This window comes from Cupriavidus sp. SK-4 (assembly GCF_000611125.1).
GTDB lineage: Bacteria > Pseudomonadota > Gammaproteobacteria > Burkholderiales > Burkholderiaceae > Cupriavidus > Cupriavidus necator.
In genome coordinates, this window is the sequence record NZ_JFJW01000057.1 from 1 (window position 1) to 55,950 (window position 55,950).

A 55,950-nucleotide genomic window follows, 5' to 3' on the forward strand; every position below is an offset into this window, starting at 1 on the left:
GCTTGGCATGGGGCGTTTCTTTTTTGCACAGCCGCCTGATTCAATAACCGTAATACGGCTGCTGCTGTTCGTAATACCCCGACGGCTGCGGACCGCAAGGCACATAGGCGCGGTCGTAGTCGCGATAACAATACCCCGGCGGCGCTGCCGGCGGTGCGTATGAGACGGGAGCAGGCGCATATGTCACCGGAGCCGGTGCGTACGTGACAGGGGGCGGTGCCGCCATGACCGGCGCCGAGGCCAGGGCCGCGCCAAAGGCCAGGCCGACCAGCGCGCCGACAGCCAGCACCGCTCCGGCATTCGAGCCGCCGCCGTGGTGATGGTGGCGCCCGCGCGCCGATGCCGGGCCGGCTGCCACCAGCGCCACGCTCAGGGCAACCGCTGAAACGATTCGGGTAGAGGGGCGCATATCGGACTCCTTCTGATGCAGCTTGAGTGCATTCATGATGCACGCAAAGTGCCCATAAAGATGTTTCTGCGCCGCCGGCGACTTGTTAGGGTTGTAACGGCTGCTTTAATGCCGGTCAGCCGGCGGCCAGCGCGCGCTCTGGCTCCTGCCCGAATGGCGGCATGTTTTCCAGCCGCAGCGATTGCGGCACCGACAGCGAGATGTCCGCGGCGCGCAGGCGCTTGAGGATCTCGAACAACAGGTCGCTGCGCGTGTTGGCGGCGATGCGGGGGCTGCCGACATAGCCCGTCACCGACAGCGTGATGCCGTTGGGCGCCAGCTGGCTGAACATGACTGAGGGAGCCGGCACGTCGAGGATGGTCTCGTTCTCGCGGTAGACGTCCAGCAGCAGGTCGCGCAGCTGTTCGGGGTCGGTATTCAGGGGGAAGGTGAGCTGCAGCGACGCCACCCCCTGGGTGCTGTTGCTCATGGTCACGTTGCGCAGGTTCTGCGAGATCAGCTGCGAGTTGGGCACGATCACGGTGGAGCGGTCGCCCAGCTGGATCTCGGTGGCGCGCACGTTGATGCGGCGGATATCGCCCTCCACGCCGGCAATGCTGACCATGTCGCCCACCTTGACCGGCCGCTCGGTCAGCAGGATCAGGCCGGAGACGAAGTTCTTCACGATCTCCTGCAGGCCGAAGCCGATACCCACCGACAGCGCGCTGACGATCCACGCCAGGTTGTCCCAGCGCACGCCCAGCAGCGACAGCACCAGCAGCACCAGCAACACATAGCCGACATTGCTGTACAGCGTGATCAGCGAGGCGCGCAGGCCCGGCTCCTTGCAGACCTTGGGCAGCAGTTCCCCATCGAGCCAGCGCCGCACCGAGCGCAGCAGCCAGATGCCGACTCCGAGAGCGATCAGCGCATTCAGGATGCGGTCGGGCATGATGTTGAGGCTGTGCAGCTTCTCGCCGCCCAGCACCATTACCAGGCTGTTGAGCAGGTCCGCGGGTGTGGTGCCGAAGCCGCCGGTCAGCAGCGCCAGCACCGCCACCAGCAGCAGCACGCTGGCGCCGATGCCTGACAGGATGGTGGACGCCTGCTCCAGGTGCGAATCGTCCACGCCGAACAGCTGCTTGATGACGCGGCCGCTGGCGTAGTTGGTCGAGAGCAGGCTTTCGCAGACGTCGCGCGTGACCTGGGTCAGCAGGTACAGGCTGCACAGCACGATGTCGAACCAGACCAGCTCGTAGGTCAGGAAGCGCGCAAAACTGATATAGCCGGCCAGCAGCGCCACCACCGACACCAGCACGATGACCGACACGCCGGCGTGGATCATGCCCGCCAGCGTGGCGCGCGCCTCGGGCCGCTCGCCGGCGGCCGCCAGCACGTTGCGCACACGGTTGGCGCGCAGCAGCGCGGCGCCGATGGTCAGCACCACCACCAGCGAGACCAGCCCGCGCCCCAGCAGCGTGACCTGCACGCTGGTATCGGCAATGCGGTTCAGCTGCTCAAGCGTGCCGGCCAGCAGCAACAGGCCGGCCAGCACGGCGGGGAACGGCTTCATCGCCAGCGCGACCGGATCGGCCAGCGCCGGCAGGCGCCAGGAGGGATGGCGCGTGCACAGCAGCGCGCGCCCCAGGCCCGCGATCAGCGCGCTGGTCAGCGTCAGCTTGAGCAGCTGGCCGTAGAGCTCCGTCAGGTCCGGCGGCAGTTCGTAGTTGCGCGTAAAGGCGTTGTAGACCAGCTGTACCGCCAGCCCGGTGGTGCACACGGTGGCCATCGTGGTGGCCAGCGCCAGGGCGCTGCGGCGCAAACGCGTCGCTGGCAGCTTGTTCAGGCAGAACCACGCCAGTGCCCGTTCGGCCAGGCGCCGGCCCAGGGTCCATACGGCCAGGGCCAGCAGCAGCAAGGCGATGGTGGCGGCGCGCTGCGACGGCTGCCAGGCCAGTTGCGCCATTGGCACCACCTGGTCGGTAAAGGTGGCCAGGCGCGCCTGGTCTTCCTGCGTCGGGCTGGCCAGCGGCTTCCAGAACTGCGGATTCAGGATGCTCTCGGAGCGCAGCGCGAGCTGGTCCTTGATCTGGCTGCGCTGCAGCCGCGCCAGCTGGTCGCTCAGGTTTGCGATGTTCACCTTGCTCTCGCCTGCCTGCTTGAGTTGCGCGTCAAGCTGGGCACGGCGCGCATTCAGTTCGGCACGCTGCCTGACCACCGCCGGCGCTTCCTTGGTGGTGCCGGCCGCCGGTGGCGGACCCAGCACGTCCAGCTGCGCCTGCAGCTGCGCCCGCTGCGGGGTCAGCGCCGAAGACAGCTTGTCGACGTCGGCATCGAGCTTCTGCAGCGTTTCTTCGAGTTCATGCAGCCTGGTGTTGCCTTCCGGGTCGGAGGCCTGCTGCTTGATGCGGTCCTGCTCGGTCTGCAGGCGCTTGAGTTCGGCGGCGGCCTCGCCGTGGCTGATGGCGGGCGCCTGCTGGGCGCCGGCCTCGGAAGCCGCTTCTGATGCCGGAGCGGCCAGTGCGGCGGGCAGCGTGGCCGGCATCAGGTGGCATAGCGCAGCGAGCGCAAGGCCCAGTGCGAGCCGTGAAACTTTGCTCATGGCGGAATCTCGTCGGATGGTGACGGCTTGCGGCGGCTCCGGCATCGGCAAGGCATCGCGCTGGCATGCGTCGGATGCGGTGGCGATGGGATGCGGGAACGGCCGGAACACCGGCAATGAACACGGGAAGGGGGCCGCTCGCTGGCGCTCCCTTCGGCGAAGTCAGGTCAGGGCACGAAGCGCGGCGGGCTGCCTGGCAGGGCCGGTGTGCGTGACACGGGACGTGCTGACCGATGGCGGCTGGGCCCAGGGGAAAACGGAAAACGGCCTTGCCGCGGTTCGCAGAATTATACGAAAGCGAATGCGCCACCCAGCCCCGCAGGGTGTCGAATAGCGCACTGGCTGACATTTTGATACGGATACGCGCGCGCGGCGCGCGGTCTTCGGAATCGCATTACCATCACGGTCTTCGGGCCGCAGGCGGCCCATTGTCATCACCAGGAGAAGGCATGGCTGTTCCGTCAGGCACGGAAAAGGCGCAGCTCGGCGGCGCGGCCGGGCAGATTGAAATGTTGGTGGACCGTCCCGCCGGCGCGCCGCGAGGCATCGCCGTGGTGGCGCATCCGCATCCGCTGCTGGGCGGCTCGGCCACGCACAAGGTGCCGCACCAGTTGGCCAAGGCGCTGGTGGCACGCGGCTTCCTGACCGTGCGGCCGAATTTCCGCGGGGTCGCGGGGTCTGCGGGGCAGCATGACCAAGGCAGCGGCGAGGCGCAGGACATGCTCGCGGTGGTCGCCCATCTGCGCGACGCCCATCCCGGCCTGCCGCTGGCACTGGCCGGCTTTTCCTTTGGTGCGTTCGTCATGGCCCAAGTCGCCGCCACGCTGGCGGCGCAGTCCGTGCCGATCCGCCACCTGGTGCTTGCCGGCACGCCTTACGGCACCGTCAAGGCGCACCGCAGCTATGACACGCCGGCCGTTCCCGCCGATTGCCTGGTGGTCCACGGCGAGCGTGACGAGCGCGCGGAACTCGGCGCGCTGTTCGACTGGGCGCGCCCGCAGGGGCTGCCCGTGGTGGTGGTGCCGGGGGCGGACCACTTCTTTACCGGCAAGCTGCCGCTGCTGGTCCGTATCGTCGGCGGGTACCTGGATCGTCCCGATGCTGGGGCGGCCGCCTGACGGCTCAGGGCAACGGCCTCAGGCGTTCGGCATCGCCGGCGCGCCGCCGATCGGGTCGGGATGGATCTGCATCAGCGCGGCGCGCTTCTCCAGCAAGTGCTGGCGCAGGATGGCCGACAGCCGCTTGCCGTCGCGGGCTTCCAGCGCGCGGATCATCTCTTCGTGATCGTGCACGGCGCGGTCCCATTTGTCGGTCTGGTGGTTGGAGCGGAAACGCATCGCCTTGAGCCGCCGGTTGAGCGTCAGGTAGGTCTGCTGCAGCGTCTGGTTGCGCGCGGCCCCGGCGATGCGGTCGTGGATCTCCTGGTTGCGGGCGTAGTAGCCGGGCAGGTCGTTCTGCGCGCGGCAGGCCAGCATGGCGTAGTGCAGTGCCTTGATCTCGGCCAGCTCCGGCGGCGTGATGCGCTCGCAGGCCAGTTCCCCGGCAAAGGCCTCCAGGCCGCTCATCAGCTCGAAGGCTTCCCAGGCCTCGGCCTCGCTCATCCGTGACACGCTCGCGCCGCGGTTGGGCGAGATCTCGATCAGCCCCTCGGCGGCCAGCACCTTCAGCGCCTCGCGCAGCGGCGTGCGCGAGATGCCCAGCGTTTCACACAGCTCGCGCTCATTGAGCTTCATGCCCGGCGGCAGCGCCCCCTCGACGATAAAGTTGCGCAGGTGGTCGACCACGGTGTCGTGCAGCCGCTGGCGCACGACCCTGGGCAGGAGCGAGGCGGCGGCCGCACCGGTGCCGTCCGGAGTTTGCATGCAATGTCCCTGTCATTGGCGTTGCGCCATTCTAAGACATTGCCGGCCGGCAACGGCCTGCTGCTCGCCTAGCGTGCCGGACCGCGCAGCGGCATGCCGTTTTCGCGCGGCGCCTGGGAGCCTTCGCCCCGCCCGATCAGCGCCACCGACAACGCCGACACTACCCCCGCAAAGGCCACGTAGGCGCAGATCTGCCAGGGCTTGCCGCCGCCCGACCTGAGCAGTGCGGTGGCGATGATGGGCGTGATGCCGGAGGCGAAGATTCCCGAGAACTGGTAGACGAACGAGATGCCGGTGTATCGCACCCTGGCATCGAACAGCTCGCAGAACAGCGCCGCTTCCGGGCCGTAGACCGCGGCGTAGAGGATGCCGAACGGCACCACGATGGACAGCCACAGCAGCATGGTGTTGCCGCCGCTGTTCAGCATCAGCCAGAACGCCGGGAAGGCGGACAGGGCCGTGATCAGCGAGCCCCAGAAATACACGCGGGTGCGGCCGATGCGGTCGGACAGGTGGCCGAAGAACGGAATGAAGAAGCACATCGCAATGGCCGCCGCCATCACGCCGACCAGCGCTTCTGTCCGGCTGATATTGATGGTCTGGGTCAGGTAGGTGATCGAGAACACGCCGAAGATGTTGAAGAAGACCCCGTCGATATAGCGCGCGCCCATGCCCTTGAGGATATTGCCCGGGTAGCGCCGCATCATGTCGACAAAGGGAATCTGGGTCTCGGCATTGCGCTGCTTGATCACGGCGAATTCAGGCGTCTCCTTGACGTTGAGGCGGATATACATGCCTACGAACACCATCCCCGCCGAGATCAGGAAGGCCACGCGCCAGCCCCACGCCAGGAACTGCGCATCGGTCAGGGTCAGCGACAGCAGCGCCACCACGCCGGATGCCAGGCACAGTCCGATCGCCAGCCCGATCTGCGGCAGCGACGCATAGAAGCCCCTTTTGCCCGGCGGCGCGTACTCATAGGCCATCAGCACCGCGCCGCCCCATTCGCCGCCCAGGCCGATGCCCTGCAGCACGCGCAGCAGCAGCAACAGGATCGGCGCCAGGATGCCGATGCTGTCGTAGGTCGGCACCAGCCCGATCAGGAAGGTGGACACGCCCATGATCATCAGCGTGATCACCAGCATGCTCTTGCGGCCGACCTTGTCGCCAAAGTGCCCGAAGATCACGCCGCCCAGCGGCCGCGTGACAAAGCCCACCGCAAAGGTGGTGTAGGCCAGCATGGTGGCCACCAGCGGGTCATTGCCGGGGAAGTACAGCTTGTTGAAGACCAGGCCGGCGACCACGCCGTACAGGAAGAAGTCATACCACTCGATGGTGGCGCCGATCACGGACGCCAGCGCGACCTTGCGGATCGCCTGTTCGTTGGGGCTTGTCATGCTTGTCTCCTCTGGTGATGGGCGGCGTCCTCTGGAAGGATGGTTATGGACGCCGGATGCACTGCGGGGTTTGGCCTTGTTATGGATGCCTGGCCTTGGTTGTTCGCAATCAGGATTGGCGCACGCCGCTCAGGCGGCCGCTGCCATCGGGGTCGCCGCATCGACGGGATGCACTTCCCGCCGTGCGTCTTCGCGGATGAAGTCGGCCGCGCGCTCGGCCATCATCACCACCGGCACGTTGGTGTTGCCCGAGACCAGCGTGGGCATCACCGAGCAGTCCACCACGCGCAGCCCGCCCACGCCATGCACGCGCAGGCGCGCATCGACCACTGCCAGCGCATCGGCGGCGGGACCCATTTTCGCGGTTCCGGACGGATGGAAGATAGTGGCGCCGTACTCGCGGCAGAAATGCAGGATCTCGTCGTCGCTGCGCACCTCGTCGCCCGGCCGGAACTCACGTTTCATCAGGCCGCGCATCGGTTCGGTCTGCGCCACGCGCCGGGCATAGCGCACCGCTGCCACGGTGCAGCGCCGGTCCAGCTCGGCCGACAGGTAGTTGGGCTGCATCGACGGCGGCTCATACGGGTCGGTCGAGCGGATCCGCACCGTGCCGCGCGACTCGGGCCGCAGCTGGCATACCGAATAGGTGCAGCCGGAGAAGGGATGCACCATGCCGCCCGCCATGTCGGCGGACAGGGTCGAGAAATGGAACTGCGTGTCCGGCGTGGCGCTTTCCTGCGGCAAGGCGCGGCAGAACATCGCGCCCTGGTTGATGCCGATCGCCAGCGGCCCCTTGCGCATCAGCAGCCATTCCAGGCCCATGCGCGCCTTGCCCGTCAGCGAGCGCAGCTGGTCGTTGGTGGTGATCGGCTTGGCCACTTCGTAGATCAGCCGCACCTGCAGATGATCCTGCAGGTTCTCGCCCACGCCCGGCAGGGCATGCACCACCGGTACGCCCAGGTCCCGCAGCAACGGCGCCGGGCCGATGCCCGACAGCTGCAGCAACTGCGGCGACTGCAGCGCGCCGGCGCACAGGATCACCTCGCGCCGCGCCCGCAGGATATAGGGCTGGCCATGCTGGCTGTAGCGCACGCCCACGGCACGCTTGCCTTCGAACAGGATCCCCGTGGTGTGGGCATCGGTCTCGACGCGCAGGTTCGCGCGCCCGCGCGCCGGGCGCAGGTAGGCCACCGCGGTGGAGCAGCGCCAGCCGTTGCGGGTGGTGAGCTGGTAATAGCCCACGCCCTCCTGGTCGCCACCGTTGAAGTCGGTCTGGCGCGGCAGGCCCAGCGCCTGGCCGGCGCCGATGAAGGCATCGACCAGCGGATGCTGCCGGTCGATCGAGGTCGCGTTCAGCGGGCCGTCGGTGCCGCGCGTGGGGCCGGCGCCAAGGTCGTTGTTCTCGAGCTTGCGGAAGTAGGGCAGGCAGCTGTCCCAGCCCCAGCCCGGATTGCCCAGCGTCTCCCAGTGGTCATAGTCCTCGCGCTGGCCGCGCACGTAGATCAGGCCGTTGATGGCGCTGCTGCCGCCCAGCGTGCGGCCGCGCGGCCAGTAGATGCGGCGATTGAGCATGTTGGGATCGGGATCCGTATAGAAGCCCCAGTTCACTTCCTTGTGGAACATGGTCTTGCCATAGCCGATCGGGATATGGATCCACGGGTAGCGGTCGGGCGGGCCGGCCTCCAGCAGGCAGACCGAATAGCGGCCGTCTTCGCTGAGCCGGTTGGCCAGCACGCACCCGGCCGAGCCGGCGCCTACCACGATGTAGTCAACGGTTTGCGACATCGTCGCTGTCTCCTTTTTCTGGCCGGCAGGCACGTAGCCACCCGGCTTCGATCTATAATCTGAAACGTTCTGTTCCGGATTTTATTTTTCCAAGCCGGAATGGAAAGCTCAATCGCGAGGAGACGCCGGTTGTGAAACAGAACGTGCAATTCCCGTTTCAGAATCGCACTGCAGCAGAAGACGGGGCGGTGGAGGACGATGCACGCAGCCTGCGCGTGCTGATGGTGCTGTCCAGCCTGGCCAGGGCGCAGCACCCGCAAACGCTGTCCCAGCTTTCGCAGCGGCTGCATGTGCCCAAGGCGACACTGATGCGCCTGCTGGCCGCCATGGAGCGCACCGGCTTCGTGGTCCGCATGCCCGCCGAGCGCGGCTATGTGCCCGGCCCGGGCGCCGCGTCCCTGGCACTGCAGACCCTCAGGAGCCCGCCGATGCTGCGCGAGTGCCGCGCCATCCTGGCCAGGCTGGTGGCGAGCCTGGGCGAGACCTGCAACCTCACCGCGCTCGACGGCGACCGGGTCCTCTACGTAGAGCGCGTCGAGACGCACGAGCCACTGCGCCTGCAGCTGTCGCCCGGCATCCACGTGCCGCTGCACTGCACCGCCAGCGGCAAGCTGTTCCTGTCGGCAATGAACCGGCTGGAACGCCAGCAGATGCTCAGGCGGCTGGACCTGGCCCCGCACACGCCGCGCACGCTGTCCGATGTGCCGGGACTCAATACCGAGCTGGACCGGCTGGGCGCGCGCGGCATCGGCGTGGACCACGAGGAATTCGTGCGCGGCATGTGCGCGGTGGCAGTGCCGGTGCGCGAGCCGGATGGGGAGGGTTCAGGCCGGGTGGTGGCTGCGATTGCCTGTCATGCGCCGACTGCGCGGGCTTCGCTTGAGGCGCTGCTGCAGGCGGTGCCGACGCTGCAGGGCGCGGCCAGGGAGATGGCGGCGGTGCTGTGCGCGCACTGAGCCGGGCCGGCTTCCCGCTCAGCGCTTGCGAACGCCAGCCGCCGCCACCGCGCGCGCGGCCAGCAACGGCACCGGCTCGGCCGTGACGGTCTCGCCGGCCCGGCGCATGACGAGCTCGCGAAACAGGCGCGCCGGCGTGCGTGGCGTGAGTTCGTCGTTCCAGACCGCGACCACCGGCTCCACGCGGCTGCCGAGTTCGAAGCGAAGCACTCTCGCCACCTTGGCCAGGGTGAGCTGCGCGGCAATGCGCTCGGGGAACACCGCGAGGAAATGACCCGCCTGCAACAAGCTGGCCGTGGCGGCCACATCGCTGGTGCGGATGCCCAGCGAGGGCGCCGGCGCCCCAAGGGTATGAAACGCCGTGTGCAGCAGGTGAAGCATGCGCGAGCCGGCTACCGGAATACACCATTGCTGCCCGGACAGTTCCCGCGCCGCCAGCTTGCGGCGCGTGAGCAGCGGATGGTCCAGGCTGGCGACGATCACCACCTTCTGCGCCGGGACTACCGGTGCCGTGCGCAGGGCGGGTAGCGACAGGCGCGGATCGTCATAGGCGAACAGCAGGTCCAGCGAGCCATCCACCAGTTGATCCGCCAGTTCGCCGATGCCGCCTTCGATCACGCTGATCTCCACGCGCGGATGGTCACGGTAGAAGTCGCTCATCGCCCGCGCCAGGAAGGGCTGCACCGACATCGTCCGGAACGCGATGCGCAACGCCCCCTGGCTGCCGGCGCGCACCGCCTGCAGCGATTCGGCGAGCCGTTCGAGCTGCGCCAGCAAGACCGCCGCATGGGCCGCCATCTCCCGTCCGGGCTCGGTCAGGTGCAGGCCGCGGCGGCTGCGCTCGAACAGCGGCATGCCCACGATGTCTTCGATCTCGGCCAGGGTCTTGGACACCGCGGCGGGGCTGACATGAAAGCGCGCGGCGACGGCGGCGGCGGTTGGCATCTCGCTCAGCGCCAGCATGATGCGCAGGTGGCGCAGCTTGAGGCGGCCAAGCAGGGTATGGGCGAAGGCTTCGGCGGGCATGGGGCAGGCGACGATCGGCGGGGCCGGGTGGCTCATTCTACAAGTTAACCATTTGCTCAACAAACAGCGATTTTTATTCGCTTTTGGTATCGGAACCGATCCCATATAGTCGGCGCATCACCTGATTCATTCCAAGCCATCACGAGGCAATCAGACCTCAGGAGGAGACCCATGGAAGCCATGAGCCATTTGCGCTCGATCATGCGCGGCATGCTTGCCGGCGCAGCCTTGCTCGCAGCCACTTGCGCAACTGCCGCACCCGCGTGGCCCGACCGGCCGCTGCGCCTGGTGGTGCCGTTCCCGCCCGGCGGTTCCTACGACATCATCGGCCGCACACTCGCGCGCAAGCTGGAACAGCGGCTGGGCCAGCCGGTGGTGGTGGAGAATATCGCCGGCGGCGCGACCGTGCCGGGCGTGTCGTCGGTGCTCAAGGAGAAGGCCGACGGCAATACGCTGCTGCTGGCCAGCGACGGCACGCTCAGTATCAATCCGTTCACGATCAAGGGCCTGCGCTATCGCCCCGATACCGACCTGACGCCGGTGACCATCGTCAGCACCGTGCCGCACTGGATCATCACGCGCGCAGACCGCAAGGAGATGACGCTGGGCGAGCTGAAGACGCATATCCAGCGCAATCCCGGCAAGGTGTCGATCAGCATCAATGTCGTCGCGGGGGCCGCGCACTTGGGCCTGGCCGACTGGAAGCGCCGCAATGGCCTGGATTTCACCATCGTTCCGTACCGCGGCTCGCCGCCGGCCATGGCGGACCTGATCGGCGGCCAGACCTATGCGCATGTCGATGTGATCGGCTCTTCGGTCAACTACGTCCAGGATGGCAAGGCCAAGCCTCTGGCCACGCTGCAGGCGGAGCCCATCACGCAGTTTCCCGCCCTCGAAACGCAGAAGGCGGGCGGCACGGATGCGCTGCAGGTACGCGGCAACCTGGCGCTGGTGGTCAAGGCGGGCACGCCGGCTCCGGTCATCGACCGGCTCTACAAGGAAGTGAAGGCCAGCGTTCAGGAAGCGGACTTTGCCGCGCGCCTGCAGACGCTTGCCTATGAGCCGGTCCTTTCCACCCCCGAGCAGGCCCGCCGCTTCCTGCAAGCGGAAACGATCCGCTACGGCGCCATTGCGCGCGCGGTCGATCTCGAATCCAACTGAACCCTTCACGCTGTCGGAGCCAGTCCATGCGTTTTGTCATTGCCCTGATGCGGCATGAAACCAATACCTTTTCGCCGATTGCCACGCCACTGAGCGCGTTCAACCGCGGCAGCACCGCTGGCCCGCTCTACGGCGACGACGCGGTGCGTGCGTGCCAGGGCACCAACAGCGCCGCGGCCGCGTTCATCGACCTGGTACGCCGCCAGGGCGACGAGTTCGTGATGCCCCTGATGGCGAACGCGGTGCCCAGTGGCATGGTGACCGCGCAGGCATTCGAGTCGATGGCGGCCAGCATTGTCGAGGCGGTACGCGCGGGCTGCGATGCCGTGATGCTGGACCTGCACGGCGCCATGGTGGCCGAGGGCTATCCGGATGCCGAAGGCGAACTGCTGGCACGCATCCGTGCCGCCGCGCCCGAGGTGCCGATCGCGGTATCGCTGGATTTCCACGCCAACTTCAGCGCTGCGCTGGTTGACAATGCGACCGTGATCGCCGGCTACTGCACCTATCCCCACGTGGACGTGTACGAGACCGGCGCACGCGCCGCCCGTACCCTGATGGCGGCGCTGCGAGGCGAGGCCCGCCCGGTCCTGTTGTGGCGCACGCTGCCGATGCTCACCCACATGCTGCGCCAGACCCCGCGCGCCCAACCCATGAAGGACATCATGGAGCGTGCGATGGCGGCCGAGCGCGATGGCGAGGTGCTCAACGCCTCGGTGTTCGGTGGTTTTCCGCTTGCCGATATCCCGCATACCGGACTGGCCGTGGTGATCGTGGCTGATGGCGCCAGGATCGACGCAGGGCGGCGCCTGCTCGACGAACTCTGCGGCATGGCGTGGGAACGCCGGGCTGATTTCGTTTTCCCGATCGAGCCGATGGCGGAATCCATCGCGCGCGCCAAGATGCTCGCGCAGGGCCCGGTCGTGCTGGTCGACCATGGCGACAACTGCGGCGCGGGCGGGCCGACGGATGAAATGACGGTGCTGGGCGAAGTCCTGCGCCAGGGGCTCGAAGGCGTGGTCGCCGGGCCGTTCTGGGACCCAGGCGCCGTGGCGGAACTGATTGCCGCCGGCGTCGGGCAGTCCGTCACGCTGGATGTGGGCGGCAAGACCGACATGCCGGCGCTGGACCTGAAGGGCCGCCCGCTGCGGCTGAGCGGCCGGGTGCAGTGCATTACCGACGGCAACTACCAAGTCACCGGCCCGATGTTCACGGGCATGAAGCTGAGCCTGGGCCGCACCGTGGTGCTGGATGTCGCCGGCACGCTGGTCGTGATCTGCGAGAAGCCGCAGGAGCCGTTCGATACCGGCGTGTTCACGCACGCGGGCATCGACCTGTCGCGCCGCAAGTACATCCTGATCAAGTCGCGCCAGCACTTCCGCGCCGGGTTCGAGCCGATCGCCAGCGAGATCGTGCTGGTGGCCGGCCCCGGCGTCTGCAGCTCGGACTACAGCCAGTTTCCGTTCCGCAACCTGCGCCGCCCGATCTATCCGCTGGAAGCGCATACCGTGCTCGAGGCTGCCTGAGCGCATCCGCCGCCGTCAACCGGAGTGACCGTATGACCTATTCGACCCCCTTGCGACGGCTGGCCGCCGCGCTGGCTTTGGCGCTGGGCGCCAGTGCCGTTCCCGCCATGGCTGCCCCCGCCAGCGGCGACGCGCCCGTGCGCATCGTCGTCGGCTTCGCGGCCGGTGGCGCGCTGGACATCTTTGCGCGCACGCTTGCTGAAAAGCTGCGTGTTTCGCTCGACTCGCCTGTCCTGGTCGAGAACCGCCCCGGCGCATCGGCGCGGCTGGCACTGGAGAACGTCAAACGCGCGCCGCCAGACGGCAAGACGGTGCTGATCTCGCCCGCGCCGCCGTTCACCATCTTTCCGCTGACCTACAAGCGCCTGGCCTATGACCCCGACAAGGACCTGGTTCCGGTCGCCTACCTGGCCGACGTGCCGCTGGTGGCGTCCGCCAGCGTCAACCAGCCCTATCGGACCATGCCGGAATACCTGGCATGGGTGAAGCGCAACCAGGACAAGGGCGGCGTCGGGCTGGTCACGCTCGGCGGCAGCATTCATTTCGGGGTGCTGTCGCTCAGCAAGTCGATTGGCGTGCCCTTGCTGCCCACTGCCTACCGCGGCGCCGTCATGATGCTGACCGATGAGATCGGCGGCACGCTGCCGCTGGGTATCGATGCGGTGGGGGGGCAGATGGAGCTGTACCGGGCGGGCAAGATCCGTTTCCTCGGCGTCACCGGGACCCGCCGGTCGGCGCTGCTGCCCGATGTGCCAACGCTGGCGGAGGCGGGCGCGCCGGGTTTCGAGGCGGCGTCCGGCTGGTACTCGGCCTTTGTGCCGGCGGGGACGCCGCCGGCCACGGTGGCGAGGATCGAGAAGGCGTTGCTCGACGCCATCAAGGATCCCGTGGTGCGCGACAAGATGTCGGCGCTGGGCATGGTGATGAACGGCAAGCCTGGGGATGCCCTGCGCAAGCTCATCCAGGCGCAGCGCACGCAGTGGGGCCCGGTGGTCGCGGCCTCGGGCTTTACGGCCAGCGAATGAGGCAGACGGCCAGGCGGGGGTGGTGCGGGTATCGCTTGCTGCCTACCCTGTCTGCACGGGGCCGTGCCGCAAAAGCCGGCCAACCCGCTCGCGCAACATCGGCAGCACTTCGTCCTCAAACCAGGGATGCTGCTTGAACCACGGCTGGTTGCGCGGTGACGGGTGCGGCAACGGCACGAAGTCCGGCGCGTAGTCCTTCCATGCCCTGACGGTCTCGGTCAGCGTCGGCTTGCGGCGCGCCCCGAGGAAATGCCGCTGAGCGTACTGGCCGACCAGTAAAGTCAGCTCAATCGCCGGCAGTTCCGCCAGCAGCCGGTCGAGCCACAGTGGCGCGCACTCGCGGCGCGGCGGGTTGTCGCCGCTCTTGCCGCGTCCGGGATAGCAGAACCCCATCGGGATGATCGCGAACTGCGATTCGTCGAGGAAGGTGGCGGCATCGACCCCGAGCCACTGCCGCAGCCGGTCGCCGCTTGCATCGTTCCAGGGAATGCCGGTTTCATGCACGCGTATCCCCGGCGCCTGGCCGACGATCAGGATGCGCGCGTCGGCCCCGACGCGCACGATCGGGCGCGGGCCCAGCGGCAGGTGTGGCGCACAGGCGCGGCAAGCCCGGAGTTCGGTCAGCAGGGCATCGAGCGAGGCGTAGCGGGGCCGGCCCATGGTCACTGCGCCATCACGCGTGGTTGCCTGCCACCTGCCGCGACAGGAAGCTGCAGGTGGCCACCAGCACTTTCGCGCACTCAGGGATGCACGTCTCCATCCGGTTCTTCGGTCCGGCCACGGCAATGGCCAGGGTCTCGTTGTTCAGCGTGAGAAAGGTCGCGACGGCCCAGACGTCGCTGACGTTCTCGCCGCGCGTGACAAAGTAGCCGGCGCGCCGGCTTTCCTGGATGTCGCGCACGAGGGCTTCCGGGTCGGTCTTGGTGGCCATGGTGATGGCGGGCAGTTCCCGGCCGGCCAGCCAGCCGCGCAGCTCCTGCTCCTTCAGGCCGCCCAGGATGGCCTTGCCGATGGAGCTTGAGTGCAGCGGCTTGAATTCCCCCGGCTTGGCGGTGTAGCGGATCGCGTGCACGCCTTCGATGACCTGCAGGTAGATCACGGACTCACCCTGCCGCTTGCCGAGGATCACGGTTTCCCGCGTGGCGTCGCGCAGCCGCTCCAGTACCGGCGTGGCGCGTTCCACGAACGGGTCTTTCTCGGTGATGTCGCGGGCCACGTCATAGATGCGCCGGGTGGGATAGAGCGCGCGCGGACGAGTGAGGGAATAGAGGTAGCCGCGCGCCATCAGGGTCGAGACGATGGCGTGGCAGGTGCTCTTGGGAATGTCTATTGCCTCCGCCAGCTCCGTCAGCGACAGCGGCCGCTGGCTTGCCTGGAAGGCTTCAAGGATATCGATCACCCGCTCGATGGCGGTCACCGTGACGCCGGACATAAACCCCTCCTTTCGCTTGCACCTGGCTGGAAGAAATTCGGCCGGCTGAACAAACGCCGGCGGCGTGGCCGCATTCCGCTGCATTGTACTCATTTGTTCGAGATACGGAACTAGCGTTCTTGTCCCGGAATAAACCCCCGCCTAGCATCCATTCAAACCAGTCGGGAGGCAGATCAGCGTGTACGCAGCTAAGGACATCACCGTGGAGGAGCGCGCCGGCGGCGCGCTATGGATCACGATCGACCGGGCGCAGAAACACAATGCGCTGGCCCGCCACGTGCTGGCGGGATTGGCGCAGGTGGTGAGCGCCGCGGCGGCGCAGCCCGGGGTGCGCTGCATCGTGCTGACCGGCGCCGGCGAGCGCTACTTTGCGGCAGGCGGGGATCTGGTCGACCTGTCCGGCGTGCGCGACCGGGAGGCTACGCTGGCGATGAGCGAGCAGGCGCGCGGCGCCCTGGATGCGGTGCGCGACTGCCCGCTGCCGGTGCTGGCCTACCTGAACGGCGATGCCATCGGCGGCGGCGCCGAGCTGGCATTGGCCTGCGACATGCGGCTGCAGTCGGCGAGCGCGCGCATCGGCTTTATCCAGGCGCGACTGGCCATCACCTCGGCCTGGGGCGGCGGCCCCGACCTGTGCCGGATCGTCGGCGCGGCGCGGGCCATGCGCATGATGAGCCGTTGCGAGCTTGTCGATGCGCAGCAGGCGCTGCAGTGGGGCCTGGCCGATGCGGTGGTCACGGACGGACCCGCCGGCAAGGACATCCACGCCTTCCTGCAACCGCTGCTGGGCTGCGCCCCGCAGGTGCTGCGCGGCATCAAGGCACAGACCGCGGCCAGCCGGCGCGGCGAGTCGCATGACGCTGTCCGCACCATCGAGCAGCAGCAGCTTCTGCATACCTGGCTGCACGCGGACCACTGGAACGCTGCCGAGGGCATCCTCTCCAGGAGGGCCCAATGAGCAACGCTGAGCTTTCCATGACGGATGCGGGCGCCGAGCCGGCCTTGCGGCCGGTCAGCCAGAGCGGCATCGAGGTGCCGGCCAGCGTGGATGCGGCGGCGGTCCATCCGGACACGATCGGGGACCCCGGCAGCTACCCGTTCACGCGCGGGATCTTTCCCGATGGCTACCAGGGCCGGCTGTGGACCATCCGCCAGTACTCGGGATTCGGCACCGCGGAAGAGTCCAACGAGCGCTACAAGTTCCTGCTGGCGCAGGGCCAGACCGGCCTGTCGGTGGCGCTGGACCTGCCGACCCAATGCGGCTTCGATCCGACCCACCCGATGGCCCGGCCGGAAATCGGCAAGGTCGGCGTGTCGCTGTCGAACCTGAGCGAGGCCGAAATCCTGTTCGACGGCCTGGACCTGTCAAGGATCTCGACCTCGTTCACCATCAACGGTACGGCCGCGATCGTCTATGCCATGTACCTGGCGGTGGCAGACAAGCAGAACGTGCCGCGCAGCAAGCTGACCGGCACGATCCAGAACGACATCCTGAAGGAGTACGTCGCGCGCGGCACCTGGATCTTCCCGGTGCGGCCGTCGATGCGGCTGATCGCCGATTCGATCCTCTATTCGAACGAGGTCTCGCCACGCTTCAACCCCATCAGCATCGCCGGCGCCCATGTGCGCGACGCGGGGGCCACCGCGGCCGAGGAAATGGCGTACACGCTGGCCAACGGACTGGCCTATGTGGACGAACTGCGTGCCCGGGGCGGCGACGTGGAGAAGTTTGCCAAGCGCCTGTCCTTCTTCTTCTATGTGCACATGGACTTCTTCGACGAGATCGCCAAGTTCCGGGCGGGCCGCCGGCTCTGGGCTCGCCTGATGAAGGAACGCTACGGCGCAAAGGATCCGAAAGCCCAGCATTTCCGCTTCGGGGTCGTCTGCGGGGGATCGTCGCTGGTAGCGCCCCAGCCCTACAACAACGTGGTGCGGGTGGCGGTGGAGACCATGGCCGCGGTGCTGGGTGGGGCCCAGTCGATCTTCACCTGCGCACTCGACGAAGCCTTCCAGATCCCGACCGAGTTCTCAGCCGAGCTGGCCGTGCGCACGCAGCAGATCATCGCCTATGAAAGCGGCATCGGCCGGACCGTCGATCCGCTGGGCGGCAGCTATTTCCTGGAGCAGCACACCGATCGGATGGAGGCGCAGATCGTCCAGGTGATGAACGAGATCGAGGCGTACGGCGGCGTGATCCCTGCCATCGAGGATGGCTGGATCCAGATGCGGCTGGCCGAGCGGGGCCTGCAGCGCAAGCTGGACACCGATTCCGGCCAGACCGTCATCGTCGGCCAGAACCACTTCAGGAAGGAGGGTGAGGAGATCCGGGTCGGCGAGGTGTTCACGCTGGATCCGACCGTCGCGCAGCGGGCCCTGGAGAAGTTCCAGCGCGTGCTGGACACGCGCCAGCAGTCAGCCGTGGACGCATCGCTGGCCCGGCTGACGGCCGCGGCCGCCAGGGACAGCGAGAACGTCATGCCCTATCTGGTGGATTGCTGCCATGCCTATGCCACGGTCGGGGAGATGGTGGCTTGCCTGAAGCAGCAATGGGGCGAATTCAAGGAGCCGGTGAACCTATGAACACCTTGCAAGCCGCCGGCGCGTTGTCCGGCAAGCGGATACTGATTGGCAAGCCCGGCCTGGACGGCCACGACATCGGCGCGAAGATCATCGCGCTGACGTTGCGCAATGCCGGTGCCGAGGTCATCTACACCGGCCTGCGCCGCAGCCCATTGCAGATCGCGCAGGTCGCTGTCGACGAGGGCGTGGACGCAGTGGGCCTGAGCATCCTGTCCGGCAGCCACAGGGAACTGGTGGGGGAGGTCATCGCCCAGTTGCGCGAACTCAATGCGCATGACATCAAGGTCTTTGTCGGCGGCACCATTCCCGCGGAGGACCAGCCCTTCCTGCGGTCGCTGGGGGTCACCGCAGTGTTTACCGCCGACATGCCGCTGGAGACGGTGGTCGGCGATCTGGGCAGGAGCCTGGCGTGAGCGCGCCCCTGTCCGGCATCCGCATCATCGAAGTCGGCCACATGCTTGCCGGGCCCTACTGCGGGCTGATGATGGCCGACATGGGCGCCGAGGTGATCAAGATCGAGACACCGGAAGGCGATATCGGCCGCACCATCAGCCCCCATTTCATCGGCCCGCACAATGCCTACTTTGCCAGCCTGAACCGCAACAAGAAAAGCGTGGTGCTCGACCTCGCCAGCGAGGAAGGGACGCTGGCACTCGGGGGGCTGTTGAGGAAGTCCCATGCGCTGGTGACCAACCTGCGTCCGGCGGCGGTGCGCAAGCTCGGGCTCACCTACGAGGTGCTGCGCCAGTGGAATGAGCAGCTGGTCTGCGTGGCCGTCACCGGCTACGGCCTTGACGGCCCCTATTCGGACAGCCCGGCATACGACTATGTGATCCAGGCCATGACCGGGGTTATGGCCTTGACGGGAGATCCCGCGGCACCGCCCACCAAGGCCGGCTACTCGGCGGTGGACAACTCGGCTGGCCTGGTTGCCGCAGTGGGCTTGCTGGCGAAGATCGTGCAGGGGCAGGGCGGGCAAGTGGACGTGGCCATGTACGACGTGATGCTGTCGCAGCTCAACTACCTCGCCGGGGCCGCCCTGAACGCGGGGGAGACCATCGAGCGGCTGGCCGACTCGTCGCATCCCTACCTGGTGCCCGCACAGATATTCCCGACCGCGAAGGGCTGGCTGACGCTGTTCATCACCCATGACCGGTTCTGGAAGACCTTCTGCGAGGAGGTGGACCGGCCGGCGTGGACCACGGATCCGCGCTTTGCCACCATGGCGGGCCGCCGCGCGCACCGTGCCGAGGTGATACCCGAGATTGCCGAGGTGCTGCGCTCCGCCCCGGCGGCGCAATGGGTGCGGCGCCTGGGGCCACAGGGCGTGGTCGTGTCGGAGGTGGGCACATTGAATGAAGCGCTGGGCAGCGACATCACCGCTGCGCGCTCGCTGATCGTGGCGCTGGGGCAGGGCGAGTTGCCGCTGCGCGCGGTGGCAAGCCCGATCCGCTTCTCGGATTACGAGCCGAGCTATGGCCTGCCGCCGCTGCTTGACGAGCATCGCGATGAAGTCCTGGGCAAGGTGGCGCCATGAACCCGTCCTCGCTTGACCGGGGTGCGCTGGGCCGGACCCTGACCCGCCTCGCCAACGCCACGCCCGCGGAGCTGGTGCAGCGAGCGCAGCGGGATACCCCACAGCATGCAGCCAGGCGCATCGGCATGACCGGCGCGCCCGGCGCGGGCAAGAGCACCCTGTTGGGCCACCTCGCCATGGCGCGCGCGTCGAAGGGGCGCCTCGGCGTGCTCGCGGTGGATCCCAGCAGTCCCAGGAGCGGCGGCGCCATCCTCGGGGACCGGATCCGCATGGACGAGCTTGGCACCAGCCCGGACCTCTATATCCGCTCGCTGGGCTCGCGCGGCACCTCGGATGGCCTGGCCGACAACCTCCCGGAGATGCTGGATGCGATGGATGACTTCGGCTTTGCCGAGGTGCTGCTGGAAACGGTCGGCGTCGGCCAGACCGAGTACGCGGCGCGCGCGCAGGTCGATACGCTGGTGCTGCTGTTGTTGCCGGACAGTGGGGACATGGTGCAGGCGATGAAGGCGGGGATCATGGAAATGGCCGATATCTTCGTTGTGAACAAGGCAGACCTGCCGGGCGCGCAGCGCATGGCCACGGATATCCGGCGCATCGGCGCCATCACGCGGCATGCGCAAGGCGCGTGGGTTCCGCCGGTGCTGCTGACCGCGGCATCCCGACCGGCATCGGTCAGTGCCCTGTCCGATGCCATCGACCGGCACCAGGCGTGGCTGGCTGCCGCCGGGCGGCAGGCGGCCTTGCGCAGGCAGCGGGCGCGCTACCGGCTGAAGCGCCTGCTAGAGGTCCAGGCCGCCGAGGTGGTCGCCAATCAGAACGATGAATTCCTGGCCCTGCCACTACGGCAGCAGCTGTCGCAGGCCTGGACCCTGCTGGGCAAGGCCATTGGCGCGTAGCGCTGCCAGCCGAACAACGCCGGAGCCGCAAGCACCATGTCGCGCGAAAGAATCAAGGCACTCAAGAAAGCCATCCGCAGCGCCGGCCGCGCCGAAGCCCCGGCGCACCAGGCACCCGATGCACGGGCGGCCGCGCTGGCGCTGCTGCGGCACAGCGTCGGGATGCGGCACGAGCGGCTGGCGGTGATCCGCCTGCTGGACGCGATCAGGCTGCGTGCCGACATAGACGGGGAACTGTGGCGCTATTTCGAAACGGTGGAAAGCGTGCGGGCAAATCCGGGGCAATTGCGCAGGCTCAGGAAAGCGCACCTGTCCGCATTGGCCAGCCCGCCCGGCGCAGAGGCGCCACCAGGCGGGATGCGAGCGTGAACGGATGCAGTGCAATCTGTCGACAGGAGGAGAGATGCGGACATACAAAAAACAATTGCCCGAGAGCCGGGCAAGGCAGGGCAGGTGGCCTGCTGCATTGCTGGGCATGGCCGGCCTGGCCCTGGCCGGACCGGCTGATGCCCAGTTCAGCGGCGAGTCGGTGAAGATCGGCGTGCTGGCGGACATGTCAGGGCTCTACTCCGAATTGGGCGGCACCGGCCTGGTCGAGGCCGTGCGCATGGCGATTGCGGATGCCGGCGGCGAGATCAACGGCAAGCGCATCGAACTGGTCCACGCCAACCATGCCGGCAAGCCCGATACCGCGGCCACGCAGGCCCGCGAGTGGTTCGACCGGCAAGGGGTGGACATGATCATCAGCGGGCCCAGTTCCGGCACCAGCCTGGCGGTGGCCAAGGTCGCAGCGGAAAAGCAGCGTCCGGTCATGGTGACCGGCGGCGTTGCGGCGCAACTGACCAATGAGGAATGCTCACCCTATACCATCCACTATCTCTACGACACCGTGGCCCTGGCCAGGGGCACCGGTGCCGCCATGACCAGGCAGGGCGGACGGTCGTGGTACTTCCTGACGGTGGACTATGCCTTTGGCGCGTCACTGGAGAAGGAGACCGCGGCAGTAGTTACCGCCGGCGGCGGCAAGGTCCTGGGCAGCGTCCGGCATCCCTTGTCCGCCTCCGACTTTTCCTCCTTCCTGCTGCAAGCCAAGGCATCGCGGGCCCAGGTCCTGGGGCTGGCCAACGGCGGCGGCGACACCATCAATGCGATCAAGGCGGCCAACGAATTCGGCATCTCCAGGTCGATGAAGATCGCGGGGCTGATGCTGTTCATCACGGATGTGCATGCCCTTGGCCTGGGACTGACCCAGGGCATCACCCTGACGGAAGCCTGGTACTGGGACCAGAGCGATGACTCAAGGAAGTGGGCAGGGCGGTTCCAGGACAAGATGAAGAAGAAGCCCACCAGCATGCAGGCGGCCAGCTACTCGGCGGCGCAGCACTATCTGCGCGCGGTGAAGGCTGCTGGCACGGACGACGCCGCGAAGGTGATCGCCGGCATGAAGGCAACCCGCATCAACGATATGTACGTCCAGAACGGCTACATCCGGGGAGACGGGCGCATGGTGCACGATCTGCGCCTGATGGAGGTGAAGAGCCCGGCTGAATCACGCCAGCCGTGGGACTACTACAAGGAGGTGCAGCGGATTCCCGGGGAGCAGGCCTTTGCTTCCAGGGCGGAATCCCGCTGCGCGTTCTGGAAGTGAGATGTGTGCAGTGGATGTTTGATCAAGCCGATCCACAGTATCGGCGGGCAAGGCAGCACGTTCCCCGTATCAGTCAAACCATAGGAGACACCGATCATGACAGCAATGCCATCCCGGGCTGCGGCCCAGCCGTTGCAGGCCGCTCCCTCAGAGCAGGTGCGCGCAGCCATAGCGCGCGGGACTGACCTGCCCATTCTCGACCTGGGCCCCTACCTGGCCGGCGTGCCCGGCGCGCTTGAGCAACTGGCCGCCGACGTCAAGCTGATCCAGGAGGAACTGGGGTTCTTCTCGGTCATCAATCACGGCATCCCGCAGGCCCTGATCGACGAGTCGTTCCGCCAGACCGCCAAGCTCTTCGAGATCCCGATGGAAGAGAAGCTCAGGCACCGGGTCGGCTATCACCACCAGGGCTACCTGCCGCCGAAGGCTTCCATCCTGAAGTCCGAGGCGATCCGGACCAAGATTGCGGAGAACACCAAGAAGGATACCAATTCGGCCTGGCTGTTCATGCGCAACCGCACCGAAGACGATCCCAAGGTGCGGGCCAATGTCCGTCATCGTGGCCTGAACCAGTGGCCGGAGAGCCTGCCGGAGTTCCGCCAGACGCTGTTTGACTACCAGTTGTCGATGGAGCGCCTGGCGCTGAAGTTCCTGCCCATCTACGCCAGGGCGCTGGAGCTGCGCGCGGACTATTTCGACAGCATGTTCAAGGCGCCGGAATACTACCAGCGCTGCGCCTACTACCATCCTGAAGAGCACCTCGACGAGGGCCAGTACGCGCTGGCGCCGCATTCCGACGGCAGCTTCCTGACCTTGCTGCCGATGACCCCGGTGCCCGGCCTGCAGGTCATGACCCCGTCCCGCGAGTGGCTGAGTGTCAGCTACGTCAAGGACGCGCTGATCGTCAACACCGGCCAGATCCTGAACCGCCTGTCCAACGACCGCTTCATCGCCACGCCGCACCGCGTGGTCAATCCGCCGAAGAAGCGCTACGCGCTGACCTTCTTCTTCTACCCGGACGATGACGCCAATGTCGGGCCGATTCCGGAATGCGTCAGGCCGGGGGACGAGATCAGGTATGACTCGCGCTCGTTCTATGACTTCTTCGTGCCCTACCTGGACGATCTCTATCACTACAACGACGCGGAGTTCATGAAGGAGTCGGAGTCCCCGGATTCGCTTGCGCGGAGCCAGTAGGGGAGCAGACCGATTTCAATGGGGTGAGGCGGTACCGCTGGCCTGCGCGAGGCGCGCAGGCCGGGCGTGGCCGCGGTGACGATTGATGTGCTGTTCAGGAGCGGCTGGTGAAGACCTTACTCATCGGGGGAAAATGGCTCGGCGCCATCGATGGCGAGACCATCGACGTGATCGATCCCAGTGACGGCATGGCGTTTGCGAAGATCAGCCGCGGCCGCGCCGCGGATGTGCAGCAGGCGGTGAGCGCGGCGCAGGATGCCTTGCAGGGCGAGTGGGGCAGCAAGACCGCGACCGAACGCGGGCGCATCCTGCAGCGGCTGGGGCAAGGCATTCTCGATCACGCGGAAGAGCTGGCGTCGATCGAGGCGCGGGACACCGGCAAGCCGATCTCGGCCGCGCGCGCCGATGCCAGAGCGGTGGCCCGGTATTTCGAGTTCTACGGTGGCGCCGCCGACAAGATCCACGGTCAGACGATTCCGTATCTGGACGGATACAACGTGAGTGTGGTGCGCGTCCCGCATGGCGTGACTGCCCACATCATTCCCTGGAACTATCCGGCGCAGATGATGGGGCGCACGCTGGCGCCGGCACTGGCGATGGGCAATGCGGCGGTGCTGAAGCCATCGGAGGACGCGTGCCTGAGTGTGATCCGGATTGCCGAGCTTGCCATGGAAGCCGGCTTGCCGCCCGGGGCCCTCAACCTGGTGACCGGGTATGGCGCGGAGGCAGGCGCCGCGCTGACATCGAACCCCGGCATCCATTTCGCCACCTTTACCGGCTCGCCCGAGGCAGGCGCCCTGGTGCAGCAGTCAACCGCGGCCAACCACGTCCCCTGCGTGCTTGAGCTGGGCGGAAAGTCGCCGCAGATCGTCTTTGACGACGCGGATCTGGAGAAGGCGGTGCCGATCGTGGTCAAGGCCATTGTCCAGAACGCCGGCCAGACCTGCTCGGCGGGCAGCCGACTGCTGGTGCAGCAGGGCATCTACGATCGCTTCGTCGGCATGGTGGCGCAGGCCTTCCGTGCCCTGAAGGCGGGCGTGCCGGCCGCCGACCTGGACTGCGGGCCGATCGTCAGCGAGCGGCAGTACCGGCGTGTGATGGGGCTGGTGGAGGCGGCGCGGGACAGCGGCGTGCCCGTTATCGCGGAAGGCGGGTTTGCGGCGGATTTGCCCCGGGGCGGCTACTTCGTCAAGCCGGTCCTGTTCGGTCCGGTGCCGCGCGGCCACGCGCTGGCGAATATCGAGATATTCGGGCCGGTGCTGTCGGTGATGCCGTTCACGGACGAAGAGGATGCCATCCGGCTGGCCAATGCCACCGACTACGGCCTGGTCGCCGGCGTGTGGACCGAGAACGGCAGCCGGCAGATGCGGGTCAGCCAGCGGCTGCAGAGCGGGCAGGTCTTTATCAATTGCTACGGTGCCGGCGGCGGGGTCGAACTGCCCTTCGGCGGCGTCAAGAAGAGCGGGTACGGCCGGGAAAAGGGCTTCCTCGCGCTGGAAGAGATGAGCACCACCAAGACCATCGTGCAGCACTACCAATAGGGAGACGACATGTCGGAGTTATCAGACCAGGTTGCCATTGTCACGGGAGCGGGCAGCGGCTTCGGCGCCGCGATTGCGCGGGCCTTTATCCAGGCGGGAGCGAAGGTCGTGCTGGCCGATATCGATCGCGATGCCGTGCAGAGACTGGCGGACGAGCTGGGGCCGAATGCCAGTGCGGCCGCCTGCGACGTCACCAGCCCGGCGCAGATCAACGCCGCAGTGCAGCACTGCTGCGACCACTTCGGCGAGCCGGATATCGTCGTCAACAATGCCGGCACCACGCATCGGAACCAGCCGATGCTGGAAGTCGACGAAGCGGTGTTCGACCGCGTCTTTGCCGTCAACGTCAAGTCGATCTACCACATGGCACGCGCGGTCGTGCCGCTGATGAAGCAGCGCGGCAAAGGCGTGATCCTCAATATCGGCTCGGTCGGCAGCCACCGGCCGCGCCCGGGGCTGACCTGGTACAACAGCTCGAAGGGCGCGGTGAGCGTGATGTCGAAATCGATGGCGGTCGAACTGGCCGCGCACGGGATCCGGGTCAACCTGATCTCTCCCGTGATGGCGGCGACCGGGCTGCTGCAGGACTTCATGGGGGTTGCCGACACCGCCGAGAATCGCGCCCGCTTTGTCGCCACCATACCGCTGGGGCGAATGTGCGAGCCGGCCGACGTGGCCAATGCCGCGGTCTTCCTGGCAAGCCCGGGCGCCCGCTTCCTCACTGGCATTGACATGCCCGTTGACGGCGGCCGGGCCATCTGAGCGATGCCGGCGGCGCTTCCGGCATCGCTCATGCGGTCTGGAAACTCATCCGCTTCGCCTGCGAGATCGACATGGCCGCCACTTGCACATGCGGGGCCAGCTTGGCCTGGGCGGTCTCCAGCGTCCAGCGCGTGGACGGGACGGAGATATTGATGGCGCCCACCGGCAGGCCGCGGTGGTCAGTGATTGCGGCTGCGACGGAGATGTCGCCGACCACGGTCTGGTTCATGACCACGGCATAGCCGCGTTCACCGGCCTCGCGGATCGCCGTCATCAGCTTGTCGGGGTCGGTTTCCGTGAACGGCGTGATGGGGGTCAGTGCGGTCGCCCGCACCACCTCCAGGCGCTGCGCTTCGGGCAGCTTCGACAGGATCGCGATCCCGGACGCGGTGTACACGGCCGGGAGCCGGTACCCGACCCCGAAATCGACGTTGATCAGGTGCTGCCCGGGGAAGCGGGCCAGGAACACGATCTCGTGCCCGTCGAGTTCCTGCAGGTTGGCGGTCTCTCCCAGCGTGCGGCTGATATCGAGCAGGTAGGGCGATGCGCGCTCGACCAGGTCGTTGGAGCGCAGGTAGTTGTACGACAGGCCCAGCGCCTTTGACGCAAGCCCATACATCGCCGAATCGGGCAGGCGCCGGATGTAGCCCAGCTGTTCCAGGGTGTGCACCAGCCGCTGCGTTGCGCTGCGGTCGAGATCGGCCGCCCGGGCGATCTCCGCCATCGACATCAGGCGGCGGTCCGGGCCGTGGAAGGCTTCCAGCACCTGGAAGGCCTTTTCCACCGAACCGACGAACAGGGACGAACGCTCGCGCCTTGTGCGCAGCCCGTTGCCTTCATTACCTGAATCCACACAACCTCCTGCTCGTCCTTGTCATTGTTTTCATGGCTTACAGTGCGGCCAGCCGCGCGGCATGGTCGTCCGAGAGCGCGGCAGTGTCCAGCTTGGCTGCCTGCGGAACGCCGAGCAGCCGCAGCGTGGTCTCGAATTCTCCACGCAAGATCTCCAGGACTTCCGCCACGCCGCGGGGACCGCGCGCCGCCAGTCCGTACAGCGGTGCGCGCCCCACCAGCACGCCGCGGGCGCCCATTGCCAGCGCCTTGGCGATGTCGGCGCCGCGGCGCACGCCGCCATCGACGAATACGTGCATCCTGCCCGCCGCCGCGACGATGGCGGGCAGCATCTCGACCGCGCTGGGCGCGCCTTCCAGCTGGCGGCCGCCGTGGTTGCTGACCACGATGCCATCCAGGCCCTGGCGGGCGGCGATTTCCGCGTCGGCCGGCGTAAGGATACCCTTGATGATGACGGGCCCGTGCCAGTGCTGGCGCAGCCAGGCGATGTCGTCCCAGCACAGCGACATGTCCATCTGCCGGCTCAACCCCGCCGCCTGCGTCTTCAGGTCGTTGCCCATCCCGCTGCTGCGGGCCAGGTTGACCAGCTGCGGCGAGCCGCCCTGGCGCAGCATGCGCAGGCACCAGCGCGGATGGGCCGCCAGGTCGGCCAGCAACCGGGGTGTCCACGGCACCGGCATGCGAAAGCCGTTGCGGATGTCATGGTCGCGCTTGCCGTGCACCATGGTGTCGACGGTCAGCATCAGGGTGCTGAAGCCGGCGGCGCGTGCGCGCGCCATCATGTTCTCGGCGATGGCGCGGTCGCGCTGCACGTAGAGCTGCAGCCACAGGTCGCCGTCGGTGGCGGCGCGAACGTCTTCCATCAGCGAGGTCGATGCCGTCGACATCACGAAGGGCAGGCCCTCAGCGTGTGCGGCCCGTGCCAGCGCCTCTTCGGCCTTTGGCCAGTACAGTCCGTTCAGCCCCGTGGGGCCTACCAGCAACGGCAGGCTGTACTTGCGGCCGAAGATCTCCATGCCGGGATCGATCTCCGTGACGTCGCGCAGCACGCGCGGCCGGAACAGCAGTGCCTGGTATGCGGCCAGGTTGCGTGCCAGCGTGCGCCCGTCCTCCGCGCCTCCCTCCAGATAGTCGAAGGCGAAGCGCGACAGCCGGCGCCGCGCCAGTTCCCGATAGTCCTTGATGGCCGGCAGCATGATCGTCGGCGCCTCAGGCGAGGGCGGCCTCGGCTTGCAGCCGCTGCGTCAGTTCGGCACGCAGCTGTGCCTGCAGCCCGGGTGCCGGCGCTACCAGCGGTGCCAGCACCTTCGGCGCGGTCACGCCCACCAGGTCGAGCACGGATTTCAGCGGCCCCGGATTGGTTTCGGAGAAGGCCAGGTCCAGCAACGGAATCAGCTCGCGGTGCAGGCGCACCGCTTGCGCGGTGTTGCCGGCCACGCCGAGTTCATAGATGGCACGCCAGGTGCGCGGCAGCACGGAAGCGGTCACGACCACGCCACCCCTGGCACCCGCCGCCATGTGCAGCGGGAACAGGCTGTCCTCGCCGCTGAACACGCTGAAGCTGTCGTCGACACCCGCCACCACCTTGAGGAAGTGGTACATGTCGGTGTTGCAGGCTTTCATGCCGATGATGTTTTCGTGGCGCGACAGCTCGTGCAGCACCTCGGGCGCGATCGCGATCCGCGTGCGGTAGGGGATCTCGTAGATCATGACCGGCACCGGCGAGGCGTCGGCATAGCGCAGGAAATAGTCGCGGATGCCTTGCTGGGTCGGCGAGGTGTAATAGGGCGTCAGCACCATCAGGGCAGAGGCGCCGACGCCGGCAAAGGCCTTGCCCGCATCCAGCGCATCGTGGAACCCGGGGTCGAGCACGCCGGGAATGACGGGAACCTGGCCGGCCGCTGCTTCGACGCAAAGGGCCGCCATGCGGACGCGCTCTTCGCGCGCCAGGGCACCGTATTCGCCGGTGCCGCCCAGCGGCACCACGCCGGCAACGCCGTTGGCGAGCAGGTAGGCCATCAGCTTGCGCGTGGAGTCCTGGTCGATCCTGTCGTCGGCCGTCACGGGCGTCGGGATGGCGGGGAAGATGCCGCGCAGGCCGGCGGCGGTAAGCTTGTTGTTCATGGATATAGGTCTCAGCGCCCGGCGCTCTTGCGGCGCAAGCGCTCGGCGCAGGTGATCAGGATGGTAACGAAGACGAACAGGCAGGTAGACACCGCGGCAATCACCGGTGAAAGCTGCAGGGTCACCTCGTCCCAGAACTGCTTGGGCAGGGTGGCGCTCAGTCCGCCAGAGGCAAACAGGGCGATCGTCAGCTCGTCGAACGAGGTGGCGAAGGCGAACAGGAAGGACGAGAACAGGCCGGCGGCGAGGATCGGCAGCGTCACGTAGCGCAGCGTCTGCCAGGGCCTGGCGCCCAGGCTTTGCGCCGCCAGGTCGAGACGCGTGTCGTAGTTGCGCAGCACCGCCATCATCGTCATGACGACGTAGGGCACGGCAATCACGGTGTGGCCGATCATCAGGCCGAGCGAGGTGCCGACCAGCCCGACCTTGGCGAAGAAGTAGAACATCCCCACGGCGATGATCATGCGCGGGATGATGATCGGCGACAGCACGAACGCCAGCAGCAGCGACTTGCCCCGCATCTGCGAGCGCGCCAGCAGGAACGCCACCGGCGTGCCGACCAGCAGCGCCAGCACCGCGGCGCCAAGGCCGACCAGCAGCGAGCGCAGCCCGGCCTGCATCCACAGCGGCGACGCGAGCATGTCCTGGTAATGCTGCAGCGTGAAGCCGCGCGGCGGCCAGTTCAGGCCCGACTTGTCGGCGAACGAAAGCGGGATCATCAGCAGCGCCGGCACGCTCAGGAACAGCAGCACCAGCAGCACGATCGTGCGCAGCGGCAGCGAGTCGCCCGGCTGCGGCTCGCGCCGGCCGCGCGGCACCAGTGCCAGCAGCTTGTCGCTGACCGCTCCCAGTGCGCCCAGCACGCTGTCGCCGAGCCGATGCAGCACGCCATCGTGCGCGGCGGCGGAGCGGGTGCGTTGCTCCGCTGCGCCAGCCATCGACGAGAGCCCGAGCACCTTGTCATACAGGGCGAACACGGCCAGCACGACCAGCAGCAGCAACACCGAGATCGAGCCGGCGAAGCCCCAGTTCATGGTCTGCTGCACCTGGTCGATGATCAGCTGGGCGACCATGATCTCTTTGCGTCCGCCCAGCAGCGCGGGCACGATAAAGAAGCCGACGGCGGTGACGAACACCATGATGGCGCCGGCCGCCACACCCGGCATCGAGAGCGGGAAGTAGACGCGCCAGAACGCCGTGCCAGGCCGTGCCCCAAGCGTCAGTGCCGCGCGCGGGAGGTTGCGGTCGATGTTCTCCATCACCGACAGCATGGTCAGCACCGCCAGCGGCATCAGCGCGTGCACCATCGCCACCAGCACGGCCCCGAGGCTGTACAGCAGGTTGGAAGGCGCATCCTGGATGCCCGCGGCGCTCAGCAACTGGTTGACCACGCCGTTGCGGCCCAGCATCACGATCCAGGCAAAGGCGCGCACCAGGAAGCTGGTCCAGAACGACAGCAGCACCCAGAACAGCCACTTTGCCTTCCTGTCCTTTGACAGCGAGGAGATCAGGTAGGCCACCGGATAACCGGCGACCACGGAGAGCAGCGTGGTCCAGAGCGAGATCTTCAGCGTGATCAGCATCACGTCGAGGTAGACCGACGACGCAAACAGCTGGCGGTACTTGGCCAGGGTGAAGGCACCGTCGCTGTAGACGCTCAGCAGCAGGAGCTGGCCGACCGGGTAGACCAGCAGCACCACGAACAGGAGCACCAGCGGCGCGGCCAGCAAGGCGGGCCGCAGCCAGGGTCGGGGTCGGCGTTGCAGGGCGACGGCGGTCATAGCGAATCCGGGACGGCGACAGCGTCGCTGCGCTGCCAGGTGAGCGTGACTTGCTGCCCGACCGCATGCCGGGAAGCGCCCATCGAGGTGGGGTAGGACAGCACCACCGGGGCCTGGCCGGCGGCGTCGGATTCCACGTACAGCTTGGTCAGGCTGCCGGTGATCATGCTGTCCAGCACTTTGCCGCTGACCGCATTGGTGGCGGTGACGCCGTTGGCCATGGCGATGTTCTGCGGCCGCACCATGACCCGCACCTTGCCCCCGGCGGCCACCGGCGCATTGGTGACCGCGTGGGCGACGGCGCCGCCCTGTGCCAGCGCCACCTCCACGTGGTCGCCGCGCACTTCGGTGACCGTGCCCTCGAACAGGTTCGATTCGCCCAGGAAGTCGGCCACGAACAGCGTGCGCGGGCGGAAGTACAGGTCCGACGGCGTGCCTAGCTGCTCGATCTTGCCGCCGTTCATCAGGCAGATGCGGTCAGACATCGTCATCGCCTCTTCCTGGTCGTGGGTGACATAGACGATGGTCGTGCCCAGCTCGCGGTGGATGCGCTTGATCTCCAGCTGCATGTGGTCGCGCAGCTTCTTGTCCAGGGCGCCCAGCGGTTCATCCATCAGGATGATCGACGGCTTGTAGACCAGGCAGCGGGCCAGCGCGATGCGCTGCTGCTGGCCGCCCGAGAGTTCCTTCGGGAAGCGCGCCGCGACGTGGGGCAGGCGGACCATTTCCAGTGCTTCCAGTGCCTGGCGCCTCGCCGTGGCCGCGTCGACCCGGCGCATCTTCAGCGGGAAGGCGATGTTCTCCGCGATCGTCATGTGCGGGAACAGCGCGTAGTTCTGGAACACCATGCCGATATCGCGCTCGTAGGGGGCGCCATAGGTCACGTCCTTGCCATTGATCAGCAGCTGGCCGCCGTCCGGCACGGCCAGCCCGGCGATCAGGCTGAGCAGCGTGGTCTTGCCCGAGCCCGAAGGGCCCAGGAGGGTTAGGAATTCCCCCTCGGCCACTTCAAGGTCGGTCGGGGCCAGCGCGACGAAGTCGCCATAACGCTTGGTCAGCCCGGAAATCTTGAGTTTGAAGTTCGGCATCGTGTCGTTGCTTGTGGTGTCTGGTGAAGAGGTTCAGATCACTTGAGGATCCAGCCGTTGAACCTCTCCATCACCGCGGCCTGGTTGTCGAGCCAATACTTGGCGTTGATCTGCACGCCCGACTTGATGTTGTCGGGGTGGGTCGGGCAGTTCTTCGCGACCTCGGGCTTGATGTACTTGAAGGCATCCGGCTGGGTCACGCCCGCCGGGAAGTACTCCACCAGCGAGGCCATGCGCTTGGGGTCGGACGCGAACTTGATGAACTCGCGGCAGGCTTGCGCATTCGGCGTGCCGGCCAGGATGGACCAGTTGTCCACGCCCCACAGGTTCTGGTTCCAGACGATGCCGACCTGGGCACCGGAGGCGGCCGCACTCTGCGCGCGCGACACCCAGGTGGCCACCATGTCGACTTCGCCGGACTTGAGCATCTGCTCTACCTGGGCGCCGGAGTTCCACCACACGTCAACGTTGGCCTTGATCTTCTCCAGGTTGGCGATGGCCTGGTCGACATTGAGCGGATAGAGCGCGGAGGTCGCCGTGCCGGCGGCCATCAGCGACTCTTCCAGCGTGTCGAACGGGTGCTTGCGCAGGGCGCGGCGGCCGGGGAAGTCCTTGACGTTCCAGAAGTCGGCCCACGACGACGGTGCCTTGCGGCCCTTGAAGGCGTCGGTGCGATAGGCCAGGACCGTGCTGTAGACGTTGGTGCCCACGCCATAGGGCGACATGAAATGCGCCGGAATGGTCTTGACGGTGGCGTCGCCCTCCAGGCCGTGCTTCTCCAGGTAGACCTTGCCGCCCTGCGTCAGCAGCAGGATGGCCGGCTGGCTGATCTTGGCCATGTCCCAGGTGTAGTTTTTGGTCTCGACCATGCTGCGGATCTGCGCTACCGGTTCGGCGTTGGCCTGCACGCCCACGACCTCGATGCCGGTCTTCTCGGTGAACGGCTTGTAGTACACCGCGCTGTAGGCCTTGGTGTAGATGCCGCCGTCGTCGCGCACCACGATGCGCTTGGACTGCGCGCGCGCGTACTGGAGCACGGCGGGCGCGGCAAGCGTGCCGAGGCCGGCAGCGGCGACCTTGAGGGCACGCCGGCGAGAAGAGTTGATGGGGCGGTGGTCGTTCATGCGAGCTCCTTGATTGCCGTTATTGCTGGGAAGGTGGGGACGGCAGCAGCCGGCCGGGGTTGAACAGGTCGCGCGGGTCGAGCATGCGCTTGATGCCGTGCATCATGGCGATCTCGACCGCCGGCTTGAACTGCGCCATTTCCTCGGTCAGGACCTGGCCGATGCCATGTTCCGCGCTGAAGGTGCCGCCCAGTTCGTAGGCCACCTGGTCGATGGCGTGCTTGATGCGGGCGGCCACGGCATCGCGCCCTGGCAGCGCTTGCCACTGCGGGAAAGGCACCAGCGGGATGAAGTGGACGTTGCCATCGCCCAGGTGGGCCACGACGATGATCGGCAAATCCGGCAGGACCGCATGCGCCGCCGCGGTGGCGCGCTCAATGAACTGCGGCACCGCCGAGACCGGCACGGCGCAATCGGTGTTCAGGCCCAGGCCCGCCTTCTTGTTGCCTTCGGAGACGCTATGCCGCACCTGCCACATGGCTTCGCGCTGCGCGCCGCTGGCGGCCACCACGGCATCGTCGACCAGGCCGGCGGCCGCGCCTTGCTCCAGCACTTCCTGCAGCACCTCGTCGAGCAGCTCGCGCCGGCCGGTGTCGGCAAGTTCCACCAGCACGTGCCAGGGATGGCTGGCAGGCAACGGCGCACGGCGGCCGGGCACGTGATCGAGCACGATCTGCAATTGCACGTGGTTGAGCATTTCAAACGCGGACAGGGTGGCGCCACAGCGCTGCTGGAAGCGTCCCAGCATCTCCAGCGCCGCCTGCGGCGTGCGCACCGCCAGCCACGCCATGGCGTGCGCGGTGGGCAGCGGGTGCAGCTTGAGCGTGGCGGCGGTGATCACGCCGAGCGTGCCTTCGGAGCCGATGAACAGGTGCTTGAGATCGAGGCCGGTGTTGTTCTTGCGCAAGCGGTACAGGCCGTTCCAGACCTGGCCGTCGGGCAGGACCACTTCAAGGCCGAGCACGTTGTCGCGGGTGTTGCCATAGCGCAGCACGCCGGTGCCGCCCGCATTGGTGGCGATATTGCCGCCGATCTGGCAGGAGCCTTCGGCGCCCAGGCTCACGGGGTAGAGACGCCCTTGTTCCGCCGCCGCCTGCTGGATCGCGGCCAGCACGCAGCCTGCCTCGACTTCCATCGAGTTGTTGGCCGCATCGATGGCGCGGATGCGCCGCATGCGTGCCAGGCTGATGACGATGGGCGGCGTGCCGTCCGGGGCCGGCACCGCGCCGCCGCACAGGCTGGTATTGCCGCCTTGCGGCAGCACGGGCACGTTGGCCTGGGCCGCGGCCTGCACCACCGCGGCGACTTGCGCGGTGGAAGCCGGCAGCACCACGCACAGCGCCGGACCCGTGTAGCGGCCACGCCAGTCCTCGATGTAGGCGGCAACGTCCGCGGGTTCGGTGAGAACCGCATCGGGTCCCAACAGGTCTTTCAGCTTCAATACAAGTGACATCGCTTTGTGCCCTCGTGCTCGATTGAAGCAATACTAGTCGATTGTCATGAGCATAGGTATAGGTGAAATCCACATACTAGTAATCGCAATACGATTACATTGTCGGGCGTCAGGCAGCGGCTGCAGACCAGATGTCGGGTTTTCCTAGTGCGAACGGCTTTCCGTGACAGCGGCCCCGCGGTGCGCCGTCCTACAATCGGATCCTGTCCTGACAACGAGGCTCACCATGTTCACCGCCTGTCCCACAGAAAGAAGCCGTGTCATTGCCGATCGCGTCGAGCGCTTTGTCCGCGACGTCGTGGTGCCATATGAGCGCGATGTGCGCTGCGAAGCCCATGGCCCGACGGCCGGGCTGGTCGCCGAGCTTCGCGACCAGGCGCGCGCGGCCGGCGTCATGACGCCACATATCCTGGCCGACGGGTCTCACTTGACACAGCTCGAAACCGCAGCCGTGCTCAAACGCTCGGGCTTGTCGCCCCTCGGGCCGGTCGCGGTCAACACCATGGCCCCGGACGAGGGGAATATGTTCCTGCTGGGCAAGGTCGCCACGGAGGCACAGCAGCAGCGCTTCCTTGCACCGCTGGTCAGCGGCGAGGCCCGCTCCGCATTCTTCATGACCGAACCGGCGGAAGAAGGCGGGGCCGGTTCCGATCCGTCTATGCTCCAGACCACCGCGGTCAGGGACGGCGACGAATGGGTGATCCGCGGCCGCAAGAAGTTCATCACCGGAGCGGAAGGGGCCAGCGTCGGCATCCTGATGGCGCGCACCGGCGACGGTGATCGCGCGCAGGCCACCATGTTCCTGGTCGACCTGCCGCATCCGGCGATCCGCATCGAGCGCCTGCTCGATACCATCGACAGTTCCATGCCGGGCGGGCATGCACAGGTCCTGATCGACGGCCTGCGCGTGCCGCAGGACCAGGTGCTGGGCGAGGTGGACGAGGGCTTCCGTTATGCGCAGGTTCGCTTGTCGCCGGCGCGGCTGTCGCATTGCATGCGCTGGTTCGGGGGCGTGGCACGTGCCGATGAGATCGCGCGCGCCTACGCCACCACGCGCAAGGCTTTCGGCAAGCTGCTGATCGACCACGAGGGCGTGGGCTTCATGCTGGCCGAGAACCTGATCGACCTGCAGCAGGCCGCACTGATGATCGACTGGTGCGCCGGGGTGCTCGACGGCGGTTCCCTGGGTACCGCGGAGAGTTCGATGGCCAAGGTGGCCGTGTCCGATGCCTTGTTCCGCGTGGCCGACCGCTGCGTGCAGATCCTCGGCGGCATGGGCGTGTCGCGCGACACCATCGTCGAACAGGTCTTCCGTGAAGTGCGTGCGTTTCGCATCTACGACGGCCCGACCGAAGTCCACAAGTGGTCGCTGGCAAAGAAGATCAAGCGCGATACCCTGGCAGCATCGCATCATGGCTGAGCGCCGTCCTGGCGCCGGGCCTGCCTGAGCGGGCCCGCCAGGTGCCATCGCGCCCATCCCCGATCCAGCGCGCCCTGGCCGTGCTGCGCGCGCTGTCCGATCCGGAAGTGCGCCGCATGAGCGACGTGGCGCGCGCCACCGGGCTGGATCCGGCGACGGCCTCGCGCATGCTCGACCTGCTGGTGCAGGAGGGCTTCGCCACGCGCGACCAGGCGCGCCGCTACGGCATCGGGCCCGAGATCTTCCAGCTGGCAGACGTGGCGCAGCGGCGCGTGGACTTGCGCAAGCTGGCGCGTCCGGCGCTGGAACGGCTGGTGGAGGCGTTCGAGGATACCGCCGTGCTGACCGAGGCCAGCCGTGGCGAGGCCGTGTGCACCGACCTGGAACCCGGCACGTATGCGATACGGGCGAACTACGTGACGGTCGGCACGCGCCGGCCACTCGGCGTGGGCGCCGGCAGCCTGGCGGTGCTGGCATGGCTGCCCGCGCCCGAGCGCGCGCACCGGCTGCAGCAGACCACGCGCAAGCTTGGCAAGCACCCGCGGCTCGATGCCGCGTGCATCGCCGCGGAAATCGAGGCAGCCCGCGTGCGCGGGCATGTGCTGTTTCTCGATTGGGTGGTCGACGGCATGGGCGGTATCGCGGTGCCGATTCTCGACTATGAGGGCCGGCCGATCGGTGCCTTGAGCGTGGCGGCGACGAGTGCGCGCATCCGCTCGCGCGAGGCCGCGCTGGCGCGCAAGCTCAAGGAAGAGGCGCGGCGCATCACCAGCGCCTGGACGCGCACCGTGATACCGCCGCGGGTCGACGCGTGTACGGACGGCCGGCGTGCCAGGGGGCGCCAGTCCGGCGGCAGCTGACGCGCATTCCGGCGAGCCTATGGCGCCGGACCGCGCAGCAGGCCGGCCAGCGTGTCAGGTATTTCCACTTCGAAACGCAGCACGGCGCTGGCCAGCGCCTTGCCGTAGTTGTCGATCGCGAGGCTGCGCGACACACCGCCGCCAAGCGCGCCCTCCGCGACGAAATTGAGCACCTGCAGCCCATCCACTTCATGGCGCGTGACCGCGCCCGTGATCAGCGTGCCGTACAGCGCCTTGAACGCGGGTGCCGTCAGCTGTGCCTTGATATGCGGGTAGAACTCCGGCGCATAGGCGATGACTGCCGTGTTCGAAGTATTGCCCTTGTCGCCGGAGCGGCTGTGTGCGAGACGGCGCAGTGGTACACGCATGGCGAATCCTCAGAGATAGTGGACTTGGGAGGTGATCAATGCGCGCGGCACCAGCGCCGACCAGACGCCGATGATCTCGCGCGTGCGCTCCTGGTGCGGCACGCGCTTGCCGGTGGAGGCCAGGCCGCAGACCGCCATGCTGTCGATCTCGCGGCCGACCTTGGCGGCTTCTTCGCGCGTGCGGGTGCGCGCGGCGACGCGGACCGCGATTTCGTTGGGCTCGCAGGCAGGCTCGGGCGAGGCCGCGCCGTGCACGGCGTTGACGCCGAGGAAGTCGATGCGCACCTCATCCGCCTGCAACCTTGCCATGGCAAAGCGCGCTTCGAGGATGCGTTTGGCCAGCCTGGCCTTTTCCAGGCAACCCGGCCCCGCGTAGAAGAACATGTCTTCGCCGATATGCCCTTCGGTGCAGCCCAGCGACACCTTGAGCGTATCGGTGCGCGGCTGCCCGCTCACGCCGCTGATGCGCACGCGGTCCGGACCCACCTGTTCGAGCACCGCGGTCGAGAAGTCGACCACCACGTCCGGCGTGATGTAGCGGCGCGGGTCGTGGACTTCATAGAACATCTGCTCCTTGACCGTCTGCAGGTCGATGCGTCCGCCGCTGCCATCCACCTTGCCGATCACGGCGCTGCCGTCGGCCTCCACCTCGGCGATCGGGAAGGCCAGGTTCCATGGTTCCGGCACATCCTTGTAGCCGGGGTCGCCGAAATATCCCCCCGTCACCTGCGCACCGCACTCGAGCAGATGGCCGATGGCGCTGCCGCGCGCAAGCCGTGTCACGTCGTCCGGAGACCAGCCGAAATGATGGATCATCGGCGCGAGGAACAGCGACGGGTCGGCCACGCGCCCGGTGATCACGATCTGCGCGCCCGCGCGCAATGCGGCGACGATCGGCTCGGCGCCTTCGTATGGCTCGGCGCTGATCAGCGTTTCACGCAGCGAGGAAACCGGTGCGCCGCTTTCCAGCAGGGTGAGATCCAGCTCGCAGATGCTCCCGGTCAGGTCCGTGGTGGTGACCGCGGCGATCCTGACCCCGGGCAGGCCCAGTTCCTCGCAGAGTTCGGCCACGCGCCGGGCCGCGCCCAGCGGATGAATCCAGCCCTGGTTGCTGATGATGCGCGTGCCGTTGGCGATGCAGGGGGGCAGCACTGCGCGCATGCGCTCGTCGAGATAGGTGTCGTAGCCGGCGAAGGCGGCATCGCGCCGCTTGCGCACCTGCGCGGCGGATACCGTGGCCTCGGCCATGGTCTCGAAGCACAGGTAGTCGAGCTTGCCCAGGCGCGCCGAACGCTCGGCCGGCTCGACGCGGTCGCCCCACCAGCCCGATCCCGAGCCGATACGAAGGGTGTTGGTCTTGGTCATTGTTGTCCTGTGTCAGGGGTTGGCGCTGCCCAGCCGTGTCATTGCGCCTTGATGCCGGCGGTCTGGATCACGCGCGACCATTTTTCCGTATCGCTCCTGATCTGCGCCGCGAACGCGGCGGAGCCTTCGCCGCCCGGCTCGGCGCCAAGCTGTTCGATGCGCTTGCGCACGTCGGGCGTGGCCAGCACCTTGTCCACCGCCTGCTGGAGCTGGCGCACGCGCTCTGGCGGCGTGCCGGCCGGCGCGAGCAGCCCGAACCAGGAATTGACTTCATAGCCCGGCAGCCCCGACTCGCGCACGGTTGGCACGGAAGGCAGCACCGAGGCCCGTCTGGCACTGGTGACCGCCAGCGCCGTCACCTTGCCGGCCTGGATCTGTGCGAGCGCGGACGGCAGGTTGTCGAACATCAGGTTGACCTGGCCCGCGAGCAGGTCCGTCATGGCGGGGGCGGCCCCTTTGTACGGCACGTGCTGCATGCTGACGCCCGCCATCATGCTCAGCAGCTCGCCTGACAGGTGGGGCGACCCGCCGGTGCTGGTGGAGGCGTAGTTGATCTTGCCCGGCTCGCGCCTGGCCAGCGTCACCAGTTCGCCCACCGACCTGGCGTTCAGCGTGCTGTTGACAAGCAGCACGTTGGGGGAATTGGCGACCAGCGTCACGGGCACGAAGTCCCGGGTGCTGTCGTACGGCATGCGCGGATAGATGAACTGGTTGGTCACCTGCGTGCCCAACGTGCCCATCAGCAGCGTATAGCCGTCAGCCGCGCTGCGCGCCACCGCCTCCGCGCCGATGTTGCCGCCCGCGCCCGGGCGGTTGTCGACCACGATCTGCTGGCCCAGCGCCTCGCCGGCCTTCTGCGCAACCAGGCGCGCCAGGATGTCAGTGGTTCCGCCGGGCGTGAAGGGCACCACCAGCCGGATCGGACGTGAAGGAAATGCCTCTGCCGCGCAGGCCGGTGCGGACCAAGCGCACAAGGCGGGCAGGGTGGCGAGCGCCGCAACTATGGCACGCCGCTGGCGGGAATGACGCTGCATCGGGTTGTCTCCTGGGCGCGAGGCGGTGCGCGCGCATCTGGTTTCGTCGAGGGAAACTCTGTGTGGGAGATGTTAGGGAGCGGAGCGAAACAAGGTCAAACGAATGCCGTATATTTTCACTGGATGAAAATTCCAGGCGATTTCGGGCGGACCAGTGCCGTGGGCGCTTGGCGATGGAGAGCTGAACATGAAGCTTCGACCGGCTGCAGGAAGATGCGCCATGGTGGCAGGCGGATGCCGCCATCTGCACGAGTGACCAGCGCAGCAAGCTTGTGTCGTCCATCGCCATGCTGGCCCAGGAGACCTGCGACTTCGGGCAGATGTTCCAGACCAGGTGATCGGCCGGCCTGCGTTCGGCCTGGCCGTATGGCCCGTTCGATAAATCCGGATTGCCCTCCGGTGCCGCTATCCCGCACTCTAGCCCTGTTTGATAAACCGACCGGCGCGACACGATAAGCGCGCCGGCGACATGGAGACGGTGCTATGTGCGTTCAAGTAAGCAGGGCCATGCTGGCCGGTATGAAGTGGGTCACGGGCGGGGCGCTCGGCCTGGCGTTTTCCGCGGGGGCGTTGGCAGCGGATGCCTATCCGTCCAAGCCGATTACGCTGGTGGTGCCGTTCTCGGCCGGAGGCCCGACCGATGTGGTGTCCCGGGCGCTTGGGCAGGCCATGTCGAAGGATCTGGGGCAGAGCGTTGTCGTGGAAAACAAGCTCGGCGCCGGCGGCACGGTGGCGGCCGCATTTGTGGCGCGGGCGCAGCCCGACGGCTACACCATCCTGATCCACCACAATGGCATGGCGACGGCGCCGGCGCTGTACAAGAAGCTCTCCTACAGTCCGCTGAAGGACTTCGAGTACATCGGGCAGGTGGCGGATGTGCCGATGACGCTGCTGGGCCGCAAGGACCTGCCGCCGGCCAACGCGGCCGAGCTGATCAAGTACGTGCAGCAGAACAAGGAGAAGGTCTCGCTGGCCAATGCCGGCCTTGGCGCGGTTTCGCAGCTATGCGGCCTGCTGTTCGAGGAGGCAGTCAAAGTCAAGATGACCTCCATTCCCTACCAGGGCACCGGCCCCGCGCTGACGGCATTGCTGGGCGGGCAGGTGGACCTGCTGTGCGACCAGACCACCTCGACGCTGCCGCATATCAATGCCAACCGGATCAAGCTCTATGGCGTGACGACACCGAGCCGCATCAAGGCGCTGCCCAATGCGCCGACGCTGCAGGAAGGCGGCCTGAAGGGCTTCTCGATGAAGGTCTGGCACGGGATCTATGCGCCCAAGGGCGCGCCGCCCGAGGTCACTGCCAGGCTGACCAAGGCGCTGCAGCAGGCACTGAAGGATCCTGCCGTGGCCAAGCGGCTTGACGACCTGGGTGCGGAGGTTGTTCCGGTAGACAAGCAGACGCCGGAAGGGCTGCGCACCTGGCTCAAGGCGGAAAGCGACAAGTGGCAGCCGCTGCTGAAGACGATGAAGGTGGAGGCAGACTGACATCCTGCAGGCGGAAGCGCGCCAGCGCTTCCGTTCCGTTGGACCTTGAATGTACGCCGCGCGGCGATGGCTGCGCGGCGTACTTGCGTTTACGCGGCGCCCGCGGAGCCTGCTTCGGGTAAACACCGCAGTAAAAGCCCCAGGCATGCCGGCCCTTGATAGCAGCAGCGGAATTTTCTATTTCACCGTCGCCACGGTTGCTCGATACCATCGTTTCAAAGGGTGTTGACGCGCAATGCGCCACCCAACCAAAACTATCTAACTGGAAGAGACATGAAACGCTTGCTTGCCCAAGTGGGGATCGGTGCGCTCATTTTGTTCAGCGCGCACGCCCAGGCTGCTTATCCTGACCATCCCGTCCGCCTGGTCGTAGGCTTCGCCGCCGGCGGCAGCACCGACGTGGTGGCGCGCATCGTGGCGAACAAGCTCGGCGCCTTGCTCGGGCAGCCGGTCGTGGTGGAAAACAAGGCGGGTGCCGGCGGCACCATTGCGACCGATGTGGTGGCCAAGAGTCCGGCGGATGGCTACACGCTGTTGTTCGGCACCAGTTCCCACGCCATCAACGCCACGCTTTACAAGAAGCTGCCGTATGACCCCGTCAATGCGCTGGTGCCGGTATCTGTGGTCGCGGGGGTGCCGATGGTGCTGGCGGTCAATCCTTCGGTGAAGGCGAACACGGCGAAGGAACTGGTCGAGGACATCAAGAAGAATCCTGGCAAGTACAGCTACGGTTCCGCGGGGAAGGGTAGCGCCGTCCATATGGCGGTCGAGTTGCTGCAGTTCCAGGAGCACCTGAAGCTCACCCATGTTCCGTTCCGCGGCGCGAGCCAGGCGATCCAGTCGGTGATTTCCGGCGACGTCCAGTTCATCACCGATGCGGTGTCGACGGCTGCGCCCATGATCCAGTCCGGTCGCCTGAAGGCGCTCGCGGTCACGACTGCCACGCGTTCCAGCGTGCTGCCGGACGTACCGACGATGAAGGAAGCGGGCTACGCGAACTATGAAACGTCGCTGTGGAACATGGTGATGGTGCCCAAGGGCACGCCGGCCCCGGTCATTGAAAAGCTGAGCGCTGCCTTGCAGACGGCTGTCAAGGACCCCGAGGTGCGTCAGCGCATGGAAAAGATCGGCGTGCAGCCCATCGTCGATTCCACCCCGGACAAGGCGGGCAAGTTTGTCCAGGCCGAGACGCGCCGGTGGGCCGAGGTCATCAAGGCCGCCAACATCGAACTGGACTGAATTGCCGCTGGCACCGTATCAGGCGCTGATCCAGGATGCACCGGGCCATGCGCCGTCGAGCACCAGCCGCTTCATCAATGCCACCAGCTCGGCGGAGACGAAGCTGGCTGCGGGTGTCAGCCTGCGGGTGGCCGCGTGCGCCAGCACGATGCGGCGCGACAGGTTGGGCGACACGATGGGTGCGCCGGCAAGGATGCCTTCCTCCATCTCCTCAGACACGGCGGAGCTGGGGAGCACGGTGTGGCCGAAGCCCTTGGCAACCAGGTTTTTCTGAACGGCCAGGGAGTTGGTCTCGACGGCGATCGTGGGGCTGAAGCCGGCGACCGCGCAGGCATGCTCGACCACGCTGCGCAGCCCGTGCGGGGCGTTAGGCAGGATCAGCGGCAGGTCGCGGAAGCTCTCGACGGTTTGTTCCTCGCCTGGCGCAAGCGTGCCAGAGGGTCCCACCAGGTAGAGCTGTTCATCGAGCAGTGCTTCGGCGTGCAGGCCGGGAGAACTCTTGGTGTCGTAGAGCAGGGCGACCTCCACGTCGCCAGCCTCGAGCCACTGCAGCAGATTCCCCGCGTAGCCGACGTTGAGACGTACCACCAGTTGCGGATGCCTGGCCTTCACCGTGGCAACCAGTTCCGCTGCCAGCAGTTCGCAAGTGCTTGGGAGTAGCCCGATGACCGCAGTGCCTGAAATCGCGCCAGACGCCGGCTTGATCTCCGCCTTGGCCCGATCGAGTTCCTGCAGCGCCCTGCGGCCGTATTCGACCAGCGTGCGGCCGGCGTCGGTCAGGACCATGCCATGGCGCTCGCGCTCGAACAGTTCGACGCCGAGTTCCTCCTCGAGCAGGCGCACGTGCCGGGAAACCGCCGGCTGCACGATGCGCAGGAGCTCGGCCGCCTTGGTGGCGCTGCCGGTTTCGGCGATGGCTAACAGGGCGCGAAGCTGCTTGATGTCCATATCTGTAGAGGCCCCTGGCCGGCATTCAACTTCGTGATTGCAGGCATCAATTAATTGTATTTCATGCTTCCAGATAGTCAACTATATGATAGCAAACGTTGTCCCCCGCTTTCCCCCTTTCTTAACTTGTGCACTATGACGACAAACAACTCAGAGCCTCTCGCCTGGCAAGAGGACATCTTCCAGGTCCTTAAACAGAACGGCGTCCGCCAGGTGGCCTACGTGCCCGACGCCGGCCACTCGCATGTCATCCGACGCGCCAAGGCCGACCCCGAAATCCGCGACGTGGTGCTGACCACGGAAGAAGAAGGCGTGGGCGTCGTCAGCGGCGCCTGGCTGGGCGGGGAACGCGCGGTGCTGCTGATGCAGAGCAGCGGCGTCGGCAATTGCGTGAACATGTTCTCGCTGCTGGAGAGCTGCCAGTTCCCGTTCTTCACGCTGGTGACCATGCGTGGCGAGTACGCCGAGTTCAATCCCTGGCAGAACCCGATGGGCCAGGCCACCCAGCGCGCGCTGGAGCTGATGGGCATCACGGTCTATCGCGTGAACTCGCCGGAAGAGGCCGCCGAGCTGGTCGACGCCGGCCTGGTTTCCGCCTTCGACGCCGGCAACCGCGTTGCCGTTCTCCTGTCCCAGAGCCTCATCGGCCGCAAAAAGTGGATGCGCTGATCCTATGACTACCTCTACCTCCAAGCCTGGCATCGACCGCCGCAAGTTCGTTGCCGAACTGCTGAAGCAATTTCCTGACGCGCTCGTGGTCTCGGGCCTCGGTTCGCCTTCGTACGACGTGTTTGCCGCAGGCGACCGTCCCGGCAATTTCTACCTGTGGGGCGCGATGGGCGGCTCCACCTCGCTGGCTCTCGGGCTTGCCATCGCACAACCCGGGAAGACCGTGATCGCCATCACCGGCGACGGCGAGCAGCTGATGGGCATCGGCAGCCTGGCAACGGCGGCGGCGCAACAGCAGAAGAACCTGAACATCGTGATTCTCGATAACGGCCACTTCGGCGAGACCGGCATGCAGCAGAGCCACACCAGCCTGGGTACCAACCTGGCCCAGGTGGCGAAGGCGGTCGGCGTGCCGACGACGCTCGAGATCTCCGATATCGATGAGCTGGGCAAGCTCACGCAAGCCATCAAGCAGGCCGACGGCATGACCGTGGCGCAGGTCTACATCTCGACCGACGAGCCGCAGCGGGCGCTGCCGCCGCGCGATGGCACCTTCGTCAAGAACCGCTTCCGCGAGCATCTCGGCTTCGCGCCGTTCTAGTCTGCCAACCCGAACCCGGACAGCACGCCATGAAGCAGTATCAAATGTTCATCGACGGCACCTTCGTCAATGCGAGCGACGGTCGCTGGTTTGAAACCCAGAATCCCTATACGGGAAAGGCCTGGGCCGAAGTCGCCCGCGGCACCGCAGCGGATATCGACCGCGCCGTGCAGGCGGCCGACCAGGCGTTCCGCACCGGCCCGTGGTCAGAGATGACTGCGACACAGCGTGGCGCCTTGCTGCGCAAGCTCGGTGACCTGATCGCAAGGGACGCCGAGCGGCTGGCCGAGTTCGAAGTGCAGGACAACGGCAAGCTGCTGGCGGAGATGGGCGCCCAGCTCAAGTACCTGCCGCAGTGGTTCTATTACTTCGGCGGGCTGGCCGACAAGATCGAAGGCACGGTCATTCCGCTCGACAAGAAGGGCTACTTCAACTACACCCGGCGCGAACCGCTGGGCGTGGTGGCCGCCATCACGCCGTGGAACTCGCCGCTGATGCTGCTGGCGTGGAAGATCGCGCCGGCCCTCGCGGCGGGATGTACCGTGGTGGTGAAGCCGTCGGAGTTCACCTCGGTGTCGGCGCTCGAGCTTGCGCTGCTGTTCGAGGAAGCGGGCTTTCCCGCGGGCGTATTCAACGTCGTGACCGGGTTTGGCGCCGAGGTGGGCGCGCCGCTGGTGACGCATCCGCTGGTCAAGAAGGTGACCTTCACCGGCTCGGACGCCACCGGGCGCGTGATCAACCAGCAGTGTGCGGCGCAATTCAAGCACGTGAGCCTGGAGCTCGGCGGCAAGTCGCCGAACATTGTCTTCAGCGATGCCAACCTGGATGACGCCGTCAACGGCGCCGTCTCCGGCATCTTCGCCGCGAGCGGCCAGACCTGTATCGCCGGTTCACGGCTGCTGCTGCAGGAAGATATCCACGATGTCTTTGTCGAGAAGCTGCTGGCGCTGGCCGGCACGGCAAAGCTCGGCAACCCGATGAATGCCTCCACGCAGGTGGGGCCCATCACCACACCAGCTCAATACGAAAAGGTGCTGTCGTATATCAAGATCGCGCAGGACGAAGGGGCGGAGTTGCTGCTCGGCGGCAAGCCGGCGGCCTGCGGCGAGGGATGGTTTGTCGAGCCGACCATCTTCGCCGGGGTCTCGCCGGGGATGCGCATCGCGCAGGAGGAGGTCTTCGGGCCGGTGCTGTCCATCCTGAAGTTCAGGGACGAAGCCGAAGCCATCGCGATTGCCAATGACAGTTGCTATGGGCTTGGCGCCGGGGTTTGGACCTCCGATATCGGCCGCGCCTTCCGTATGTCGGAGAAGATCCAGGCCGGCACGGTCTGGGTCAACACCTATCGCGCCGTCAGCTTCATGTCGCCGTTCGGCGGCTACAAGGACTCGGGCCTCGGCCGGGAAAACGGCATCGCCGCGATCGAGTCATACCTGCAGACCAAGAGTGTGTGGATCAACACGGGAGCCGCCACCGGCAATCCGTTCACGATCCGCTGATTGTGTCTTACCGAAGCCTGTGGCGGGGGAGCAAACCGGTAGCGGTTTGAAACGCATTATGACAGCGCGTTGTCAGGGCTCCCGCCCGCCGCTTGCGCCACCTCGATCAGTTCGTCGATCAACGCCTTCGCGCACCCCGGCAACCCTTCCAGTTCCCGCACGATCACCGCCCGCTCCCGGATCGCCCACGGTTCGTGCAGCTCGATGATCTCGATTTTCATCGTCTGCCGGTGGCGCAACGCGGCCGATAACGGCACCACGCCAATGCCGACGCCAGCCTCGATCATCCGGCACATGGCTTCAAAGCTGCGGATCTGGATGCGGATCTGCAGCTTGCGCCGCTGGTCGCGGACCAGCTCGGTAAGAAAGGCATGCAGGGTGCTGCCTTCATGCAGGCTGACATGCTCGTAGTCGAGCGTGTCTTCAAAAGCGAGGTTCGGCTTCTGCGTCAGCGGATGGCCGACCGGTGTGGCCAGGACCAGCTTGTCGGTACTGAAATGGATGACCTCCAGACCTTCCGAGGTCACCGGTCCGGAGATGATGCCAAGGTCCGCGCTGCCGTCCAGCACGCCGCGGATGATGTCCCGCGTCAGGCGTTCCTGCAGGTCGACGGTGACGGCGGGGCGCTCTGACATGAAGCGCGCCAGTACCTCCGGCATGAACTCCGTCACCGCGGTGGTGTTTGCAAAAATGCGGATATGACCGACCGAGTCCTTGGCATATTCCTCGAACTCGCTTTTGACATGCTCGAACTGGCGCTCGATCACCCGGGTATGCCGCAGCAGGCGCTCGCCGGCAGGGGTCAGGGCAAGGCCCTTGCTTTCCCGATAGAAGAGGCGGGTGCCTAGCTGGTCCTCCAGCGCCTTGAGCCGCGCGCTGGCTGCGGCGGGCGACAGAAATGCCTTGCGCGCCCCACGCGACAGGTTTTCCTCCTCGGCGATGCGTGCAAACAGCCTCAGATCGGCAAAGTCAAAATGCATATGTGCTCCTTCTGCTGAACTTTACCAAGGCGTCAAATATGTCGCAAACCGGTACGTCTTCAGTGTTTTCGGCGCAGACGAACGGCTGCTTCGAGAAAACGAGATTTACCCAGGCCTGCGTCGCTGCGAGACTTGCTCAGAGGCGAATTGCATCGCCGACAGAATCCCAGTCGTTCGTTGCCGCCATGGCAGCTCGAACGCAATCCTTCCCCCCGAAAAGGCTGTTATGCGTCCCCTCGATGGCATTACCGTGGTTTCCCTGGAGCATGCAATCGCTGCGCCATTCTGCACCCGCCAGCTCGCGGACCTGGGCGCGCGCGTGATCAAGATCGAGCGGCCCAGGGTCGGCGACTTTGCGCGCGGCTATGACGAGAGAGTGGACGGCATGTCGTCGCACTTTGCCTGGACCAACCGCTCCAAGGAAAGCCTGGCGCTGGACCTGAAGCACCAGGAAGCGCCCGCCATCCTGCAGAAGATCCTGGACAAGGCCGACGTGCTGGTGCAGAACCTGGCGCCGGGCGCCGCCGACCGGCTCGGCCTGTCATATGAAGCGCTGTTGCAGCGCTATCCCGGCATCGTCGTCTGCGATATCTCCGGCTATGGCAACGACGGCCCCTACCGGGACAAGAAGGCCTATGACCTGCTGATCCAGGCCGAGTCCGGCTTCGTCTCCATCACCGGCACGCCGGAGAGCCCGTCCAAGGCAGGCTGCTCGATCGCGGATATCGCCGCCGGCATGTATGCGTACACCAATATCCTGGCGGCCCTGCTGCAGCGCGGCAAGACGGGCAAGGGCGCCCATATCGACGTATCGATGCTGGAAAGCATGGTCGAGTGGATGAGCTATCCGCTCTACTACGCCTTCGACGGCGCCACGCCGCCGCCGCGCGCGGGCGCCTCGCATGCGACCATCTTCCCCTATGGCCCGTTCACGGCAGGCGATGGCAAGACCATCATTCTCGGCCTGCAGAACGAGCGCGAGTGGGAGGCCTTCTGCCGGGTCGTGCTGGAACGGCCGGAACTCGCCACCGACGCACGCTTCGTCACCAACTCCCTGCGCGCCGGGAGCCGCGAGGCGCTGACGCAGATCATCACCGACGTCTTCTCCGAACTGACCATCGAGCAGGTGGTCGAACGCCTGGAGCGCGCCCAGATCGCCAACGCCCGCATGAACGACATGCGCGATGTCTGGAACCACCCGCAGCTCAAGGCACGCGAGCGGTGGACGTCGGTCAGCTCACCCGTGGGCGTGATTCCGGCACTGCTGCCGCCCGGCATGCCGAACGCCTTCGAGCCGCGCATGGACGCCATCCCGGCCCTGGGTGAACACAGCGAAGGCCTCCTGCGCGAACTCGGCTACACCGCCGACGACGTGTCGCGCCTGCGTACCGAAGGCGCCATCTGATCCCCGGCCGGACCACGGCCGTTCCTGTTCCGCCTCTTCGCGGTCACCTGAGGGCCGGAGGAGGCGCTCGCCCATCTGCCAGACACCGCTCCCATGACCACCACCGCTATCGCCCGTTCCTACCTCTTTGTTCCCGCCAACCGGCCGGAGCGCTTTGCCAAGGCCCACGCATCGGGCGCCGATCGCGTCATCCTGGACCTGGAGGATGCCGTGTCCGAGGGCGACAAGGACCGCGCCAGGCAACTGCTGGCGGACTACCTGGACGCAGGCGGCAGCGGCCTGGTCCGCATCAACGCCACGCAGACGCGCTGGTTCGAGGATGACGTGCGCGCCTGCCTGAAGCCGGGCGTGCGGGGCATCGTGCTGCCCAAGGCGGAGAGCGCGGCACAAATCGCCGAGGTCATGCGACACCTGCCACCGGAGGTCAAGGTGCTGCCGCTGATCGAGACCGCCGCCGGCATGACCAACGTGGCGGATATTGCAGCCGCGCCGGGCGCCGAGCGCCTGATCTTCGGCACTGTGGATGTCCGCACGGAACTGGGTATCGAAGGCGACGACCAGGAGCTGCTGTTCTTCCGCTCCATGCTGGTCCTGGCCTCGCGGGCCGCGGGCATTGCGGCGCCGGTGGACGGGGTGACGGTTTCCATCTCCGATGTCGATGAACTGCGCGCCGCCAGCGCTCGTGGCCGCCGGCTCGGATTCGGCGCAAAGCTCTGCATCCATCCGTTGCAAGTAGCGGAGGTCAACACCGCATATCGGCCTACCGAGGCACAACTGGCGTGGGCACAGCGCGTCATCGATGGCGCCAAGTCGAGCCCGGGGGCGTTCCAGCTGGATGGCGAAATGATCGACGCGCCCGTGATCGCACGTGCTGCGGATCTGCTCAGGCAGGCGGGCCGGGCGACCTCCTGACCGGCGCGCGCATTCCTCGCTGCACTTCAGTACCGCGTAGATCCGTTTCTGCCGGACACTGCATTCGGGTATGCGGCAGCCCATGCTTTCTGTCGAAGCGAATGGCTCGTTCCGAACTTTCGAATTGGAAGCAGCGGCGGCACCGTGCATAGTGGAGGTCAGGCAATCAGACCACAGAGAGACGTGATGGACGTTGTGAAGTTGAAAGAATGGGTTGGGAAGACGACCGAAAGCCAGGACGAGGTCACAGCGTTTCCCGTCAAGGCACTCGCGGCGACGCTTGACTACGATGACCCGGCGCCCGTTCGCGGCGATGCCATTGCACCGCTCTGGCACTGGCTCTATTTCCTGCCACTGCACCGGCAATCCGAGATCGGTTCCGATGGCCACGCCAGCCGCGGCGGCTTCCTGCCGCCGGTGCCGCTGCCACGCCGCATGTGGGCCGGCGGCCGTCTGTGGTTCCACCAGCCGCTGCGCATCGGCGATGCCGCTTCCAAGGCGTCGCGCATCCTTGATGTCAGTGCCAAGTCCGGACGCAGCGGCTCGCTCGCCTTTGTGACGGTGGAGCACAAGTACTACGGCGGCAACGGACTCGCGGTTACCGAAGAACACGACATCGTCTACCGCGAGAACGCATCGCCGAACGCGCCCACCCCGGAACCGGTGCCGGCGCCGACAGGCGAAGAATGGGTGCACGAGGTGGCGACCGACCCGGTGCTGCTGTTCCGCTTTTCCGCGCTGACGTTCAACGGCCATCGCATCCATTACGACAAGCAGTACTTGACCGCGGTCGAGCACTACCCGGACCTGATCGTCCACGGTCCGCTGCAGGCGATGCTGCTGCTCGAACTGGTGCGCAAGAACCTGCCGGATGCAGTGGTCAAGAGCTTCTCGTTCCGGGGCGTTCGGCCGACCTTCGTGCCCCAGCGCATTTTTGTCTGCGGCAAGCGCAGCGAGGACGGCAAGACCGTCGAGCTGTGGATCCGCCATGAAGACGGCGCCCTCGCGATGAGCGCGACCGCTGAACTGAACTAACCCCAAAAGTTGTTGGAGACAAGGCTGTGCAGAACAGAATCGATGAATACCAGGAAATCCGTGAAGCCGTGCGCGACCTGTGCGGCCAGTTCTCGTCGGAGTACTTCCGAAAGGTTGACGAAGTGCGGGGCTATCCCGAGGAATTCGTTAACGCGCTGACCCAGGCTGGCTGGTTGGCCGCGCTGATCCCGGAGGAGTATGGCGGCTCGGGCCTGGGCCTGACTCAGGCGTCCGTCATCATGGAAGAAATCAACCGGGCCGGCGGCAATTCGGGCGCCTGCCACGGCCAGATGTACAACATGGGCACGCTGCTGCGCCACGGTTCCGCCGAACAGAAGAAGCTGTACCTGCCCAAGATCGCCAGCGGCGAACTGCGCCTGCAATCGATGGCGGTGACCGAGCCGACTACCGGCACTGACACTACCAAAATCAAGACCACTGCCGTGCGCAAGGGCGACAAGTATGTCGTGAACGGCCAGAAGGTGTGGATCTCGCGCGTCCAGCATTCGGACCTGATGATCCTGCTGGCCCGCACCACGCCGCTGGCCGAGTGCAAGAAGAAGTCCGAAGGCATGTCGATCTTCCTGGTGGACCTGCGCGAGGCCATCGGCAAGGGGCTGACGGTGCAGCCCATCATCAACATGGTCAACCACGAGACCAATGAGCTGTTCTTCGACAACCTGGAGATTCCGGCGGAGAACCTGATCGGCGAGGAAGGCAAGGGCTTCAAGTACATCCTGGATGGCCTCAACGCCGAGCGCACCCTGATCGCCGCCGAGTGCATCGGCGACGGCTACTGGTTTATCGACAAGGTGACCAAGTACGTCAACGAGCGCATCGTCTTCGGCCGGCCGATCGGCCAGAACCAGGGCGTGCAGTTCCCTATCGCCAGGGCCTTCGTCAACGTGGAAGCGGCCAACCTGATGCGGTTCAAGGCGGCCAAGCTGTTCGACGCGCACCAGCCCTGCGGCGCCGAAGCCAATATGGCGAAGCTGCTGGCCGCGGACGCGTCGTGGGAAGCGGCCAATGCCTGCCTGCAGTATCACGGCGGCTTTGGCTTCGCGGCGGAGTACGACGTCGAGCGCAAGTTCCGCGAGACCCGGCTCTACCAGGTGGCGCCGATTTCGACCAACCTGATTCTTTCCTACATCGGCGAGCATATCCTGGGGATGCCGCGCTCGTTCTGAGGTTTTGCTTCAATGGTCTCTGCTCCTCGTGCCCCCCACGGAGTCCGCATAACCGATTGGGTGCTCCCTCTCCCGCTTGCGGGAGAGGGTTGGGGTGAGGGCCAGGGAGGTCAACGAAGTCAGCCCCCCAGCGTTTGCAGCAAGCTCAGTTTTCCTGCCACGGCATCTCTTTCCACAGGTGACGGAAGCCCGTCTCCCCGCGCTCCAGCTCCGCGCTGTAGGCGCCCGGCGCCAGATAGCGCAACGGCGCATACATCGCTTCGGCCTGCTGGCGGAACTGCGGATCCGCGACCACGCGCGCCATCGCCTCCACCAGTTTCTTCCTGACCGGTTCAGGCAGGCCCTTGGGCGCCGCCAGGCCGCGCAGCGAAGCCAGCTCGATGTCGAAGCCCTGTTCGCGGAAGGTGGGCACGTTCGGGGCCAGCGTTGCCCGTGTTGCGCCCATCTGGCCAAGGAACTTGATCGGCGAGCCGCCTTTCTGGTACTGCAGCGCTTCGCCCACATTGATGGCACCGATGGTGAGCTGCTGCCCGACCAGCGCCGCACGCACGTCGCCGGCGCCCTTGTAGCCGACGTGAGTCAGCTTGACGCCCGCGGCCTTCTCGAACAGCAGCATGGCGAGGTGGTCGTCCGAGCCGACGCCGGTGGTGCCGACTGACACCTCTCCCGGATGCGCCTTGGCATGGCGGACCAGCGCGGCCAGCGAGTCGATGCCGTTGCTGTTGTGCACCGTGAAGCCGCCCGGATCGTCGACCAGGTTGCCGATCAGGTCGAAGCTGCGCCAGGTGAATCTGGTTTTGCGCTCGATGGGAATGGTCAGCAGGTTCGGCGTATTGATAAAGCCGATGGTGTAGCCGTCCGGCGCGGCGCGGGCCAGTTCGGCGAAGCCGATGGCACCGCCCGCGCCGGGCTTGTTCTGTACCACCACCGTGGCCCCGCCGAGCTGCTTCTCGAGGTGCCGGGCCAGCAGGCGTGCCACCAGGTCAGTGCCGCCCCCCGGACCGTACGCCACGATCATCTGGATCGGGCGGTTGGGATAGGGCGCCTCTGCGCTGGCACCGGTAGCGGCGGCGAGGCCGCACGCCAGTGCGAGCGCGCCGGCAAGGCGAAGCGGGAAGCGCCGGCGCCGTTGGCTTAGGGTCGGGTGCATGGTAAGTGTCTCCTCGCCGGTCTCGTTGCCGGCATATCGTCGATGATGAATGCTTTGCTACGGTGTGACCGTCGACGCTGGCACCCGCATCGCCGCCGCAATGCGCAGGCGCGCTCGCGGCCAGACTTCGGGGTTGACCAGCCGCTCCGGCCGCTCGCCACTGCCCAGCAGCGTGACGATCTGGGTGGCGGCCAGCTCGGCGTTCCTGCGCCGCGCTTCGTGCGTGACGCCGGCGGTGTGGAAGGTGGCGACGACGTTGTCCAGCGCGAGCACGGGATGGGCGCGCGGTGGCGGCTCCTGGTCCCACACGTCCAGACCGGCGCCGGCAAGATGGCCGCTGGCCAGCGCCGCATGCAGCGCGACCTCATCGTGGATGCCGCCGCGCGCGGTGCTGACGAAGATGCTGCCCGGCCGCATCGCGGCAAAGGCGGCGCCATCCATCATGCGCAGCGTGGTGGCGTCGCGCGGGCAATGCAGCGAGACCGCGTCGGCGCTGCGCAGCAATTCGTCGAAGGACACCGCCTGCGCGCCGCGTGCGGCCAGCTCAACCGCATCCAGCGCCGGATCGCAGCCGATCACGCGCATGCCGAAGGCGCGGCCGAGTACGGCGACGCGGCGGCCGGCGTGGCCCACGCCGACCAGGCCGAGCGTGCGGCCGCGCAGTTCGTGGCCCATCAGGTCCTCACGGCTCTCGCAGTCGTGCGCGCGCAGGCGGCGGTCGGATTCGGCGATACGGCGCAACACTGCCAGCATCAGGCCCAGCGTCATCTCCGCCACCGAGTCGGCGTTGCCGCCGGCCTGGTTGAGCACCGCGACACCGGCTTTGGTGCAGGCATCGATGTCGATGGTGTCGCAGCCGGAGCCGCTGGACGACACCGCCAGCAGCTCGGGGCAGCGCGCCAGCAGCGCGGCGTCGGCAAACCAGCGGCGGGGAATCTCATCCTTGGCGGCCGAGATCTGGTAGACATGGGCGCTGGACAGCCGGTCCCAGGCTGCAGCGTCGGCGCCTTCGCGGGCGCAGGTGTGCAGGGTCAGGCCGGGCGTGGCCGTGACGATGCGGTCGAAGGCCGGGTCCAGCCAGTGGTCGAAGCGGACCACCGTGCCGGCGGCGGGCATCGGCAGGACAGGCGCGTTCATACGGCCACCCCCTTCTCGCGCAGCGTGCGCTCGACCCAGCTCCGATCAGCGCGGCCTTGCGCGATCGACTCGAGCACCGCTGCTTCGGTGCGCTGTACGTGCTCCACGCGCGCGGCGATTTCCTCGGCATCTTCGGCCGCGACCACCAGCAGGCCGTCGCCGTCGCCGAGCACCAGGTCGCCGGAGCGTACCACCATGCCGTCGATGCAAACGGGCACATGCAATTCGCCGGGACCATCCTTGTAAGGACCGCGGTGCGAGATTCCCCGCGCGTACACAGCGAGCGTTTCCTTGCCAATGGTGTCGCTGTCGCGGATCAGGCCGTCGATGACGAAGCCCGCTGCGCCGCGCGCGATCGCCAGCGCCAGCATGATCTCGCCGATGATGGCATTGGGGCCGGCTCCGCCGGCATCGACCACGATCACATCGCCGGGACCGCAGAGGTCGAGCGCCTTGTGCACCATCAGGTTGTCGCCCGGGCGTGTGCGCACCGTGAGTGCGCGGCCAGCCATGACGCCATCGCGCCGGTGATAGGGCCGCAGCTGCGTGGTGCCGACGGTGCGGCTCATTGCGTCGCTGACATTGGCCACCGGGAAGCCGCGGTAGCGTTCCAGCAGCGCATTGCTGACGGTCAGCGCCGGCCTGGGGTGGATGCGGAAGCCGTGAAGCGTGCTCATCGATAAGTCTCCGGGTGAGGGGGCATGTGGGGTAGTGAAGCGGCAGGCCGGATGCAGGCAGGGTTGATGTCTGCCAGCCGGGTCAGGCCGAGCATCGCCATATCGCGCGAGATCTCGGCCTGCAACAAGTCGATGGCGTGCGCAACGCCGGGGGTGGATCCGAGCGCCGCCGCATAGGCGAACGGCCGGCCGACGAAGACGCAACGCGCGCCGAGCGCGAGCGCCTTGATCACGTCCGTGCCGCGGCGTATGCCGCTGTCGAGCATCACCGGCAGGTTGGGCACGGCGCCGACGATCTCGGGCAGGACGCGCAGCGGCGCGATGGCGCCGTCCAGTTGGCGGCCGCCGTGGTTCGAGACGATGATCCCGTCCACGCCATGCCGGAGCGCCAGCAAGGCGTCTTCCGCGGTCAGGATGCCCTTGACCACCAGCGTGCCTTTCCAGCGCCGGCGGATGGCTTCGAAGTGCGTCCAGGTGAAATGTGCGCGGTCGGAGAAGTCGCGCAGCACGCGCGACGACAGGATGGGCGCGCCGCGGTGCGCATAGGCGTTCTCGAAATGCGGCATGCCGTGCCGCAGCAGCGTGCGCGCAAAGGTGCCGAGCAGCCAGCGTGTATGCGTGATGCCTTGCCATGCCAGGCTCGCGCTTGGCCGCAGCGGTGTCGAGAAGCCGGCGCGCACATTGTTCTCGCGATTGCCGGCAACGGGTGTATCGACGGTGATCACCAGCGTCGATACGCCTGCTGCCTCGACGCGCGACAACAGCCCGTCGATCTGCGCCATGTCGCCGGGCAGGTAGGCCTGGAACCAGGTGCCGGGCGCGGCCGCCATCACTTCTTCCAGCCGGATCAGCGATGAACCGCTCATGATCGCGGGCACCGCGGCTTGTTGCGCGGCCTGCGCCAGCACGATGTCGCCGCGGTAAGCGAGCAGCGCGGCAATTCCCATGGGCGCAACGCCGAAGGGGGCGGCATAGCGCCGGCCGAACAGCTCGAAGCCCAGTTCGCGCGTGGCCACGCCGGCGAGCACGCGCGGCCGCAACGCGATCTCGGCGAAGGCGCGGCGGTTCTCCTTCAGCGAGACGCTGTCCTCCACCGCGCCGCTGACATAGGCGTACAGCGGCCGGGGCAGGCGGCGGCGGGCGAGCGGGTCAAGGTCGTTCAGCGAAAGCACCTGCGTGCGCAGCGCGGCAGCCCTGCGGGCTGGCGCGGTCGGTGCAGCAGCGGCACGTGAAGCACTTTCCGCACCATTGGCGGAAGTCGCTGCTGCAGGGGCTTGGATGGCAGGCATGGTCGATGTGAAGTGGCAAGGCGACGACGAGGCTTCAATCTAGCAACGACCAAGAATCGATAAAAGCGAAAAATAACGAAGATATAATTTCGCTTTTAGGAAACAAAGATCGCCGCCTCGGGTTGGCCCTGATCCCATGACCCTCAAGCAACTGGAAGCCTTCTACTGGGCCGCGACCTGCCTCAACTTCTCGGTAGCCGCCGAGCGCTGCCACCTGTCCGTGTCTTCGCTGTCCAAGCGGGTGGCTGAGCTCGAAACCTCCCTCGGCGTGCAGCTGTTCGACCGCAGCGGCCGCCGCGCCGAGCTGACCGCGCAGGGCGAGCAGATGCTGCCGCGTATTCGCGAACTGCTGCGGGTCGCTGCCGAGCTGCAGCAGTCGGCGGGGCAGAGCCGTGGCCTGCAAGGCCGTTGCCGCGTGGGCCTGGGCGAACTGAGCGGCCTGACCTGGCTGCCCCGGCTGGTAAGGCAGACGGCCATCCGGCACCCCGAGCTTCAGCTCGAGCCCTACGTCGATATCGGTCAGGTGCTGGAGCAGCGCCTGGAAGATGGCGAACTCGACCTCGCGGTGATCGCCGGGCCGTCATCGCGCAGCAGCCTCGCGTCGGAACGGATCGCGCAGGTCGATTTTGTCTGGGTCGCGACCGGGTCATTTATCGACCAGACCGGTACCGACGATCCGCGGCGGCTGATGGCGGAGCATTTGCTGCTGTCCCTGCCGGTCGGCGCGGGCGGCACCCGGGTGCTTGACCAGTGGCTGGCCACCCGCGGCATGGCGGTCAACCGTCGCCTGGTGTGCAACAGCTGGGGCGCCGTGGTCGGCATGGTGGCGGAAGGACTGGGTTTTGCCTTCATGCCCAGGCAATGGGCCGAAGCGCTGGAAGCGCGCGGGGTGTTGCAGATCCTGAGGAAGGGCGGCGCGCTGGAACCGCTGCACTATGTCG

General features: G+C 66.8%; 51 protein-coding genes (1 of these 51 only partly in view). 27 read left to right on the forward strand and 24 right to left on the reverse strand.

What is annotated here, in order from left to right; all coding sequences use genetic code 11:
- Nucleotides 1-40: 40 nt before the first annotated feature.
- A complete protein-coding gene (locus CF68_RS11210; RefSeq protein ID WP_035818922.1) occupies nucleotides 41-409 on the reverse strand; it encodes a hypothetical protein in 369 nt (122 codons plus the stop codon).
- Nucleotides 410-524: 115 nt separating this feature from the next.
- On the reverse strand, nucleotides 525-2,990 hold the full coding sequence (locus CF68_RS11215; protein WP_035818925.1) for a DUF3772 domain-containing protein: 2,466 nt from the start codon (nucleotides 2,988-2,990) through the stop codon (nucleotides 525-527).
- Between the two features lie 449 nt (nucleotides 2,991-3,439).
- Here CF68_RS11215 and CF68_RS11220 point away from each other — a divergent pair, with 449 nt between their 5' ends.
- Entirely contained in the window at nucleotides 3,440-4,108 is a 669-nt protein-coding gene (locus CF68_RS11220; protein WP_035818550.1) for an alpha/beta hydrolase, read from the forward strand.
- 18 nt (nucleotides 4,109-4,126) lie between these two features.
- Here CF68_RS11220 and CF68_RS11225 read toward each other — a convergent pair whose 3' ends face one another.
- The 3 genes from CF68_RS11225 to CF68_RS11235 form a co-directional block, all read right to left on the reverse strand.
- On the reverse strand, nucleotides 4,127-4,852 hold the full coding sequence (locus CF68_RS11225) for a GntR family transcriptional regulator (RefSeq protein WP_035818552.1): 726 nt from the start codon (nucleotides 4,850-4,852) through the stop codon (nucleotides 4,127-4,129).
- 68 nt (nucleotides 4,853-4,920) lie between these two features.
- Complete coding sequence (locus CF68_RS11230) at nucleotides 4,921-6,249, reverse strand: MFS transporter (protein WP_035818555.1); 1,329 nt, start codon at nucleotides 6,247-6,249, stop codon at nucleotides 4,921-4,923.
- Between the two features lie 129 nt (nucleotides 6,250-6,378).
- Nucleotides 6,379-8,034 carry a GMC family oxidoreductase gene (locus CF68_RS11235; RefSeq protein WP_035818558.1) on the reverse strand — a complete coding sequence of 552 codons (1,656 nt, stop codon included), beginning with the start codon at nucleotides 8,032-8,034 and terminating at the stop codon, nucleotides 6,379-6,381.
- A gap of 131 nt (nucleotides 8,035-8,165) precedes the next feature.
- Between CF68_RS11235 and CF68_RS11240 the strand changes: the two genes are divergently transcribed.
- Entirely contained in the window at nucleotides 8,166-8,990 is an 825-nt protein-coding gene (locus tag CF68_RS11240) for an IclR family transcriptional regulator (RefSeq protein WP_010810327.1), read from the forward strand.
- Nucleotides 8,991-9,008: 18 nt separating this feature from the next.
- On the opposite strand, the gene CF68_RS11245 is transcribed toward CF68_RS11240, so the two are convergent.
- Nucleotides 9,009-10,052 (reverse strand): LysR family transcriptional regulator, encoded by a 1,044-nt coding sequence (locus tag CF68_RS11245; protein ID WP_235205738.1) that lies wholly within the window; start codon nucleotides 10,050-10,052, stop codon nucleotides 9,009-9,011.
- 135 nt (nucleotides 10,053-10,187) lie between these two features.
- On the opposite strand from CF68_RS11245, the gene CF68_RS11250 reads away from it, so the two are divergent.
- From CF68_RS11250 to CF68_RS11260, 3 genes are read left to right on the forward strand one after another with little or no spacing between them, the layout of a single operon-like run.
- Entirely contained in the window at nucleotides 10,188-11,177 is a 990-nt protein-coding gene (locus tag CF68_RS11250; protein WP_035818560.1) for a tripartite tricarboxylate transporter substrate binding protein, read from the forward strand.
- Nucleotides 11,178-11,203: 26 nt separating this feature from the next.
- Nucleotides 11,204-12,703 (forward strand): M81 family metallopeptidase, encoded by a 1,500-nt coding sequence (locus CF68_RS11255; RefSeq protein WP_035818562.1) that lies wholly within the window; start codon nucleotides 11,204-11,206, stop codon nucleotides 12,701-12,703.
- Nucleotides 12,704-12,735: 32 nt separating this feature from the next.
- On the forward strand, nucleotides 12,736-13,728 hold the full coding sequence (locus tag CF68_RS11260; RefSeq protein ID WP_035818564.1) for a tripartite tricarboxylate transporter substrate-binding protein: 993 nt from the start codon (nucleotides 12,736-12,738) through the stop codon (nucleotides 13,726-13,728).
- A gap of 42 nt (nucleotides 13,729-13,770) precedes the next feature.
- On the opposite strand, the gene CF68_RS11265 is transcribed toward CF68_RS11260, so the two are convergent.
- Nucleotides 13,771-14,388 (reverse strand): uracil-DNA glycosylase family protein, encoded by a 618-nt coding sequence (locus CF68_RS11265; protein WP_035818566.1) that lies wholly within the window; start codon nucleotides 14,386-14,388, stop codon nucleotides 13,771-13,773.
- Between the two features lie 13 nt (nucleotides 14,389-14,401).
- On the reverse strand, nucleotides 14,402-15,160 hold the full coding sequence (locus CF68_RS11270) for an IclR family transcriptional regulator (protein WP_035818568.1): 759 nt from the start codon (nucleotides 15,158-15,160) through the stop codon (nucleotides 14,402-14,404).
- 178 nt (nucleotides 15,161-15,338) lie between these two features.
- On the opposite strand from CF68_RS11270, the gene CF68_RS11275 reads away from it, so the two are divergent.
- The 10 genes from CF68_RS11275 to CF68_RS11320 all read left to right on the forward strand — a co-directional run bounded on the left by CF68_RS11275 (nucleotide 15,339) and on the right by CF68_RS11320 (nucleotide 25,324).
- The gene (locus CF68_RS11275; RefSeq protein WP_051591491.1) at nucleotides 15,339-16,118 is read left to right on the forward strand and encodes an enoyl-CoA hydratase/isomerase family protein; all 780 of its coding nucleotides are present in this window, start codon (nucleotides 15,339-15,341) and stop codon (nucleotides 16,116-16,118) included.
- Nucleotides 16,115-17,740 carry a methylmalonyl-CoA mutase gene (locus CF68_RS11280; RefSeq protein ID WP_035818572.1) on the forward strand — a complete coding sequence of 542 codons (1,626 nt, stop codon included), beginning with the start codon at nucleotides 16,115-16,117 and terminating at the stop codon, nucleotides 17,738-17,740. Before CF68_RS11275 ends, CF68_RS11280 begins: the two co-directional genes overlap by 4 nt.
- Nucleotides 17,737-18,153: a cobalamin B12-binding domain-containing protein gene (locus tag CF68_RS11285; protein WP_084187185.1), complete on the forward strand. Its 417-nt coding sequence runs from the start codon at nucleotides 17,737-17,739 to the stop codon at nucleotides 18,151-18,153. Before CF68_RS11280 ends, CF68_RS11285 begins: the two co-directional genes overlap by 4 nt.
- Nucleotides 18,150-19,277: a CaiB/BaiF CoA-transferase family protein gene (locus tag CF68_RS11290; RefSeq protein ID WP_035818573.1), complete on the forward strand. Its 1,128-nt coding sequence runs from the start codon at nucleotides 18,150-18,152 to the stop codon at nucleotides 19,275-19,277. Before CF68_RS11285 ends, CF68_RS11290 begins: the two co-directional genes overlap by 4 nt.
- Nucleotides 19,274-20,176, forward strand: coding sequence for a methylmalonyl Co-A mutase-associated GTPase MeaB (gene meaB / locus CF68_RS11295; protein WP_035818575.1), 903 nt, complete (start codon nucleotides 19,274-19,276; stop codon nucleotides 20,174-20,176). Before CF68_RS11290 ends, meaB begins: the two co-directional genes overlap by 4 nt.
- A gap of 36 nt (nucleotides 20,177-20,212) precedes the next feature.
- Nucleotides 20,213-20,545 (forward strand): hypothetical protein, encoded by a 333-nt coding sequence (locus CF68_RS11300; protein ID WP_035818578.1) that lies wholly within the window; start codon nucleotides 20,213-20,215, stop codon nucleotides 20,543-20,545.
- A gap of 106 nt (nucleotides 20,546-20,651) precedes the next feature.
- Nucleotides 20,652-21,824, forward strand: coding sequence for an ABC transporter substrate-binding protein (locus CF68_RS11305; RefSeq protein WP_051591493.1), 1,173 nt, complete (start codon nucleotides 20,652-20,654; stop codon nucleotides 21,822-21,824).
- A 96-nt stretch (nucleotides 21,825-21,920) separates the two neighbouring features.
- Nucleotides 21,921-23,021: an isopenicillin N synthase family oxygenase gene (locus CF68_RS11310; RefSeq protein WP_035818582.1), complete on the forward strand. Its 1,101-nt coding sequence runs from the start codon at nucleotides 21,921-21,923 to the stop codon at nucleotides 23,019-23,021.
- 107 nt (nucleotides 23,022-23,128) lie between these two features.
- A complete protein-coding gene (locus tag CF68_RS11315) occupies nucleotides 23,129-24,562 on the forward strand; it encodes an aldehyde dehydrogenase family protein (RefSeq protein ID WP_035818584.1) in 1,434 nt (477 codons plus the stop codon).
- Between the two features lie 9 nt (nucleotides 24,563-24,571).
- Entirely contained in the window at nucleotides 24,572-25,324 is a 753-nt protein-coding gene (locus CF68_RS11320; RefSeq protein ID WP_035818586.1) for an SDR family oxidoreductase, read from the forward strand.
- 28 nt (nucleotides 25,325-25,352) lie between these two features.
- Here the strand turns inward: CF68_RS11320 and CF68_RS11325 are convergent, their stop codons facing one another.
- Genes CF68_RS11325 through CF68_RS11355 form a run of 7 tightly spaced genes read right to left on the reverse strand, consistent with a single transcriptional unit; the run spans nucleotide 25,353 to nucleotide 33,746 of the window.
- Complete coding sequence (locus CF68_RS11325; protein WP_035818588.1) at nucleotides 25,353-26,177, reverse strand: IclR family transcriptional regulator; 825 nt, start codon at nucleotides 26,175-26,177, stop codon at nucleotides 25,353-25,355.
- Nucleotides 26,178-26,214: 37 nt separating this feature from the next.
- Nucleotides 26,215-27,372 carry an alpha-hydroxy acid oxidase gene (locus CF68_RS11330; protein WP_035818590.1) on the reverse strand — a complete coding sequence of 386 codons (1,158 nt, stop codon included), beginning with the start codon at nucleotides 27,370-27,372 and terminating at the stop codon, nucleotides 26,215-26,217.
- Nucleotides 27,373-27,385: 13 nt separating this feature from the next.
- A complete protein-coding gene (dapA, locus tag CF68_RS11335) occupies nucleotides 27,386-28,300 on the reverse strand; it encodes a 4-hydroxy-tetrahydrodipicolinate synthase (RefSeq protein ID WP_035818593.1) in 915 nt (304 codons plus the stop codon).
- Between the two features lie 11 nt (nucleotides 28,301-28,311).
- Nucleotides 28,312-30,081 carry an ABC transporter permease subunit gene (locus CF68_RS11340; RefSeq protein ID WP_035818595.1) on the reverse strand — a complete coding sequence of 590 codons (1,770 nt, stop codon included), beginning with the start codon at nucleotides 30,079-30,081 and terminating at the stop codon, nucleotides 28,312-28,314.
- On the reverse strand, nucleotides 30,078-31,169 hold the full coding sequence (locus CF68_RS11345) for an ABC transporter ATP-binding protein (RefSeq protein WP_035818597.1): 1,092 nt from the start codon (nucleotides 31,167-31,169) through the stop codon (nucleotides 30,078-30,080). The genes CF68_RS11340 and CF68_RS11345 overlap by 4 nt, the downstream gene beginning before the upstream one ends.
- Nucleotides 31,170-31,207: 38 nt before the next feature.
- Nucleotides 31,208-32,293 carry an ABC transporter substrate-binding protein gene (locus tag CF68_RS11350; protein WP_035818599.1) on the reverse strand — a complete coding sequence of 362 codons (1,086 nt, stop codon included), beginning with the start codon at nucleotides 32,291-32,293 and terminating at the stop codon, nucleotides 31,208-31,210.
- Nucleotides 32,294-32,312: 19 nt separating this feature from the next.
- Nucleotides 32,313-33,746: an FAD-binding oxidoreductase gene (locus tag CF68_RS11355; RefSeq protein ID WP_035818601.1), complete on the reverse strand. Its 1,434-nt coding sequence runs from the start codon at nucleotides 33,744-33,746 to the stop codon at nucleotides 32,313-32,315.
- A 226-nt stretch (nucleotides 33,747-33,972) separates the two neighbouring features.
- On the opposite strand from CF68_RS11355, the gene CF68_RS11360 reads away from it, so the two are divergent.
- Together CF68_RS11360 and CF68_RS11365 are read left to right on the forward strand one after the other, a co-directional pair.
- Complete coding sequence (locus tag CF68_RS11360) at nucleotides 33,973-35,166, forward strand: acyl-CoA dehydrogenase family protein (protein WP_035818603.1); 1,194 nt, start codon at nucleotides 33,973-33,975, stop codon at nucleotides 35,164-35,166.
- Nucleotides 35,167-35,207: 41 nt separating this feature from the next.
- The gene (locus tag CF68_RS11365) at nucleotides 35,208-36,026 is read left to right on the forward strand and encodes an IclR family transcriptional regulator (RefSeq protein ID WP_035818604.1); all 819 of its coding nucleotides are present in this window, start codon (nucleotides 35,208-35,210) and stop codon (nucleotides 36,024-36,026) included.
- Nucleotides 36,027-36,043: 17 nt separating this feature from the next.
- Here CF68_RS11365 and CF68_RS11370 read toward each other — a convergent pair whose 3' ends face one another.
- The 3 genes from CF68_RS11370 to CF68_RS11380 are packed head-to-tail and all read right to left on the reverse strand — an operon-like array spanning nucleotide 36,044 to nucleotide 38,793.
- Nucleotides 36,044-36,394 carry a hypothetical protein gene (locus CF68_RS11370; protein ID WP_035818607.1) on the reverse strand — a complete coding sequence of 117 codons (351 nt, stop codon included), beginning with the start codon at nucleotides 36,392-36,394 and terminating at the stop codon, nucleotides 36,044-36,046.
- Between the two features lie 9 nt (nucleotides 36,395-36,403).
- On the reverse strand, nucleotides 36,404-37,759 hold the full coding sequence (locus tag CF68_RS11375) for an acyclic terpene utilization AtuA family protein (RefSeq protein WP_035818610.1): 1,356 nt from the start codon (nucleotides 37,757-37,759) through the stop codon (nucleotides 36,404-36,406).
- Between the two features lie 38 nt (nucleotides 37,760-37,797).
- Nucleotides 37,798-38,793, reverse strand: coding sequence for a tripartite tricarboxylate transporter substrate binding protein (locus CF68_RS11380; RefSeq protein WP_035818611.1), 996 nt, complete (start codon nucleotides 38,791-38,793; stop codon nucleotides 37,798-37,800).
- A gap of 483 nt (nucleotides 38,794-39,276) precedes the next feature.
- Between CF68_RS11380 and CF68_RS11385 the strand changes: the two genes are divergently transcribed.
- Together CF68_RS11385 and CF68_RS11390 are read left to right on the forward strand one after the other, a co-directional pair.
- Complete coding sequence (locus tag CF68_RS11385) at nucleotides 39,277-40,281, forward strand: tripartite tricarboxylate transporter substrate-binding protein (RefSeq protein ID WP_035818612.1); 1,005 nt, start codon at nucleotides 39,277-39,279, stop codon at nucleotides 40,279-40,281.
- Nucleotides 40,282-40,506: 225 nt separating this feature from the next.
- Nucleotides 40,507-41,520 (forward strand): tripartite tricarboxylate transporter substrate binding protein, encoded by a 1,014-nt coding sequence (locus tag CF68_RS11390; RefSeq protein ID WP_235205739.1) that lies wholly within the window; start codon nucleotides 40,507-40,509, stop codon nucleotides 41,518-41,520.
- 18 nt (nucleotides 41,521-41,538) lie between these two features.
- On the opposite strand, the gene CF68_RS11395 is transcribed toward CF68_RS11390, so the two are convergent.
- Nucleotides 41,539-42,468, reverse strand: a complete 930-nt coding sequence (locus tag CF68_RS11395; protein ID WP_035818615.1) for a LysR family transcriptional regulator — start codon at nucleotides 42,466-42,468, stop codon at nucleotides 41,539-41,541.
- A 135-nt stretch (nucleotides 42,469-42,603) separates the two neighbouring features.
- On the opposite strand from CF68_RS11395, the gene CF68_RS11400 reads away from it, so the two are divergent.
- Genes CF68_RS11400 through CF68_RS11410 form a run of 3 tightly spaced genes read left to right on the forward strand, consistent with a single transcriptional unit; the run spans nucleotide 42,604 to nucleotide 45,237 of the window.
- Nucleotides 42,604-43,137 carry a thiamine pyrophosphate-binding protein gene (locus CF68_RS11400; protein WP_035818932.1) on the forward strand — a complete coding sequence of 178 codons (534 nt, stop codon included), beginning with the start codon at nucleotides 42,604-42,606 and terminating at the stop codon, nucleotides 43,135-43,137.
- A 4-nt stretch (nucleotides 43,138-43,141) separates the two neighbouring features.
- A complete protein-coding gene (locus CF68_RS11405) occupies nucleotides 43,142-43,738 on the forward strand; it encodes a thiamine pyrophosphate-dependent enzyme (RefSeq protein ID WP_035818617.1) in 597 nt (198 codons plus the stop codon).
- Between the two features lie 29 nt (nucleotides 43,739-43,767).
- Nucleotides 43,768-45,237, forward strand: a complete 1,470-nt coding sequence (locus CF68_RS11410; protein WP_035818619.1) for an aldehyde dehydrogenase — start codon at nucleotides 43,768-43,770, stop codon at nucleotides 45,235-45,237.
- A gap of 56 nt (nucleotides 45,238-45,293) precedes the next feature.
- Here the strand turns inward: CF68_RS11410 and CF68_RS11415 are convergent, their stop codons facing one another.
- Nucleotides 45,294-46,217 (reverse strand): LysR family transcriptional regulator, encoded by a 924-nt coding sequence (locus tag CF68_RS11415; RefSeq protein WP_035818620.1) that lies wholly within the window; start codon nucleotides 46,215-46,217, stop codon nucleotides 45,294-45,296.
- A 226-nt stretch (nucleotides 46,218-46,443) separates the two neighbouring features.
- On the opposite strand from CF68_RS11415, the gene CF68_RS11420 reads away from it, so the two are divergent.
- The 4 genes from CF68_RS11420 to CF68_RS11435 all read left to right on the forward strand — a co-directional run bounded on the left by CF68_RS11420 (nucleotide 46,444) and on the right by CF68_RS11435 (nucleotide 50,756).
- Nucleotides 46,444-47,622 (forward strand): CaiB/BaiF CoA-transferase family protein, encoded by a 1,179-nt coding sequence (locus CF68_RS11420; protein ID WP_035818622.1) that lies wholly within the window; start codon nucleotides 46,444-46,446, stop codon nucleotides 47,620-47,622.
- 93 nt (nucleotides 47,623-47,715) lie between these two features.
- A complete protein-coding gene (locus CF68_RS11425; protein WP_035818623.1) occupies nucleotides 47,716-48,534 on the forward strand; it encodes a CoA ester lyase in 819 nt (272 codons plus the stop codon).
- A gap of 186 nt (nucleotides 48,535-48,720) precedes the next feature.
- On the forward strand, nucleotides 48,721-49,569 hold the full coding sequence (locus CF68_RS11430; RefSeq protein WP_035818625.1) for a MaoC family dehydratase N-terminal domain-containing protein: 849 nt from the start codon (nucleotides 48,721-48,723) through the stop codon (nucleotides 49,567-49,569).
- Between the two features lie 26 nt (nucleotides 49,570-49,595).
- Nucleotides 49,596-50,756, forward strand: coding sequence for an acyl-CoA dehydrogenase family protein (locus CF68_RS11435; protein WP_035818627.1), 1,161 nt, complete (start codon nucleotides 49,596-49,598; stop codon nucleotides 50,754-50,756).
- A 145-nt stretch (nucleotides 50,757-50,901) separates the two neighbouring features.
- Here CF68_RS11435 and CF68_RS11440 read toward each other — a convergent pair whose 3' ends face one another.
- From CF68_RS11440 to CF68_RS11455, 4 genes are read right to left on the reverse strand one after another with little or no spacing between them, the layout of a single operon-like run.
- Nucleotides 50,902-51,906, reverse strand: a complete 1,005-nt coding sequence (locus CF68_RS11440; protein ID WP_035818628.1) for a tripartite tricarboxylate transporter substrate binding protein — start codon at nucleotides 51,904-51,906, stop codon at nucleotides 50,902-50,904.
- Nucleotides 51,907-51,963: 57 nt separating this feature from the next.
- Nucleotides 51,964-53,043 carry a hydroxyacid dehydrogenase gene (locus CF68_RS11445; RefSeq protein WP_235205740.1) on the reverse strand — a complete coding sequence of 360 codons (1,080 nt, stop codon included), beginning with the start codon at nucleotides 53,041-53,043 and terminating at the stop codon, nucleotides 51,964-51,966.
- The gene (locus CF68_RS11450; RefSeq protein ID WP_035818632.1) at nucleotides 53,040-53,720 is read right to left on the reverse strand and encodes an RraA family protein; all 681 of its coding nucleotides are present in this window, start codon (nucleotides 53,718-53,720) and stop codon (nucleotides 53,040-53,042) included. The genes CF68_RS11445 and CF68_RS11450 overlap by 4 nt, the downstream gene beginning before the upstream one ends.
- Nucleotides 53,717-54,892 carry an alpha-hydroxy acid oxidase gene (locus tag CF68_RS11455; protein WP_035818635.1) on the reverse strand — a complete coding sequence of 392 codons (1,176 nt, stop codon included), beginning with the start codon at nucleotides 54,890-54,892 and terminating at the stop codon, nucleotides 53,717-53,719. Before CF68_RS11455 ends, CF68_RS11450 begins: the two co-directional genes overlap by 4 nt.
- 253 nt (nucleotides 54,893-55,145) lie before the next feature.
- On the opposite strand from CF68_RS11455, the gene CF68_RS11460 reads away from it, so the two are divergent.
- On the forward strand, nucleotides 55,146-55,950 hold the 5' portion of the coding sequence (locus CF68_RS11460; protein WP_035818638.1) for a LysR family transcriptional regulator. 98 nt of this gene lie beyond the right edge of the window; 805 of the gene's 903 nt are visible here — the first part of the coding sequence; it begins with the start codon at nucleotides 55,146-55,148; its stop codon lies beyond the right edge, outside the window.

What these genes read in the sequence shown, in the direction of transcription:
- CF68_RS11210 (WP_035818922.1), bottom strand. Translation starts at nt 409, where the DNA reads ATGCGCCCCTCTACCCGAATCGTTTCAGCGGTTGCCCTGAGCGTGGCG.
- CF68_RS11215 (WP_035818925.1), bottom strand. Translation starts at nt 2,990, where the DNA reads ATGAGCAAAGTTTCACGGCTCGCACTGGGCCTTGCGCTCGCTGCGCTA.
- CF68_RS11220 (WP_035818550.1), top strand. Translation starts at nt 3,440, where the DNA reads ATGGCTGTTCCGTCAGGCACGGAAAAGGCGCAGCTCGGCGGCGCGGCC.
- CF68_RS11225 (WP_035818552.1), bottom strand. Translation starts at nt 4,852, where the DNA reads ATGCAAACTCCGGACGGCACCGGTGCGGCCGCCGCCTCGCTCCTGCCC.
- CF68_RS11230 (WP_035818555.1), bottom strand. Translation starts at nt 6,249, where the DNA reads ATGACAAGCCCCAACGAACAGGCGATCCGCAAGGTCGCGCTGGCGTCC.
- CF68_RS11235 (WP_035818558.1), bottom strand. Translation starts at nt 8,034, where the DNA reads ATGTCGCAAACCGTTGACTACATCGTGGTAGGCGCCGGCTCGGCCGGG.
- CF68_RS11245 (WP_235205738.1), bottom strand. Translation starts at nt 10,052, where the DNA reads ATGAGCCACCCGGCCCCGCCGATCGTCGCCTGCCCCATGCCCGCCGAA.
- CF68_RS11250 (WP_035818560.1), top strand. Translation starts at nt 10,188, where the DNA reads ATGGAAGCCATGAGCCATTTGCGCTCGATCATGCGCGGCATGCTTGCC.
- CF68_RS11255 (WP_035818562.1), top strand. Translation starts at nt 11,204, where the DNA reads ATGCGTTTTGTCATTGCCCTGATGCGGCATGAAACCAATACCTTTTCG.
- CF68_RS11260 (WP_035818564.1), top strand. Translation starts at nt 12,736, where the DNA reads ATGACCTATTCGACCCCCTTGCGACGGCTGGCCGCCGCGCTGGCTTTG.
- CF68_RS11265 (WP_035818566.1), bottom strand. Translation starts at nt 14,388, where the DNA reads ATGGGCCGGCCCCGCTACGCCTCGCTCGATGCCCTGCTGACCGAACTC.
- CF68_RS11270 (WP_035818568.1), bottom strand. Translation starts at nt 15,160, where the DNA reads ATGTCCGGCGTCACGGTGACCGCCATCGAGCGGGTGATCGATATCCTT.
- CF68_RS11280 (WP_035818572.1), top strand. Translation starts at nt 16,115, where the DNA reads ATGAGCAACGCTGAGCTTTCCATGACGGATGCGGGCGCCGAGCCGGCC.
- CF68_RS11285 (WP_084187185.1), top strand. Translation starts at nt 17,737, where the DNA reads ATGAACACCTTGCAAGCCGCCGGCGCGTTGTCCGGCAAGCGGATACTG.
- meaB (WP_035818575.1), top strand. Translation starts at nt 19,274, where the DNA reads ATGAACCCGTCCTCGCTTGACCGGGGTGCGCTGGGCCGGACCCTGACC.
- CF68_RS11300 (WP_035818578.1), top strand. Translation starts at nt 20,213, where the DNA reads ATGTCGCGCGAAAGAATCAAGGCACTCAAGAAAGCCATCCGCAGCGCC.
- CF68_RS11305 (WP_051591493.1), top strand. Translation starts at nt 20,652, where the DNA reads ATGGCCGGCCTGGCCCTGGCCGGACCGGCTGATGCCCAGTTCAGCGGC.
- CF68_RS11310 (WP_035818582.1), top strand. Translation starts at nt 21,921, where the DNA reads ATGACAGCAATGCCATCCCGGGCTGCGGCCCAGCCGTTGCAGGCCGCT.
- CF68_RS11320 (WP_035818586.1), top strand. Translation starts at nt 24,572, where the DNA reads ATGTCGGAGTTATCAGACCAGGTTGCCATTGTCACGGGAGCGGGCAGC.
- CF68_RS11330 (WP_035818590.1), bottom strand. Translation starts at nt 27,372, where the DNA reads ATGCTGCCGGCCATCAAGGACTATCGGGAACTGGCGCGGCGCCGGCTG.
- dapA (WP_035818593.1), bottom strand. Translation starts at nt 28,300, where the DNA reads ATGAACAACAAGCTTACCGCCGCCGGCCTGCGCGGCATCTTCCCCGCC.
- CF68_RS11340 (WP_035818595.1), bottom strand. Translation starts at nt 30,081, where the DNA reads ATGACCGCCGTCGCCCTGCAACGCCGACCCCGACCCTGGCTGCGGCCC.
- CF68_RS11345 (WP_035818597.1), bottom strand. Translation starts at nt 31,169, where the DNA reads ATGCCGAACTTCAAACTCAAGATTTCCGGGCTGACCAAGCGTTATGGC.
- CF68_RS11350 (WP_035818599.1), bottom strand. Translation starts at nt 32,293, where the DNA reads ATGAACGACCACCGCCCCATCAACTCTTCTCGCCGGCGTGCCCTCAAG.
- CF68_RS11355 (WP_035818601.1), bottom strand. Translation starts at nt 33,746, where the DNA reads ATGTCACTTGTATTGAAGCTGAAAGACCTGTTGGGACCCGATGCGGTT.
- CF68_RS11360 (WP_035818603.1), top strand. Translation starts at nt 33,973, where the DNA reads ATGTTCACCGCCTGTCCCACAGAAAGAAGCCGTGTCATTGCCGATCGC.
- CF68_RS11370 (WP_035818607.1), bottom strand. Translation starts at nt 36,394, where the DNA reads ATGCGTGTACCACTGCGCCGTCTCGCACACAGCCGCTCCGGCGACAAG.
- CF68_RS11375 (WP_035818610.1), bottom strand. Translation starts at nt 37,759, where the DNA reads ATGACCAAGACCAACACCCTTCGTATCGGCTCGGGATCGGGCTGGTGG.
- CF68_RS11380 (WP_035818611.1), bottom strand. Translation starts at nt 38,793, where the DNA reads ATGCAGCGTCATTCCCGCCAGCGGCGTGCCATAGTTGCGGCGCTCGCC.
- CF68_RS11385 (WP_035818612.1), top strand. Translation starts at nt 39,277, where the DNA reads ATGTGCGTTCAAGTAAGCAGGGCCATGCTGGCCGGTATGAAGTGGGTC.
- CF68_RS11395 (WP_035818615.1), bottom strand. Translation starts at nt 42,468, where the DNA reads ATGGACATCAAGCAGCTTCGCGCCCTGTTAGCCATCGCCGAAACCGGC.
- CF68_RS11400 (WP_035818932.1), top strand. Translation starts at nt 42,604, where the DNA reads ATGACGACAAACAACTCAGAGCCTCTCGCCTGGCAAGAGGACATCTTC.
- CF68_RS11405 (WP_035818617.1), top strand. Translation starts at nt 43,142, where the DNA reads ATGACTACCTCTACCTCCAAGCCTGGCATCGACCGCCGCAAGTTCGTT.
- CF68_RS11410 (WP_035818619.1), top strand. Translation starts at nt 43,768, where the DNA reads ATGAAGCAGTATCAAATGTTCATCGACGGCACCTTCGTCAATGCGAGC.
- CF68_RS11415 (WP_035818620.1), bottom strand. Translation starts at nt 46,217, where the DNA reads ATGCATTTTGACTTTGCCGATCTGAGGCTGTTTGCACGCATCGCCGAG.
- CF68_RS11420 (WP_035818622.1), top strand. Translation starts at nt 46,444, where the DNA reads ATGCGTCCCCTCGATGGCATTACCGTGGTTTCCCTGGAGCATGCAATC.
- CF68_RS11425 (WP_035818623.1), top strand. Translation starts at nt 47,716, where the DNA reads ATGACCACCACCGCTATCGCCCGTTCCTACCTCTTTGTTCCCGCCAAC.
- CF68_RS11430 (WP_035818625.1), top strand. Translation starts at nt 48,721, where the DNA reads ATGGACGTTGTGAAGTTGAAAGAATGGGTTGGGAAGACGACCGAAAGC.
- CF68_RS11440 (WP_035818628.1), bottom strand. Translation starts at nt 51,906, where the DNA reads ATGCACCCGACCCTAAGCCAACGGCGCCGGCGCTTCCCGCTTCGCCTT.
- CF68_RS11445 (WP_235205740.1), bottom strand. Translation starts at nt 53,043, where the DNA reads ATGAACGCGCCTGTCCTGCCGATGCCCGCCGCCGGCACGGTGGTCCGC.
- CF68_RS11450 (WP_035818632.1), bottom strand. Translation starts at nt 53,720, where the DNA reads ATGAGCACGCTTCACGGCTTCCGCATCCACCCCAGGCCGGCGCTGACC.